Below are 56,694 nucleotides of genomic sequence, written 5' to 3'. Positions count from 1 at the left end.
GCGCAGCTCGCAACTTATGCCCGTCAGTTCGGCCTGCTTGGGTCACAAGGGTCTGATTTCCATCAGCCTTGCGCCTGGATCGAACTGGGGCGCAAGCTCTGGCTGCCCGCTGGCGTTGAGCCTGTCTGGACGCTCTGGGAAAAGCCACAGCAAATTGAAGAGAGGGAAGTATGAGTCAATTTTTCTATATCCATCCGGATAACCCGCAGCCACGCCTGATTAACCAGGCCGTAGAGATCGTTCGCAAAGGCGGTGTCATTGTCTATCCGACCGATTCTGGCTATGCGCTGGGCTGCAAAATTGAAGACAAAGGGGCGATGGAACGCATTTGCCGTATTCGCCAGCTGCCGGACGGCCATAACTTTACCCTGATGTGTCGCGATCTCTCTGAGTTGTCGACCTATGCTTATGTGGATAACGTGGCGTTTCGCCTGATTAAGAACAATACGCCGGGTAACTACACCTTTATCCTGAAGGGCACGAAGGAAGTACCGCGTCGTCTGCTGCAGGAGAAACGTAAAACCATCGGCATGCGCGTACCGTCGAACCCGATTGCGCAGGCGCTGCTGGAAACGCTCGGCGAACCGATGCTCTCGACCTCGCTGATGCTGCCGGGAAGTGAATTTACCGAATCCGATCCGGAAGAGATCAAAGATCGTCTGGAGAAGGTCGTTGAGTTGATTATTCACGGTGGCTATCTCGGACAGCAGCCGACCACCGTGGTCGACTTGACCGAAGATGCACCAGAAGTGATTCGTGAAGGCGTGGGTGATGTTAAGCCTTTCTTGTAATGGTCTAAGCAGATATACTACGCGGCCATCAAAGCAGGGGTAAGCCCTCTTTTGACCTGATTCGACGCCTGTGAAGGCGACACCTGAGGAAGCTCAATGAGCGAGAAGTTACAGAAAGTGCTGGCGCGCGCCGGCCACGGCTCACGCCGTGAAATCGAAGCCATTATTGAAGCGGGCCGCGTGAGTGTGGACGGTAAAATCGCCACGCTGGGCGACCGCGTAGAAATTGTACCGGGGCTGAAGATCCGTATTGACGGTCATCTTATCTCCGTAAAAGAGTCCGCTGAACAGATTTGCCGCGTGCTGGCTTACTACAAGCCGGAAGGCGAACTGTGTACCCGCAACGACCCGGAAGGTCGCCCGACGGTGTTTGACCGTCTGCCTAAACTGCGTGGCGCTCGCTGGATTGCAGTAGGTCGTCTGGACGTGAATACCTGCGGTCTGCTGCTGTTTACCACCGATGGTGAACTGGCAAACCGTCTGATGCACCCAAGCCGTGAAGTGGAACGTGAATACGCCGTGCGCGTCTTTGGTCAGGTTGATGAGAATAAACTGCGCGATCTGTCGCGCGGCGTTCAGCTGGAAGACGGTCCTGCAGCGTTCAAAACCATCAAATTTACCGGTGGTGAAGGTATTAACCAGTGGTACAACGTAACGCTGACCGAGGGCCGTAACCGCGAAGTACGTCGTCTGTGGGAAGCCGTTGGCGTTCAGGTGAGCCGCTTGATCCGCGTCCGTTACGGCGACATTCTGCTGCCAAAAGGTCTGCCGCGTGGCGGTTATACCGAACTGGATCTGACGCAAACTAACTATCTGCGCGAGCTGGTTGGTCTGACGCCAGAAACCACCTCTAAAGTGGCAGTAGAGAAAGATCGTCGTCGCATGAAGGCGAATCAGATCCGTCGTGCGGTGAAACGCCACAGCCAGGTGAGCAGCAACCGCCGTTCCGGCAGCCGTAACAACAACGGTTAAAACAGAAGCCCGGTCAGCGTGACCGGGCTTTTTTTAGTAATCAATACCGATTTGCGCTTTGATACCCGCATCAAACGCATGTTTCACCGGACGCAGCTCGCTAACGGTATCTGCCAGCTCCAGAATATCCCGATGACACCCACGCCCCGTGACGATCACCGTCTGATGTGCAGGTCGGTTCTTCAGCGCACCCAGCACTGCTTCCAGAGGCAGGTAGTCGTAGGCGACCATATAGGTGATCTCATCCAGTAGCACCATGTTTAGCGAAGGATCGGCCAGCATTCTTTTGGCATGTTCCCAGACGGCGAGACAGGCGGCGGTGTCCGTTTCCCGGTTCTGGGTATTCCACGTAAACCCGGTCGCCATTACCTGAAACTCGACGCCATGAGGCTCAAGCAAATTCCTCTCGCCGTTGGGCCATATGCCTTTGATAAACTGGATGACACCGACTTTCTGCCCGTGCCCGACGGCACGCGTAGCGGTACCAAATGCGGCAGTGGTTTTACCTTTACCGTTGCCGGTGAACACGATGATGATCCCGCGTTCGTCCTGGGCTGCCGCGACGCGAGCATCGACCTGTTCTTTCAGACGCTGCTGGCGCTGCTGATGGCGTTCTTCACTCATTGGGAAATTCCTGGTTTACGGCCTGGCTGGGCGTCAAAGGTCATCCCTGTCTTGCGGCGACTGTCATCGCCCATTAGCCAGAGATAGAGCGGCATTATATCAGCCGGAGTTTTCAGCTTCTGTGGATCTTCGGTCGGGAACGCGCTGGCACGCATTTTGGTGCGCGTTCCACCGGGGTTAATGCAATTTACGCGCAGATGGCGGCTCTGATATTCCTCCGCCAGCACCTGCATCATGCCTTCGGTGGCGAATTTTGATACGGCATAAGCTCCCCAGTTCGCCCGGCCTTCGCGACCCACGCTGGAAGAGGTGAAGACCAGCGAGCCTGACTCGGATTTGAGTAATAAAGGAAGCAATGCCTGGGTAAGGAAAAACGTCCCGTTGACGTTGACCTGCATCACCTGCTGCCAGGTATCAGGATCCTGTTCATCCATTGGGCAAACATCCCCAAGCAAGCCGGCGTTGTGTAGCACACCGTCCAGTACTGGGTAGCGGGTACTGATGCGTTGGGCGAGTTCCTGGCACACTTCGGGAGTGCAGGTGAGTAAATCGAGCGTGTACCACGCCGCCAGTGTTCCACCAGCAGCTTCAATTTCCTGCGCGACACCTTTCAATTTCTCTTCGTTGCGGCCAATCAGAATAACGCTTGCGCCATATTCAGCGTACGTCAGAGCCGCCTCGCGGCCAATTCCGTCGCTGGCACCAGTAACGAGAATGATCCGGTTCTGTAGCAGGTTTTTTTGTGGTTGATAATGCACGGTGACTCCTCAGGCGTACAGTGACGCGATGACGCCTTCATGATGACTTTTCGGCTTTATGCCCGAATTAGCCTAATAATTCAATCAGTCTACAGGACGCATTACTGTAAAATTAACAATTTGCAAATATTTAAACTCCAGGCCGGGGATTCCTGAAGGCGGCTCGCAGAGGTAATGTCACGAGCGAGACGCATGGGCAGGGCTGTTGTACACTGCCGTGAAAGATTCGTGGTTAAATCAAGGTGGAACGCGTGGAATTACTTTCTCAATATGGGTTGTTTTTGGCCAAAATCGCGACGGTTGTCATTGCCATCGCAGTGGTTGCCGTTCTGATTGTCAACCTGACGCAGCGCAAGCGTCAGCGTGGGGAGTTACGCATCACGCGTCTGAGCGAGCAATATAAAGAGATGCAGGAAGATATGTCTCTGGCGCTGCTTGATAGTCATCAACAAAAACTGTGGCAGAAAGCGCAGAAGAAAAAGCACAAACAGGAAGCCAAAGCGGCAAAGGCAAAAGCAAAGCTCAATGCGCCGCAGGATAAGGCTACGCCACGTGTCTATGTACTCGATTTTAAGGGGAGTATGGATGCGCATGAAGTTTCCTCGCTGCGGGAGGAAGTGACTGCCGTTCTGGCCGTGGCGACCCCGCAGGATCAGGTTGTCGTGCGTCTTGAAAGCCCTGGCGGTGTCGTTCACGGTTACGGGTTGGCAGCCTCACAGTTGCAGCGTCTGCGTGAAAAACAGATCCCATTAACCGTTGCGGTGGACAAAGTGGCGGCGAGCGGGGGTTATATGATGGCCTGCGTAGCGGACAAAATTGTTGCCGCGCCGTTCTCCATTATTGGCTCAATCGGTGTGGTCGCGCAGATCCCTAACTTTAACCGTTTCCTGAAGAATAAAGAGATTGATATCGAACTTCACACGGCGGGTCAGTACAAACGGACCCTGACGCTGCTCGGTGAAAACACGGAAGAAGGGAGACAGAAATTCCGTGAAGACCTGAATGAAACGCATCACCTCTTTAAAGACTTTGTGCACCGTATGCGCCCCACGCTCGATATTGAACAGGTCGCGACGGGCGAGCACTGGTACGGTATCCAGGCGCAGGAGAAAGGGCTGGTGGATGAGGTCGGTACCAGTGATGACCTGCTGCTCAATCTGATGGAGGGCAGGGAGCTGGTTGGCGTGCGTTATACCCAGCGTAAGCGACTGCTTGACCGCTTCACCAACAGTGCGGCAGAGAGTGCGGACCGCCTGCTGCTCCGCTGGCTGCAGCGCGGACAAAAACCGCTGCTGTAAACAATAACGCGAGGCACATGCCTCGCGTTTTGCATTAATCGACCAGGTGATATTTCTCTGAAAGCGTATGCGCCAGGTATTTAAACATGTTAAACACGGCGGTGCTTTTCGGGGTCGGTAACCCCTGTTCGTCAAGGAAGTATTCGCCGCTGAAAATCAGCACGCCATTGCGCTGCTCTACGCCTGTGGCTTCAATGCCTGCCAGCGTATCTTCATGGTCACGGATAAGCTTGTTTGCTTCGATAAGCAGAGAGGCTCGGTCAATAGGTTGGGTCGTATTCTGCATAATCCACTCCTTAAACAGTGACAATAGTCTACGCCGAGCGCGCTTTGGGGGCAAATTTTCCCTGTAATCTGAGGGGATAAGGAGCAGGGGCCTGGCTGGCGGGATTTGCTTTTGCATGCTAATAAAGTTGCGTAACGAATTTTATCAGGTAGAGTGTGCGCTTTCGTCATTCTGGCAACAGAATTGCTTGACATTCGACCGGGAATTCGTCACGAATTATACGAAATGTGAGAAAAATACCCGATAACTCAATCACCTGGGCGTGTTTTCTTTGACGTCCGGTAAGACAAAGGGGTTGATATCTCCTGACGCGGCCGCAATATCATTGGCTCGCCGTCAGCGGAAGGGAAATCAACGTGCGGCGTATTCCTGGAAGAATTAAATTAGGTAAAGGTGAATATGGGTAAAGCTCTCGTCATCGTTGAGTCCCCGGCAAAAGCCAAAACGATCAATAAGTATCTGGGTAATGACTACGTGGTTAAGTCCAGCGTGGGTCATATCCGCGATTTGCCGACCAGTGGCTCAGCCAGCAAAAAGAGCGCAGACTCTACCTCCACCAAAGGGGCCAAAAAGCCTAAAAAGGATGAACGTAGCGCGCTTGTCAACCGCATGGGGGTTAACCCATGGCATAACTGGGATGCACAATATGAAGTGTTGCCCGGGAAAGAAAAAGTCGTTAACGAGCTGAAGCAGCTTGCTGAAAAAGCAGACCACATCTATCTCGCAACCGACCTTGACCGCGAAGGGGAAGCCATTGCGTGGCACCTGCGGGAAGTGATCGGTGGTGATGACAAACGCTACAGCCGTGTAGTGTTTAACGAAATTACGAAGAATGCGATTCGCCAGGCGTTTGAGAAGCCGGGCGAGCTGAATATCGACCGTGTAAACGCCCAGCAGGCGCGTCGCTTTATGGACCGCGTTGTGGGCTACATGGTCTCTCCACTGCTGTGGAAGAAGATTGCCCGTGGCCTGTCTGCAGGTCGTGTGCAGTCTGTCGCTGTGCGTCTTGTCGTCGAGCGTGAGCGCGAAATTAAAGCCTTCGTGCCGGAAGAGTTCTGGGAAGTCGACGCCAATGTGACCACGCCGGGCGGTGACGCTCTGCCGTTGCAGGTGAGCCATCAGAACGACAAACCGTTCCGCCCTGAAAACCGAGACCAGACCATGGCCGCCGTGGCGCTGCTGGAAAAAGCACGCTATCAGGTGCTGGAGCGTGAAGATAAACCCACCAGCAGCAAGCCAGGTGCGCCGTTTATTACCTCTACGCTGCAACAGGCTGCAAGCACGCGTCTGGGGTATGGCGTAAAGAAAACCATGATGATGGCCCAGCGCCTGTATGAAGCGGGTTACATCACCTACATGCGTACCGACTCAACCAACCTGAGCCAGGACGCGGTTAACATGGTGCGCAGCTACATCAGTGACAATTTCGGTAAGAAATACCTGCCGGAAAGTGCCAATCAGTTCGCCAGCAAAGAGAACTCTCAGGAAGCGCACGAAGCGATCCGTCCTTCTGACGTCTCTGTGTTAGCCGAGTCGCTGAAAGACATGGAAGCCGACGCGCAGAAGCTTTATCAGCTGATCTGGCGCCAGTTCGTAGCGTGTCAGATGACGCCAGCGCAGTACGACTCCACCACGCTGACTGTCGGCGCAGGTGATTTCCGACTGAAGGCGCGTGGCCGCATCCTGCGCTTCGATGGCTGGACGAAAGTCATGCCAGCGTTGCGTAAAGGTGATGAAGATCGCACGTTGCCGGCGGTTAACAAAGGTGACGAGCTGTCTCTGGTCGAATTGATCCCGGCTCAGCACTTTACCAAGCCGCCTGCGCGCTTCAGCGAAGCCTCCCTGGTGAAAGAGCTGGAAAAACGCGGTATTGGTCGTCCGTCGACCTACGCGTCAATCATCTCGACCATTCAGGACCGTGGCTACGTACGCGTTGAAAACCGTCGTTTCTATGCGGAGAAAATGGGTGAAATCGTGACTGACCGTCTGGAAGCCAACTTCCGCGAGTTGATGAATTACGATTTCACCGCGCAGATGGAAGACAGCCTCGACCAGGTTGCCAGCCATCAGGCGGAATGGAAAAAGGTACTCGACAGCTTCTTCAGCGACTTTACCGGTCAGCTTGAAAAAGCGGAGAAAGATCCTGAAGAAGGCGGGATGCTGCCTAACCAGATGGTACTGACCAGTATCGACTGCCCAACCTGCGGCCGCAAGATGGGGATCCGTACTGCAACAACGGGCGTGTTCCTTGGCTGCTCCGGTTATGCGCTGTCGCCAAAAGAGCGCTGCAAAACCACCATTAACCTGGTTCCTGAGAACGAAGTTCTTAACGTGCTGGAAGGTGATGACGCAGAAACCAACGCCCTGCGCGCCAAACGCCGTTGTAAAAAATGCGGCACGGCAATGGACAGCTACCTGATCGATCCAAAACGTAAACTGCACGTGTGCGGTAATAACCCAACGTGTGACGGGTACGAGATCGAAGAGGGTGAATTCCGCATCAAAGGCTATGACGGTCCGATTGTGGAGTGCGAGAAGTGTGGTTCTGAAATGCACCTGAAAATGGGGCGTTTCGGTAAGTACATGGCGTGTACTAACGACGAGTGTAAAAACACGCGCAAAATTCTGCGTAACGGTGAGGTGGCGCCGCCGAAGGAAGATCCTGTTCCGCTGCCTGAGTTGCCGTGTGAGAAATCAGACGCGTACTTCGTGTTGCGTGACGGCGCCGCAGGTGTCTTCCTTGCCGCCAACACCTTCCCGAAATCGCGTGAAACGCGTGCACCGTTGGTGGAAGAGCTGCATCGCTTCCGCGATCGTCTGCCTGAGAAACTGCGGTATCTGGCCGATGCGCCACAGCAGGATCCGGAAGGCAACAAAACCGTGGTGCGCTTTAGCCGTAAAACTAAGCAGCAGTACGTTGCGGCAGAGAAAGAGGGTAAAGCGACCGGATGGTCAGCCTTCTTTGTCGATGGCAAATGGGTTGAAGGTAAGAAATAATCTTCCCTAACCGTAGCTTACCTGTAAAAGGGCCGAATTTCCGGCCCTTTTTTATTACCTTGTTATTATTTTTTGTTCCGTACTATACAGTCAGGCTATAAATGATATAGTGGTTATAGTTAATCTGTTTTTTATTATTAAATCGTCTTAAGCGATTGACCGCATGCGCTAAATCGGATGGTCTGGCATGAAATTACAGCAGCTTCGTTATATCGTTGAGGTGGTGAATCACAACCTTAACGTCTCGTCTACCGCTGAGGGGCTTTATACCTCGCAACCTGGCATCAGCAAACAAGTGCGTATGCTGGAGGACGAATTAGGTATCCAGATTTTCGCCCGCAGCGGCAAACATCTCACGCAGGTAACGCCGGCAGGACAGGAAATCATCCGCATTGCGCGGGAAGTCCTCTCTAAAGTCGACGCGATTAAGTCTGTGGCGGGGGAGCATACCTGGCCGGACAAAGGCTCACTGTATATTGCCACGACGCATACCCAGGCGCGTTATGCCTTGCCAGGTGTTATTAAGGGCTTTATTGAGCGTTATCCGCGCGTCTCTTTGCATATGCATCAGGGGTCACCGACGCAAATTGCTGAAGCGGTGTCGAAGGGAAACGCGGATTTTGCCATCGCGACGGAAGCACTTCACCTGTATGACGATCTGGTTATGCTCCCGTGCTACCACTGGAACCGTTCGATTGTGGTGACTCCCGATCACCCGTTGGCGGGTAAAGGGTCGGTGACTATTGAAGAGCTGGCGCAATATCCTTTAGTGACCTATACATTCGGCTTCACCGGACGGTCAGAACTTGATACAGCCTTTAACCGCGCAGGATTAACGCCGCGTATTGTCTTTACCGCCACCGATGCTGACGTTATTAAGACCTATGTACGGCTTGGCCTTGGGGTGGGTGTCATTGCCAGCATGGCGGTTGATCCGGTTTCAGACCCCGATCTGGTGCGTCTTGATGCGCACGATATTTTCAGCCACAGCACAACGAAAATTGGGTTCCGACGCAGTACCTTCCTGCGTAGCTATATGTATGATTTTATTCAGCGCTTTGCCCCGCATTTAACACGTGACGTGGTTGATACTGCCGTCGCATTACGCTCGAATGAAGATATTGAAGAGATGTTTAAAGACATCAAACTCCCGGCAAAATAATCACTCCCGGTATCTTTCCCTGAGGGAAAGATACCGAAATAACGTCTCAAAGCTAAATTAGAATTATCATCATCTACGCATTCCCTGCCATATAATGTCATTACCCATTTTATCTGCAGGGTTATAATGTCGTGAATTGGCGACAAAAGTAGAAACTAATTTGACGCTTCGCAAATATTTCTTTTCAGTTATTTATTTCTGGTCAAAAGATTGAATATTTCATACCTCCCAATGCATAAATTCACTGGCTTTTCGGCTAAAGTTTCTTTAGGATTTATCTCAACAGATGATTAATTGTACCAATTGTTTGGTCCTAAATGATAAGCGATGTCGATTGTATGAGGTTAGCAATGCCTTCTGGAAGTGAAGAACCGCAAAGGGATCCTGCGCTTAAGCGTAAAGCCTGGCTGGCGGTCTTTCTCGTCTCCGCCTCCTTTTGGGCGGTGGTTGCTCTCCTGGCCTGGAAATATTGGGGTTAACTATGGCACTGACGGTACGAACAGAGACGGTAAAACAGATGCGTCAGCATCGTGACAATGGTCACAAGGTGCGGAAAGCACCTGCGAATACTGTGCCTGCATCCTGGAAACTGACGCCGCAGCAGCAAGCCTTTATTGATGTGTTCGCGGAAGACGAACCCAAAAAACAATAATTTAGTTGATTGCGTAATGATGCAAATAGTCTGAATAGTGACTCCGCATTTTTGTACTCTTTAATAAATACACATCAGTAATATAGAACTGAGGGCGACCTCGGAAACGTTTATAAATAATGCCTGGTGTCCCTATGATGAATAACACGACGTCTCATAAATACTGGTCATGGATCGGCGTTTTTACCGTGTCGATTCTGTTCTGGAGCCAGCTCATCTGGCTGGCCTTCCGTTAAATTGTAAAACCTCGCTGCGGCGGGGTTTTTTGTTTTCACCTTCTGAACACATCTGAATTTATCAATTTGGGTTGTTATCAAAACGTTACAGCGTCTTTGTGTTATCTTTAATTACGGCCCTGATGATTGTCAGGACATCTCTGTAATTAAGGAGGAGCTTATGTCGTTAACCCTACGCGAAGCCAGTAAGGACACATTACAGGCAGAAAATAAAACCTGGCATTACTACAGCCTGCCGCTGGCTGCCAGGACGCTTGGGGACATTTCGCGTTTACCCAAGTCCTTGAAAGTTTTGCTGGAAAATCTCTTACGCTGGCAGGATGGTGATTCTGTCACCCTCGAAGATATCCAGGCGCTGGCAGGGTGGTTGAAGCATGCCCACGCCGACAGAGAAATCGCTTATCGCCCGGCCCGGGTCCTGATGCAGGACTTCACCGGTGTTCCCGCAGTGGTTGATTTAGCCGCTATGCGCGAGGCCGTTAAACGCCTTGGCGGGGATACCGCAAAAGTGAATCCGCTTTCGCCTGTGGATCTCGTCATTGACCACTCCGTAACCGTTGACCGCTTTGGTGATGACGACGCCTTTGGTGAAAACGTACGTCTGGAGATGGAACGCAACCACGAGCGCTATGTCTTCCTGAAGTGGGGGCAACAGGCATTCAGCCGGTTTAGCGTCGTGCCACCAGGCACCGGAATTTGCCATCAGGTTAACCTTGAATACCTGGGTAAAGCCGTCTGGAGTGAACTGCAGGATAAAGAGTGGGTGGCTTATCCGGACACGCTGGTGGGAACGGATTCACATACCACCATGATCAACGGCCTCGGCGTGCTGGGGTGGGGTGTCGGTGGCATTGAAGCCGAAGCCGCGATGCTCGGACAACCGGTATCCATGCTCATCCCGGATGTGGTGGGCTTCAAGCTCACCGGAAAACTGTCAGAGGGCATAACAGCTACCGATCTGGTACTCACCGTCACTCAGATGCTGCGTAAGCATGGTGTGGTAGGTAAATTTGTTGAATTCTATGGTGATGGGCTGGATTCGCTGCCGCTGGCCGACCGCGCCACCATTGCCAATATGTCTCCGGAATATGGCGCAACCTGCGGCTTTTTCCCCATCGATGATGTGACGCTGGAATACATGCGGCTTAGCGGTCGCAGCGAAGAGCAGGTCGCGCTGGTGGAAGCCTATACCAAAGCGCAGGGCATGTGGCGCAACCCGGGCGATGAACCGGTCTTCACCAGCACGCTTGAGCTCGATATGGGCAGCGTTGAAGCGAGCCTTGCCGGGCCGAAACGCCCTCAGGATCGGGTCGCGTTGACTGACGTGCCCAAAGCGTTTTCCGCCAGCAATGCACTGGAAGTGAACGTGGCGCAAAAAGATCATCGCCCGATCGACTATGTCCTGAACGGGCATCAGTATCAGCTCCCGGATGGCGCGGTGGTTATTGCAGCCATTACCTCCTGTACCAATACCTCAAACCCCAGCGTATTGATGGCGGCAGGTTTACTGGCCAAAAAAGCGGTTGAGCTTGGGCTAAAACCTCAGCCGTGGGTCAAGGCTTCGCTGGCACCGGGCTCCAAAGTCGTATCGGATTACCTGGCTCAGGCCAAACTGACACCGTATCTCGACGAACTGGGCTTTAACCTGGTGGGTTACGGTTGCACCACTTGCATCGGTAACTCTGGCCCACTTCCTGAGCCGATTGAAACGGCGATCAAACAGGGTGATCTGACGGTAGGCGCGGTCCTTTCCGGCAACCGAAATTTTGAAGGGCGCATACATCCGCTGGTGAAAACCAACTGGCTCGCCTCGCCTCCGCTGGTGGTGGCATATGCGCTGGCAGGAAACATGAATATCAACCTGGTGACCGACCCTATTGGTCACGATCGCAAGAATGACCCGGTCTACCTGAAAGATATCTGGCCGTCTTCGCGTGAGATCGCGCTGGCCGTTGAAAAAGTGTCAACCGAGATGTTCCGCAAAGAGTATGCGGAAGTCTTTGAAGGTACGCCGGAATGGAAAGCCATCAACGTCGCAGGGTCGGATACCTATGACTGGCAGGATGATTCGACCTATATTCGCCTGTCGCCGTTCTTCGATGAAATGCAGGCTGAACCTGCGCCGCTTAAAGATATCCACGGCGCGCGCATTCTGGCGATGCTGGGAGATTCTGTCACTACGGACCATATCTCTCCGGCAGGGAGCATCAAAGCCGACAGCCCGGCAGGCCGTTATTTGCAAAGCCGGGGTGTCGAACGCCGTGATTTTAACTCCTACGGGTCGCGTCGTGGTAACCATGAAGTCATGATGCGCGGCACGTTTGCCAATATTCGCATTCGTAACGAGATGGTTCCGGGCGTGGAAGGGGGCATGACGCGCCATCTCCCAGGTACGGAAGTCGTTTCGATTTATGATGCGGCTGTCAAATATCAACAGGAAGGTACGCCGCTGGCGGTGATCGCCGGGAAAGAGTACGGTTCTGGCTCAAGCCGTGACTGGGCAGCGAAAGGTCCGCGTCTGCTTGGTGTTCGTGTGGTCATTGCCGAATCGTTCGAACGAATTCACCGCTCGAATCTTATTGGGATGGGGATCCTACCGCTTGAGTTTCCGCAGGGCGTCACGCGTAAAACGCTGGGCCTGAGCGGAGAGGAGCAGATTGATATTAGTGGTCTGCAAAATTTACAGCCTGGTAAAACGGTGCCAGTGAAATTAACGCGGGCAGACGGAAAAACCGAGGTACTGGAGTGCCGGTGTCGTATTGATACGGCAACAGAGCTGACCTATTACCAGAACGACGGTATTTTACATTACGTGATTCGTAAGATGCTGGATTGACGAAACCAGCCCGGCACATGTGCCGGGCTTTTTGCTCTTACTCTTTCAGCAGGTGGCCCATTTTTGCGGCTTTGGTGTCAAGATAGTGGGCATTTTTAGGATTGCGGCCCACAATCAGCGGTACACGCTCAACAATATTGATCCCCGCCTCGGTCAGGATTTCCACTTTTTTCGGGTTATTGGTCAACAGACGAACTTCATCTACACCCAAAAGCTTGAACATATCGGCGCACAGGGTGAAGTCACGCTCATCGGCGGCAAAGCCGAGCTGATGGTTCGCTTCCACCGTATCGTAGCCCTGGTCCTGCAGCGCGTAGGCGCGGATTTTATTCAGCAGACCAATGTTACGGCCTTCCTGACGATGATAAAGCAGAACCCCACGGCCTTCCTCTGCGATGTGAGTCAGCGCTGCTTCCAGTTGGAAACCGCAATCACAGCGCAGGCTGAACAACGCATCACCCGTCAGACACTCCGAATGTACGCGGGACAGAACCGGTGTCTGCCCTGAAATGTCGCCGTACACCAGCGCGACATGATCCTGTCCGGTTGCCAGTTCTTCAAATCCCACCATCAGGAAATCGCCCCATGGGGTTGGCAGTTTGGCTTCTGCCACACGTTTAAGCTGCATGTGATTCTCCAGAGTAGGCTGACACGTGCCGTGCCTTTCGCCTGTTTTGCTTTCTGTATCAGTTCATTTTGCCACAAGCTCAGCATGTTCACCTAATGGGCACCATGCTATATGAACGTTAAACGCACGATCCGACATATCCACGTATCGAATAAATTTCAGTTATGATTGTGACGCTTAGCAAAAAAGGAGAAGACATGCTTTCAATCGCCAGACGTACGGCAGCAGGTGCGGCCATTTTACTGATTATGCCTCTGGCCGTATGGGTTTCGGGCTGGATGTGGCAGCCTGGGCAGAATGCGGCATGGCTGAAAACGTTATATTGGATAACGGAAACCGTCACACAGCCGTGGGGAATTATTACCCATGTCCTTCTCTGCGCGTGGTTTCTGTGGTGTCTGCGTTTTCGACTGCGGGCAGCGCTAATGCTTTTTGCGATCCTCGGTGCTGCCATTTTGATTGGTCAGGGCGTGAAATCCTGGGTTAAAGATCATGTTCAGGAGCCACGGCCTTTTGTCGTCTGGCTGGAAAAAACTCACCATATTCCTGTGGATGAATTCTACAATTTAAAACGTAAAGATCGTGGCGCACTGGTGAAAGAACAGCTTGCTGAACAGCAGGATATTCCGAAGTTTTTGCGTAAACACTGGCAAAAAGAGACGGGGTTCGCGTTTCCTTCTGGCCACACCATGTTTGCGGCCAGTTGGGCGTTACTGGGCGTTGGATTACTCTGGCCGAGACGTCGAACCGTGACTATCGTGATTTTACTGGCCTGGGCGACCGGAGTGATGGGCAGCCGCCTATTGCTGGGGATGCATTGGCCGCAGGACCTGGAGGTCGCTACGCTGATCTCATGGCTGCTGGTCACGCTGGCGACCTGGCTTGCCGAACGACTCTGCGGTCCGTTAACGCCACCGCTCGAAGAGAAAGAAGAAATTGCCGAAAGGGAGCAAAGTGACGGTTGACGGTTGATAATCCGTCTTTCGCCCATAAATCCATAGCTGGCGCGTTACTTTTTCCGTTTCGCGCCCGTCACTAAAATGGTAGTTTATAAGACTGATTGCGGTGAATTGAACACACTTTATTCGCTTGAACCACATAACGGGAAGTAATGTGAAATATTTACTCATTTTCTTACTGGTATTGGCGATTTTTGTCATTTCAGTCACATTGGGTGCACAAAACGACCAACAGGTGACGTTTAACTATCTACTGGCGCAGGGCGAGTACCGGGTATCGAGCCTGCTGGCGGTCTTATTTGCTGCGGGCTTTGCCATTGGCTGGCTGGTTTGTGGTCTTTTCTGGTTGAAAGTCCGTGTTTCTCTTGCGCGCGCTGAACGTAAAATTAAACGCCTCGAAAATAACATTGCGCCTGCGTCCGACATTCCGGAAAGCTCTGGTGTGCCGGTCGTGAAGGAATAATCGACTATGCTGGAGTTGTTGTTTCTGCTTTTGCCTGTAGCCGCAGCCTATGGCTGGTATATGGGCCGCAGAAGTGCGCAACAAACAAAGCAGGATGAGGCCAACCGACTCTCCCGTGACTACGTTGCGGGGGTTAACTTTCTGCTGAGTAATCAGCAGGACAAAGCGGTAGACCTGTTCCTCGATATGCTAAAAGAGGATACGGGAACCGTTGAAGCGCATCTCACCCTGGGGAACCTGTTCCGCTCACGCGGCGAGGTTGACCGCGCAATTCGTATCCACCAGACCCTGATGGAAAGTGCCTCCCTGACCTACGACCAGCGACTCCTTGCGGTACAACAGCTGGGGCGGGATTATATGGCCGCAGGGCTGTACGATCGTGCTGAAGATATGTTCTCGCAGCTGGTGGATGAAACTGATTTCCGTATCGGCGCACTACAGCAGCTGCTGCAGATTTATCAGGCCACCAGCGACTGGCAAAAAGCTATCGATACAGCGGAACGTCTGGTTAAGCTGGGTAAAGATAAACAGCGCGTAGAGATAGCGCATTTCTACTGCGAATTAGCCCTTCAGCAGATGGGCAGCGACGACATGGACAAAGCCATGGCGTTGTTGAAGAAAGGCGCCGCCGCCGATCGTAATAGCGCGCGTATTTCGATCATGATGGGGCGCGTCTTTATGGCGAATGGCGATTACGCCAAAGCCGTTGAAAGCTTGCTGCGTGTTATCGACCAGGACAAAGAGCTGGTCAGTGAAACGCTGGAGATGCTGCAAACCTGCTATCAACAGTTGGGTAAGCAGGAAGAGTGGGTGGCGTTCCTGCGTCGTTGTGTGGAAGAGAATACCGGTGCGCCCGCAGAGCTGATGCTTTCAGACGTGGTTGAGAAGTATGAGGGGAGCGACACCGCGCAGGTTTATATTACGCGTCAGCTGCAGCGTCATCCAACCATGCGGGTATTCCATAAGCTGATGGATTACCACCTGAATGATGCTGAAGAGGGGCGTGCTAAAGAGAGCCTGATGGTGCTGCGCGACATGGTAGGCGAGCAGGTGCGCAGCAAGCCGCGCTATCGTTGCCAGAAGTGCGGGTTTACGGCGTATACGCTCTACTGGCACTGTCCTTCATGCCGTGCATGGTCCACCATCAAGCCAATTCGTGGCCTCGACGGGCAGTAATTTTTTAAAACACTGCATTTTAGTTACAACATACTGATGATGTTTACCGCTTCCTGAACTCCGTGCGGTTTGCCAGCCTGGCAGGAAAACAAATGGATTCTGTCAATTTGCGGCGGCGGCAGGTAGAATGCTCGCCGTTTATCTGTTCCGCGCCGCTGCGCGCCCATAGACGAAAAGGGCTGGTCATGACGTCTGTTACTTCCTCCACTTCCCGCGTAATTACGGATTCTCCTGTTGTTGTTGCGCTTGATTACAATAAGCGCGACGCAGCTCTGGCCTTTGTCGACGGTATCGATCCTCGCGACTGCCGTCTGAAAGTTGGCAAAGAGATGTTCACGCTGTTTGGGCCGCAAATCGTACGCGATCTGCAACAGCGCGGCTTTGACGTTTTCCTCGACCTTAAATTCCATGATATTCCAAATACCACGGCCCACGCTGTTGCAGCCGCCGCGGAGCTGGGGGTATGGATGGTTAACGTTCATGCGTCGGGTGGAGCAAGAATGATGACGGCCGCCCGCGAAGCGCTTCTGCCGTTCGGTAAAGATGCACCGCTGCTGATTGCGGTCACCGTGCTGACCAGTATGGACGAAAGTGATTTACGCGACCTGGGTGTGACGTTGTCACCTGCGGAACATGCTGAGCGCCTCGCACGTCTGACACAAAATTGCGGTCTTGATGGTGTTGTCTGTTCGGCTCAGGAAGCGGTGCGTTTCAAATCAGTCCTGGGTCAGGATTTTAAACTTGTTACCCCGGGGATCCGCCCTGCAGGCAGCGACGTGGGCGATCAGCGCCGTATAATGACACCTGAACAGGCACTGGCTGCAGGTGTTGATTACATGGTCATCGGACGTCCGGTGACGCAGTCTGCGAACCCGGCAGAGACCCTTAAGGCTATCAACGCGTCGCTGAAAAAGGGGGCGTAATGACAGATTCCAACAGCCGTCTTGTTTACTCTACCGAAAGCGGACGGATAGACGAACCGAAAACGAAAGCGGAACGTCCGAAGGGGGACGGTATTGTTCGGATCCAGCGTCAGACCAGTGGGCGAAAAGGAAAGGGGGTATGCCTTATCTCCGGAATCGATCTGGATGATGCGGAACTGGCAAAGCTGGCGGCTGAACTGAAAAAGAAATGTGGCTGCGGTGGTGCCGTGAAAGACGGCATAATCGAAATTCAGGGTGATAAACGCGATTTAATTAAATCGCTGCTTGAAGCCAAAGGCATGAAAGTTAAGCTGGCAGGCGGCTAAAAGAAATAAGCCACGACAAATGCCGTGGCTTGTTTTATATACGTGCGTAAGTCAGACCTGAAATGCGTTCTAAATAGCGTAATATCGGGGATGGCTTATCGAATTATTATTTACCAACCTGGTGACCGATAATACCACCGACAGCCGCCCCACCTAATGTCCCCAGCGTACTACCATCTGTTAATACTGCACCACCGAGAGCACCGGCACCGGCACCAATAGCGGTGTTGCGGTCACGTTTAGACCAGTTAGAGCAAGCGCTCAGGGACATTGCTACAGTGATTGCCAGAACAGCGGCGGCTACTTTTTTGCTGGTTAAGGTCATAATACTTTCTCCTGAATTATCGATTCACGGAAAGATGTACACATTAAGTATAGACGAATCGAATACTTAATTCTGTTCTCCGCGAAAGCTGGTCGCGCAGGCGTTACGTAATCACGCAGGTGATAGTCACTTCCTGTTATATCGCTAACATTAATTTTACGACTTTAGGGCAGCTTAAACAGGTAAAAACTCTTAAAGGGAGGTTAGGAATCATCTCAGAGAATGGGCTGCGTATGCGCCCGAAAGTCGGGCGCATAATGTGCTCAGGCGGGGGTTTTAATAATATTCACGATGAGTCCGTCATCTTCCAGTTTATTACGGTGGACGTCGCTCAAACGTTCATCGGTAATGACGCGACTAAAGCGAGAAATTGGCCCCATTGTATAAGGGTGAACAGCGTCAAATTTAGAGCTATCCGTAAGCACAATGGCTTCACATTCTTTTTCGAGTACAGCATTTACTACGTCAGAACGCATCATATCCCGGCCGGTGAAACCTGTCTCCGGTTGCCAGCCGTCGATCCCGATAAACGCCTTGCTGAAATGAACCTGCTGGACATACTGGCGTGTCAGAGGACCTACCATACTTTCACTTTTTTTCTGGTAAATTCCCCCCAGCAAAATCACTTCACAGCGTGTTTCTTTGAGTAAATGCGCGATATAGCTGCTGACCGTGATGATGGTAACGTCTTTTTGATCGGCAAGCGTACGCGCCAGAAGGGCATTGCTGCTGCCGTTTTCAATAAAAACGGTCTCACCATTGTTCACTAAAGATGCGGCAAATTCTGCCAGTTCACGTTTAAGCGCGTAGTTATTCATCATTCGCGTTTCAACGTCTTCGCTGTCGAGTGGGACAGCATATCCATGCGCACGACGGAGGTAGCTCTGTTTTTCCAGCAGATTAAGATCCTGACGGATGGTGACTTCAGAAACACCCGTGGTTTTAGCAAGATCGACCACGCTTACGCGCCCCTGATCGATGACCATCTGCAAAATGATTTGTTGTCGGGAATTCATAGCATCCATTTAATAAAGCGAAACGAGGTCGGGAACGCTGGGGTTAAACTTCCCACGGCGCCTTTGGCTGACGGTTTTCTGGCGCATTGTCGGCACCATTCTGAGCAAGAAGTTCAGACTTCAGTATCTCAAGATTACGGATCGCAGAGTGATAATCGCCCGCCACCAGGATATCCAGCACGGTATCAATACGTTGTGCTACAGCTTGTGCATCAATAGTAGACATAATCTCACCCCAGGAGCGAAAAGTTAATATTTTCAATGATGCAGAAAATAGGATCAAAAGAGAAGGGAAAAAATGCAATAACTAAATTACATAAACAACAGTGATAAATTTATTCCCTCTCATGCAGTGGGCTTAATGAGTGGATTAGTCTAAAACTGCGCGCAAGGCGCTTTTTTATAAGAGGAATTAGACTATGACAGTTATCAATCAGCCTACATGCACACTGTTTACCGATTCTAAACGTTTCACGCAGTTATCAGGGTATTACGAGGCGGAGCGCCGTACAGTCTGGATGATGCTGCAGGCCCAGCCGCGTCCTTGCTTCAATCATGCGCTAATTGAGGAGATCATGAACCTCTCATGGTTGGTGCGTCAGTCCGGTTTTGAGGTCGATTTTTGGGTAACCGGATCGCTGGTTCCTGAAATGTACAATACAGGAGGTGATTTACAGTTCTTCGTCGAGTGCATTCAGAACGGACGTCGGGAAGCGTTACGGGCATATGCACGTGCCTGCGTTGACTGCGTTCATGCGGCATCACGCGGGTTTGATACGGGGGCTATCACGCTGGCAATGGTCGAAGGCAGTGCGTTAGGTGGCGGGTTTGAGGCTGCTCTGGCGCACCATTTCGTACTGGCTCAGCGCGATGCCCGTTTAGGTTTCCCCGAGATTGCCTTCAACCTGTTCCCGGGCATGGGGGGATACTCACTTGTTGCACGTCGCTCCGGTATGAAACTGGCAGAGGAACTCATCTATAAAGGGGAATCGCATACGGCAGAATGGTACGAACAGCACGGGCTGGTGGATGTGCTGTTTGAACCTGGACAAAGCTACGTCTCTGTCAGGACATTTATCGACACGCTGCGGCCAAAATTGAACGGTATAAGATCAATGTTACGTGCCCGTACACGCGTTCTGCAATTGCCCCGCAGCGAGCTGATGGACATTACAGAAGACTGGGTTGATGCCGCATTCTGCCTCGAGCCAAAAGATATCGCCTATATGGAGCGTCTGGTTATACTGCAAAACCGCCATCATGCGGCGGGTTTACGCAAAGCCAGTTAACGCTGATTTCGCGATTGATATCGTTTTAGCCATCGCTCGAATACGGCAGCGGGCATCGGCTTAGCAAAAAGAAAACCCTGCCGTTCGTTGACGCCATTCTTAGTCAGAAAGGCGTCTTCTTTTGCACTTTCCACGCCTTCCGCAATCACCTGCAGATTTAACGCCTGTGCCACCGCAACAATCGCGCGAACCAGGGACTGGGAGATGGATTGCTTATGAATATCCCTGACAAAAGATTGATCGAGTTTAATGGCATCGATCGGGAATCGGGCCAGTTGCGAGAGCGAAGAGTAGCCCGTGCCAAAATCATCCAGATGAATTTGCGCCCCTAACTTGCTGAACTGCTGGATTACTGAAAGCGCCAGCTCTTCGTTCTCGATAAGACAGCTTTCGGTTAACTCAACGTCCACAGGGCAGTATTCAAAGTTCAGATCTTTGAGCGCCTGTTTTAAATCACTGAAAATAGTCTGATCGGCCAGCTGGCGCGCAGAGACGTTCACGGCCACGCGCAGATTAATCCCCTTGTCGCGCCATTTAGCGATCTGGCGAACCACGTCCAGCATCACCCAGCGACCTAAGGGCACAATCAAACCCGACTCTTCGGCATAAGAGATAAATTCCAGCGGAGGGATCAAACCGCGTTCTGGTGACTGCCAGCGGACCAGCGCTTCAAGACTACGGACTTCCCCACGCCAGGTTATTTTGGGCTGGTAGTGGATCAGCAACTGATCGTTATCAAGCGCTTTACGCAGGTTGGTGTCCAGCCAGAGATATTCAAACACGCGCTGGTTCATCTCAGGTGAGAAGACACAAAACTTACCCCGTCCGTTCTCTTTGGCGGTGTACATCGCAGTATCGGCATTGCGAATGACGCTTTCCCGGTCAATGCCATGCTGTGGTGCGAGCGCGATACCCAGAGAACAACCGGTGTAAATTTCAATCAGACCAATTCTGAACGGCTGGCGCAGACGGGTTAAAATGCGCGACGCCATTGCCTCCAGAGAACCCTGCGAGGTATTTGTGGCCATGACAATAAACTCATCACCGCCGAGTCGAGCCAGTATCTGGCCCTCATCAAGACAACTCAAAATAGCGAGGGCGACAGCCTGAAGCAGCTGATCGCCAAACATATGCCCGTAGGCATCGTTGACCTTTTTGAAGTTATCAAGATCGAGATAGACCACACCAACCTGCGTTTCGCCACGGCTGTCGATGGCATCTGAAATCAGTTCGTGGATCGCATTGCGGTTTGGCAACCCGGTGATGGTGTCGGTATTGGCCAGCACGCGCAGCCGCTCCTGAGCACGGCGTTCCTCTGTAATATCGGTACCGGAACAGATAAGAAAAATTTCATTTTTACCGCTGCCGCTGTGAACGAATTTGTTTCTGAACAGAAACAATCTTTGTCCTTTTCGCGTTTTGATCCAGCGTTCGACTTCATACGAACTGCCGTTACGAAAGAAACCGGTAATATTGCGCTTTGAAGCCGCTGCTTCGCTGCGGCTCATAAAGAGCTTAAACACGTTCTGGCCAATGACTTCCTGTTCTTTCAGGCCGGTGTACTCTTCACTTAGTCGGTTAAAACGCTGGATATTGCCGTTATGATCGAGAATAACAATGACGGAGTTGGCCTCTGAGACTACCTGCTCCGCAAATGAGAGGCCCTGTGCCAGATCGCGGGCCACGGAGGGGGTATCATTCCAGGAGGAAGCGGTGCCAGCCCACTCATTGCGGGTTATTTTGCGTCCGACAAGATGGACAGGGACATTTTCCCCGTACAAAGAGAGCGTCATTGAAATGCTGGAGGTAATAACAGTTAACTGACGGATGAGGTCAGCCTGTTCGTCGTCCAGCGACACCACCTGAGTCACGTCAGCATTTTCACTTGCGGCAAGATGCAGAGCGTTGCTGTCAGCTGATAATCGCCACCACGGGCTGTGAGTGCCCATGTAACGAAACAGCAAATTCTGCTCCAGATCGTCCATCATGTATTCTCCCGCAGCTGCTCATTAGCGCACAAATTATTCATTTGCTGTCGACTTTTCCGTTGTGAAACAGCGGCAAAACCGAAGTGAACTTATTGTTTTTTCCCTGAATTCTTATAATAAAACGAGTCACGCTAAAAAGGATACGTAGCGTATAAAAATTCACGTAACCGAATATAACAACACTCTTTTACTGTAGATAATTATGGTGAGTTTGGGCGGAGGGAGATTGAAAATAGTAAGAAAAAGTGATGATTTTGTGGTGAAAGATAAAAGTAAAATGTCGGCCTCTCCTGCAAAGAAAGGACCGACATTTTAACAGGTTATCAGGCGACAGGGCGCGCGATAATGCTGCGGGTTTCCATGCGAACTTCAGCGATGTTTACGTCAATCACATCTGTGACTTTGTAAACCGTTTCACCTTTAATTTGCACAGTCCCATTTTCCTGGCTACAGACCATTTCGTCACGGACAGCGTGCAGGAACGGAGCAGGGATAAAGGCGACAGCACCGTTATCCACCAGACGGACGCGCATACCGCCACGGCTGATATCAATGATCTCCGCAGCAAAGCGGGTATCTGTACCGGTTTTGTCCTTCAGGAAACGCGCGTACAGCCAGTCCCCAACGTCACGTTCTGCCATCCGGTTCAGACGACGACGATCGGCCATCTGCTGGGTGGTATCGTCCTGAGGACGTGCAATCGTTTCGCCTTTGATAATCGCTTTCAGCAGGCGGTGGTTAACCATATCGCCATACTTACGGATCGGGGATGTCCAGGTCGCGTAGGCTTCCAGGCCAAGACCAAAGTGCGGGCCTGGCTCTGTGCTGATTTCCGCGAAGGACTGGAAGCGACGAATGCGGCTATCCAGGAAACCAGAAGGCTGTGCGTCAAGCTCGCGACGAAGCTTGCAGAAGCCCGGCAGCGTCAGTACTTCTTCTGGATCAACGTGCACATCGTGATTTTTCAGCAAGGCTGCCAGCGCTTCGGTATTGGCCGGATCAAATCCAGTGTGGACGTTGTAAATGCCAAAGCCCAGTTTGTCTCGCAGCACGCGAGCGGCGCAAATGTTGGCAGAAATCATCGCTTCTTCAACAATGCGGTTGGCAATGCGTCGTGGCTCGGCCACGATATCCAGCACTTCGCCTTTTTCACCCAGAACAAAGCGGTAATCCGGACGGTCTTTGAACACCAGCGCATGGGTTTTACGCCACTCGCCGCGGTTCAGACAGATACGGTGCAGCAGACGAATCTGAGCGGCAATGGCGTCTGATTCCGGTTTCCAGCTGCCGGTGTTCTCCAGCCAGTCGGAAACATTGTCATAAGCCAGCTTGGCTTTTGATTCAATAGTCGCGGCGAAGAACTCAATATCATCTTCAATCGTGCCATCTGCAGCGATGGTCATGCGGCAGGCAAGCACCGGACGCACTTCATTTGGACGCAGTGAACAGAGGTCGTCAGACAGCTCGCGTGGCAGCATCGGAATGTTAAAGCCCGGCAGGTAGTTGGTGAACGCGCGGGTTTTCGCCGTATCATCCAGCTTGCTGCCTTCAGCTATCCACGCGGTTGGGTCCGCAATGGCGACAGTCAAATGCAGTTTGCCATCGGCACTCTCTTCAGCGTAGAGGGCATCATCCATATCTTCTGTACTGGCGCTGTCAATGGTGACAAATTCCAGGGCAGTGAGATCGCGACGAACCAGGCCTTCATCCTGCATCTCGGTTGCAACGCCATTCGGCGCCTCTTTTTCAAGATTATGGCGTGCAAGCGTCACCCACCACGGCACGAAATGGTCGTCGCCAAAGGTGATGAACTGGGTCAATTCAGCATAAAAACCGCGATCGCCTTTCAGAGGATGACGGCGCATTTCTGCTACGGCCCAATCACCTTCTTTAAAATCATGCTCAACGCCACGGGCGGCGCGGCAGGGAATAGCATCTTTCAGCAGGGGGTGATCCGGCACGATAGAAAGACGATCGTCTTTTCTCTGCACCTTGCCCACAAAACGGGTCAGGAACGGTTCGATCAGTTCTTCCGGCTCGGCGGACTCACGATCCTTCTCGGTATGAATGACGGCCATGACGCGATCGCCATGCATCACTTTTTTCATCTGCGGTGGCGGAATGAAATAGCTTTTCTGCGCGTCAACTTCAAGGAAGCCAAAACCCTTTTCTGTGGCTTTTACGACCCCTTCTGCACGCGGCGTCTGGGAATGCAGTTGCTGTTTAAGCTGCGCTAGCAGCGGGTTGTCCTGAAACATAATGTTCTATTTTCGTAGCCATTGAGCGGCTGACAGTTTTACGCGATTCTCACTGTATCAGCAAGCGCTCTTTGGGTAATTAGTATGGTTATTCCTCTTTACCAAACGCGACGTTCAGACGATTGAGCCAGCCATCAAATGCGCTTTGGCTTAGCAGTTCGATTGCATGTACGGCAGGGAGTCCTGCATCCATGAGCGGGGTAAACTGTGCGGCGCTGAAGCGGTCAGGAGAGCGTGTCAGCAGTTCTGTCGCTGCCGAAAGTGCGGGAGAGGTCAGAGAAATCTCTTCGCGAATATTGATCAGGATTTCTCCCGTCAGGTCGAGTAGCGTCGGTTCATGGCAAAGAACCGGCGTCAGCGCTTCAAGCGCGGGTTCCGACTGCCAGCGGGAGAGAGATTCAAGCTGATGTGCACTTGCATAGCGCAGTTCGACGACGGGTAAAAGCGGTACCCACGCGTCATGGGGCGTGGGCAGGGTGTGCGGCTGAATATGATGGCCCGGCAACCAGCGAACAGGATGTCCCAGCAGAGCCTGAAACACCGCGACTACGCGAGCCTGAAAACCAATAAAGCCGATAATCTGGTTAATCACCACAATGTCGTAGGTTGACAGGCCCACCTCATCAAGCTGGTTCCGGGCTTTATCATCAATGACATCAGGAGAGCTGGCGAGCTGGCGGGCATACTGGGTGATTTGCGCCAGACGTCGGTTGCTTTCACGCGAGGAGTCCGGGCCGGGAAGCGGGGCGAGGAGGGCGGCGTAGTGGTTACACAGCCGCTGAACGCCGCAGGCCTGCGCAACGGTTAACGCGGTACTGAGCCGATCGTAAGCGCTGAGCGTTTGCAGGCGATTCACGGGAACTGAGAGCGGAAACAGCAGTTGGCATAAGGCTCTGGCAGGAGTAAGCCAGCCTGTACAGGCGGCGACAATCTCATCAGGCAGGGCTAAATCGAGCAAAAAACGATCGTCGACGTTAGCGGCTTCGGGCACCAGGGGCAGAACATCCGTTTGCGCGTGGTTGGACTGGGTTTCGTGGTACCAGTGGCCTTTGCCGGAAAAACGGCGTTGTTCCATGTGCGTTCCTTGATCTCAAAATGGCGATCAATATCCTGGCGTAAGGCTGATAAAGGGAAAAATATTGTTAGGTGATAACAAATAGCAGAACGGAATAACGAAGGGTTGGTGCGGAGGGAAAAACTCTCTTCCCATGCGGGAAGAGAGCCAAACTTATTTAATTTCCAGCTCGTTCATTGCCGCGATGTTGAAGCCACCGTCAACGTGAACCACTTCACCGGAGATACCCGCGGAAAGGTCAGAGCACAGGAATGCAGCAGAGTTACCCACGTCTTCAATGGTAACAGTACGACGAATCGGGGTAACCGCTTCGCAGTGTGCCAGCATTTTACGGAAATCTTTAATACCGGAAGCCGCCAGGGTACGGATTGGGCCTGCAGAGATGGCGTTAACGCGCACACCTTCAGGACCCATTGCGTTCGCCATATAGCGTACGTTGGCTTCCAGAGACGCTTTAGCCAGACCCATAACGTTGTAGTTAGGGATGGCACGTTCTGCGCCCAGGTAGGACAGGGTCAGCAGCGCTGCGCCCGGGTTCAGCATCGCGCGGCAAGATTTAGCCATCGCCACGAAGCTGTAGGAGCTGATGTCGTGAGCGATTTTGAAGCCATCACGGGTAACCGCGTTCACGTAGTCGCCGTCCAACTGGTCGCCAGGAGCGAAGCCGATGGAGTGAACGAAACCGTCGAATTTCGGCCATGCTTTTGCCAGTTCAGCAAACATGCCATCGATGCTTTCGTCTTGTGCAACGTCACATTCCAGAACAATGCTGGAACCCAGCTGCGCGGCAAACTCTTCAACACGGCCTTTCAGCTTGTCGTTCTGGTAGGTGAACGCCAGCTCAGCGCCTTCGCGGTGCATAGCCTGTGCGATGCCGTATGCGATGGACAGTTTGCTGGCAACGCCGGTCACCAGAATGCGCTTACCGGAAAGAAAACCCATAGCTTTAATCCTTATATTCATTGTTGTGGCGATCGTCATCTTCTTGGGACAATCGTCGTTAAAACGCGGCGATAATATCACGTGTCGCGTGCTTAGTTAATCCGACCACTCTTTCAACGCGCGGTTAACGGTCTTTTCGCCATGCATCGGCGGTCAATGCTTCACCAAAATGCCCGGCAATCAGTCTTTTCGTCAGTTCATGAAGCGGGGACGCCATCACATCCGCCGTGCTGCCGCGCTCGACGACTTCCCCCTGGTGCATGACCATGACCTGGTCGCTGATATGTTTCATCATCCCCAGATGTTGGGTGACGTAGATATAAGAGATACCCTGTTTTTCCTGCAATTCCAGCATCAGGTTAATTAACTGCGAACGCATCGACATATCCAGCGAGGCAAGCGCTTCGTCGGCAATGATCACTTTCGGGCGCAAAATCAACGCGCGCGCCAGGCCCAGACGCTGTTTCTGACCCGGGGCTAACATATGCGGGTAATAGCTTTCGTGATCGGGCAACAACCCAACCATACGCAGGGTTTCGAAGATACGCTTACGGCGCGCCTCTGGCTCCAGGTCGGTGTTCAGACGCAGCGGAAAATCCAGAATTTGCGAAATGCGCTGACGTGGATTGAGCGAGGTTGACGGATCCTGGAAAATCATACGGATGCGCTGGCTACGGAAAGAGTAATCACCGAATTCCAGGGGATGATCGTCAATCAACACTTCGCCTGCCGTCGGTTCAACCATGCCGGCGAGCATTTTCGCCAGGGTGGATTTCCCGGAACCGTTCTCGCCGATGATCGCCAGGGTCTGTTTTTCACGCAGCGTAAAGCTCAGCGGTTTCACCGCGTCGACGGTTTGACGATGAAACAGCCCCGTACGGTAGCGAAAGGTCTTACTCAGGTTGCGAACTTCCAGCAAAGTTTCGACCATTTCACTCTCTCTCCATGTTCAGTGGGAAATGACAGGCGTAAAGATGATTTTTGGCCCCGGTCAGGCGTGGCGTCTCAATACATTTACGCTGAGCATACGGGCAACGCGGGCCGAGACGACAGCCTATCGGCAAGGACTCCAGCAGTGGAATGGCTCCTGGCAACGTATTAAGGCGGCTCTTATGCGGCATGGCGCTGCCAAAATCCGGAATGGCACGGATCAGCGCCTGCGTGTATGGATGATGCGGCGCGTTGATTAAATCTTCACTGGGCGCTGTTTCGACCGTTTGCCCGCAGTACATGACATCAATTTTGTCGGCCCATTTGCTAAGCATCTGCAGGTCATGGCTGATCAGCAAAATGGTGGTGTTGTTATTCTGGTTGAGACGCGACAGCAGGCGGAAAATTTGCGCCTGCGTGGTCGGTTCCATCGCGTTTGTCGGCTCGTCGGCAATCAGCAAACGCGGCTGATTAGCCAGCGCGATGGCAATCATCACTTTCTGACACTCGCCGTCGGTCAGCTCATACGGGAAGCTGCGCATGGCATCTTTATGATCTTTGATCCCGACGCGGTGCAGCAGCTCAATGGCGCGACGCTTGCGCCAGCCAATGCGCTGCCACCAGCGGCCTTTATAGGTCCAGCCTGGTATGTTCTGCATCAGCTGTTTGCCCACGCGCTCGGACGGGTCGAGACAGGATTGTGGCTCCTGGAAAATCATTGAGACGTTATGGCCCACCAGCTTACGACGCTCGCGGTGGGAGAGGCGCAGCAGGTCAATATCATCGAACCGCATACGGTCAGCGGTCACGCGCCAGTTATCTTTTGCCACACCGCAGATGGCTTTAGCGATCAGGCTCTTGCCCGAACCGGATTCTCCCACCAGCCCGCGAATTTCACCCTCAGCGAGGGTGATACTGATGCGATCGACGGCTTTAACCCAGCCTTCACCGGTTTTGAACTCGATAGTGAGGTTGCGAATATCAAGAAGCGGCATTATTGCACCCCCGCGTTAATTGCACGGCGAATACCGTCGCCCAGCAGGTTGATAAGCAGCACGCTCACCATAATGGCCGCACCTGGCAACATAACCACCCACGGCGCCACGTAGATGAGCTCCAGGGCATCGCCGAGCATTGCACCCCATTCAGGTGACGGCAGCTGTGCGCCGAGGTCGAGGAAACCGAGCGCCGCGATGTCCAGAATCGCCATCGACAGGGCGCGGGTGATCTCGGTGACCAGCCCGGAAGCGATGTTCGGCAGAACGGCGAACCACAGAATATTGAACGTTGTTGCCCCGTCCAGACGGGCGGCGACGACATACTCTTTTTCCAGCTCATCATGCACCATGCTGTAAACCGAGCGAACGATGCGGGGTAAAATCGCTAGCCAGACGGCGAACATGGCATGCGACAGATGCGGACCCGCAAACGCGACGACAATGATTGCCAGCAGCAGAGACGGGATCGAGAGCAGGGTGTCCAGAATGTGGTTCAACACCGCCGAACGCAGGCCATGGGTGGAACCTGCAAAAATGCCGAGCGCCAGACCACAGATCGTTGCCGCAAAGGTCACCACAAATGCGCCACCCACCGTTGGCGCTGCACCGCTCAACAGGCGGCTCAAGACGTCACGACCCAGGTCGTCAGTGCCCAGGAAGAAAGAGACCTCACCGTAGCGTGACCAGGAAGGCGGCAGCAGCTGATAGCCAAGGAACTGTTGGTCAATGCCATACGGCGCAAACCACGAGCCAAAGACGCAAAGCAAGACCAGACCGGCACAGCCATACAGGCCGATCATTGCCGTGGTGTCACCATAGAATTTACGCCACACGGTACGCAGCACACCGGGCGTGCGCTTTTCACTGTATACGTTATCGTAAGGCATACCATTCCTTATGCTTCAATGGGTTAGCCATCGCACCCAAAATATCGGAGATCACGTTAACAATAATCACCAGCGAGCCAATCACCATGACACCTGCGGAAATAGCCGCATAGTCCTGCTGGCGGATGGCGTTTATCAGCCAGCGTCCGAGCCCCGGCCAGCTAAAGACCATCTCGGTGATCATTGCCAGCGTTAACATGGTGGAGAACTGTAGCCCGAGTCGTGGGATCACCGGTGGCAGCGCATTGTGTAGCACATGACGGCGCAAAATGGTCAGACGTGATAATCCACGCGTGGCGGCGGCTTTGACATAGTTTTGATCAAACACCTCGATGGTGCTCAGACGCATCAGACGGATCACTTCGGTCGTTGGGGCAACCGCCAGCGTTAGCACCGGCAATACCATATGGCGCAGCGCGCTGACGATCATCTCATGACGCCACACCGAATCAGAGAGCCATGCGTCTATGATTGCAAAACCGGTCACCGATTTAACGGTATAGAGCAGGTCAAAACGACCGGAGACCGGAAGCCAGCCCATGGTCAGTGAGAAGAAAAGCGTCAGCAGCAGCGCCAGCCAGAAGACAGGGATCGAGAAGCCGAGCAGGGCGAGAGCGCTGATAAACTTATCCTGCCATTTGTTGCGATAAATTCCGGCCAGCATGCCCACGGGAATGCCGACCATCAAAGCAAAGCCGAAGGCCAGAATGCACAGCTCCATCGTGGCCGGGAACACCTCTTTCAGCTGCTGGGAAATCAGCTGCCCGTTAATGCTGGAGACGCCAAAATCCCAGTGCAGTAGACCGTTAAACCAGAAGAACCAGGCATCCCACAGCGATGACCCCTGAAGTGGGGCATGCGGCGTGAAATAGCTCAGGCTGAAGCCGACAAAATTCAGGAAAAAGAGCGTCACCAGCAACAGAAGAAGCCGACGTAAGGTAAAAATAATCATGGTTTTTTCACCTTTTGTTCTTTTTCGCGCGACACGCCGGCGAACGAGGCGTTGCCAAACGGGCTCAACACCAGACCTTTAATATCATAACGATAGGCCTGAAGGCGCAGGGAAGAGGCCAGCGGCAGTACGGGCAACTCCTGGGCAAGGATCTTCTGTGCTTCATCATAGGCGTCGATACGTGAGGCCAGCTGCTGGGAAGCCAGTGCTTTTTGCAGCACAGCGTCAAACTCCCGGTTACACCAGTGGGCATAGTTGGTCTGCGAGTTGATCGCCGCACAGCTCAGAAGCGGCCGGAAGAAGCTGTCCGGATCGTTACTGTCGGTCGCCCAGCCGGTCAGGGTTAAATCATGGTTCATGTCCATCAGGCGTGCCTCCTGGAAACGACCCTCAACCGGTACGATGATCACTTTCACGCCCACCTGCGCCATATCGGCCTGCAGCAGTTCGGCGGTTTTCAGTGGACTTGGGTTCCATGCCTGGGAGCTGGTGGGCACCCAAAGTTGCAGGGTCAGGTTTTCCGCGCCCAGCGCTTTCAGTTGTTCACGCGCTTTTGCCGGATTGTACTCCGTAATTTTAGCTTCACCGTCATAGGCCCATGAGGCGCGCGGTAAAATTGAGGCGGCGGTTTCCGCCGTGCCGTAGTAGATCGACTGCATCAGGCGCTGATTGTTGATCGCCAGCGCAAGGGCATGGCGGACGGCAGGATTATTTAACGGCGGTTTGTCGGTATTAAACGCCAGATAGGCAATATTCATACCCGGGCGTAACGTCAGGCGCAGGCGCGGATCGTCGCGCAAAATGGTGAGCTGGCTGGCAGCAGGCCAGGCGAGCACGTCGCACTCCCCGGTCAGCAGTTTTGACAGTCGTCCCGTCCCGCCAGAACCGAGATCGACCACGACCTGCGGCATCAGCGGCGTGCCGCGCCAGAAATGCTCGTGACGTTGCAGGCGAATATATTGACCCGCGCGGTATTCGGCGAGCTGGAACGGACCGGTGCCGACAGGTTGACGATCGAGCAGCTCCTGATGGTCCGATTTAGTCAGATTCGCCGCATATTCAGCAGACATGACTGACGCATAATGGGTTGCCAGGTGCCAGAGGAAAGAGGCATCCGGGCGCGTCAGTGTAAATTCAACGGTCCGGTTATCCAGCTTGCGCACGCTTTTAACCGTGTCGGCAAACTGCAGGCTGTCGAAATAGGGGAAGTTGCTGCCGTTAACATTATGCCACGGGTGGTTGCGGTTAAAGATTCGCTGGAAGGTAAAGACCACATCATCCGCATTCAGCTTGCGCGTTGGGGTAAACCACGGCGTTTTTTGAAACGCGACATCATCACGCAGATGAAAACGGTAGGTGGCGCCGTTATCAAGCACTTCCCAGCTTTCCGCAAGCTCAGGCACCAGACGATAGGTGTAAGGATCGACATCCAGCAGACGATCGTAAAGTTGTGCGGCAAGCGTATCGACAATCAGGCCGCTGCCCGCCTTTTGCGGGTTGAAAGTATCCACCTGACCGCTTACGCAATAGACGAAGCCGCTTTCACGAATATCAGGCTGCGCAACGTGCTCGGGCGCAGCAAAGGCCAGGCTGCTGAAGAGACCGAGTGCAAAAAAGGACGATAAAACCAGACGCATAATTTTTAAGGTTTTTAGGTTCGATCTGCAAAGTGTATCGCACTTACGCCTGCTTCGTAAAAATGTCTGCGGGTAAGTGCTGATATTGTCAGCGCATTTGATGCTTTTTGAGCAATGCCCTTAATTGATGGTAGGTCAGACCCAGGAGTTCAGCCGCACGTTTCTGGTTATATTTCGCCGTCTTCAGACTTTGCTCAAGCAACTGCTGCTCCTGATGATGCTGAAACTGACGCAAATCAAGAGGAAGAGTGGGGGACTCGCTCGCTAACGACGGTGCGGAAGCCGGCTGCATGGTGCGCTGGAAAGGATCGATAATGATGTTATCCAGCTCCGTCTCACTGCTGCCGTGGCGGTAAACAGAACGCTCAACGACGTTTTTCAGTTCACGGATATTGCCCGGCCAGCGGTAAGCAAGGAGTGTTTCCTGAGCAGATTCGCTGAAACCTGGAAACAGCGGCAGGCCGAGCTCCCGGCACATCTGAATAGCAAACTGCTCTGCCAGCAGCATGATGTCGCTTTTGCGCTCGCGCAGCGGTGGAAGCTGAACGACGTCAAAAGCCAGGCGATCAAGCAGATCGGCACGGAATTTTTCCTCCACCACCATTTCCGGCAGGTTGGCGTTAGTGGCGCACACCAGGCGCACATTGACCTGCAGCGGCTGGCTGCCGCCTACGCGTTCCAGCTCGCCGTACTCAATCACGCGCAGCAGTTTTTCCTGCACCAGCATGGGGGCGGTGGCCAGTTCATCAAGAAAGAGTGTGCCGCCATCGGCGCGTTCAAAACGCCCCGGATGGCGTTTTTGAGCGCCGGTAAACGCGCCCGCTTCATGGCCGAAAAGCTCGGTGTCGAGCAGATTTTCATTCAGCGCCGCACAGTTGAGGGAAATGAAGGGGCCATCCCAGCGCCCGGATAGATAATGCAGGCGGTTGGCGATCAGTTCCTTACCCGTACCGCGCTCACCAATGATGAGCACCGGTTTATTCAGCGGCGCGAGGCGAGAGACCTGTTCCAGCACTTCCAGAAAACTGTTTGCTTCACCGAGTAGATTGTCTTTGTATCCAGGCATGATGAAATTAACCACTCCTTAGCGATATTCACCAGGTAAGCATAGTTATCCGTTGCGTTAAAATCAATCAGATCAAGTAAAATCAATAAGATAAAAAACTGGCATGGTATTTGTATTATCTGTTCAGCAGGGCATTGCCCGATAACAGAACTATGAGGACTAGATTATGGGTATTTTTTCTCGTTTTGCCGACATCGTGAACGCCAACATCAACTCACTGCTTGAGAAAGCGGAAGATCCGCAGAAGCTGGTACGTCTGATGATTCAGGAGATGGAAGACACGCTGGTTGAAGTGCGTTCTACCTCCGCCCGTGCGCTGGCTGAGAAGAAACAGTTAACGCGTCGTATTGAACAGGCTACCGCTCAGCTGAATGAATGGCAGGAAAAAGCCGAGCTTGCGCTGCGTAAAGATAAAGAAGATCTGGCCCGTGCAGCGTTGATTGAAAAACAGAAGCTGGCGGACATGATTGCAGCGCTTGAGCATGAAGTGACGCTGGTGGATGACACTCTCAACCGCATGAAGAAAGAGATTGGTGAGCTTGAAAACAAACTGAGCGAAACCCGTGCGCGTCAACAGGCACTGGCTCTGCGCCACCAGGCGGCAAGCTCTTCACGAGACGTTCGCCGTCAGCTGGACAGCGGTAAACTGGATGAAGCGATGGCGCGTTTTGAATCGTTTGAACGTCGTATCGATCAAATGGAAGCGGAAGCCGAAAGCCATAGCATCGGTAAGCAGAAGTCGTTGGATCAACAGTTCGCTGACCTGAAAGCCGACGATGAAATCAGCGAGCAGCTGGCGGCACTGAAAGCCAAAATGAAGCAAGATAACCAATAATAATTTATGCGGCACCTGAGCGTGCCGCCATGCATCGTAAGACAAGGAGTACACATGAGCGCGCTTTTTCTGGCCATACCTCTGACTATTTTCGTGCTGTTCGTTTTGCCGATTTGGTTATGGCTGCACTACAGCAATCGTTCTTCACGGGGCGAGCTTTCCCAGAATGAACAACAGCGTCTGGTACAGCTATCGGAACAGGCGAATAAAATGCGCGAACGCATTCAGGCACTGGAAGATATCCTGGATGCCGAGCATCCAAACTGGAGGGATCGTTAATGTCTGGACTGAATCTGAACAAAAAACTGTGGCGAATTCCGCAGCAGGGTATGGTGCGCGGCGTCTGCGCCGGGCTGGCCCATTATCTTGATGTTCCAGTGAAACTGGTCCGTGTCGTCACGGTATTGTCTATTTTCTTCGGCCTGGCGTTTATCACCTTGGTGGCGTACATCATTCTGTCATTTGTACTCGACCCGATGCCGGAAGGTGAACTGGCTGCGGAAGGTGCGCCAACCAGCAGCGATCTCCTGAATGCAGTGGACGATCAACTGGCCGCAGGTGAAAAGCGGTTGCGGGAAATGGAGCGCTATGTCACCTCGGATACCTTTACGCTGCGCAGTCGTTTTCGTCAGCTTTAAGAGAGAGCCTACATGAAGCAAAACTGGCAACAGGCCGGTCAGAAGGTCAAACCCGGCCTGAAAATCGCAGGTAAACTGGTCCTGCTGACGGCGTTACGTTACGGCCCGGCGGGTGTGGCGGGGTGGGCAATCAAATCTGTTGCCCGTAAGCCCGTCAGATTGTTGCTGGCCGTGGCGCTGGAGCCACTGCTGCAGAAACTGGCCGGACGTCTCGCAGGAAAATTTAAATAATAGTGGTATGGCATGCGCATCAGCGTGCCGTTTCACTGTACGGTTTTATTCCTTTCATGTAGCCCCCATGTCATATTTTTAAAAAGAGATAATCCTTCAGGCAAAAAGGACGGCGATGAAGCGACTTAAGAACGAATTCAATTCACTGGTGAACCGCGGTGTTGACCGTCATTTGCGTCTGGCGGTGACAGGTTTGAGCCGCAGTGGTAAGACGGCATTTATCACCGCGATGGTGAATCAGCTTCTTAACCTGCACGCCGGGGCACGCTTGCCTTTGCTTAGCGCCGTGCGGGAAGAGCGTCTGCTGGGCGTTAAGCGCGTACCTCAGCGCGATTTTGGCATTCCACGATTTACGTATGATGAAGGGCTGGCACAGCTTTATGGCGACCCACCCACGTGGCCGACGCCAACCCGAGGGGTAAGTGAAATTCGTCTTGCGTTACGCTTTCGTTCCAATGAATCCCTGATGCGCCACTTCAAAGATACCTCAACACTGTATCTTGAAATCGTCGATTATCCTGGCGAATGGCTGCTCGATTTACCCATGCTGGCGCAGGATTATCTTAGCTGGTCCCGTCAGATGACGAGTTTGTTACAGGGTCACCGCGCGGAGTGGTCAGCAAAATGGCGGCAATTGTGCGAAGGCTTAGATCCGCTCGCGCCTGCTGATGAAAACCGTCTGGCGGCTATCGCGGAAGCCTGGACGGCGTATCTGCATCAGTGCAAACAGGAAGGCCTGCATTTTATCCAGCCGGGGCGTTTTGTCCTGCCGGGCGATTTAGCCGGAGCGCCCGCGCTGCAGTTCTTCCCGTGGCCGGACGTGGATGGCACCGGAGAGTCAAAACTGGCTCAGGCCGACAAGCACACGAATGCCGGGATGCTGCGCGAGCGTTACAATTACTACTGTGAAAAGGTGGTCAAAGGTTTCTACAAAAACCACTTTTTACGTTTTGATCGTCAGATAGTGCTGGTGGATTGTCTTCAGCCGCTTAACAGCGGGCCACAGGCTTTCAACGATATGCGCCTCGCGCTGACACAGCTGATGCAGAGTTTTCACTATGGTCAGCGGACGTTATTTCGCCGCCTGTTCTCGCCGGTGATCGACAAGCTGCTGTTTGCGGCCACCAAAGCCGATCATGTTACGGTCGATCAACACACCAATATGGTGTCGCTGCTGCAACAACTGGTTCAGGATGCCTGGCAAAATGCCGCTTTCGAAGGGATCAGCATGGATTGCCTTGGGCTGGCGTCCGTGCAGGCGACGCAAAGTGGGCTGATAGACCTTAACGGCGAAAAAATACCGGCATTGCGCGGGAACCGTCTCAGCGACGGCGAGCCACTTACCGTTTATCCGGGTGAAGTGCCCGCGCGGCTTCCAGGCCAGGCGTTCTGGCAGAGCCAGGGCTTCCAGTTTGAAGCCTTCCGACCCCAGGCCATGAGCGTCGATCAACCGTTACCGCACATTCGTCTGGATGCGGCACTGGAGTTTTTGATTGGAGATAAATTGCGATGACGGAACCGTTAAAACCACGCATAGACTTTACCGGAACGCTTGAGCAAAAGAATCAGGAAGCGTTTAAAACGGCACAAACGTTCAGTGGTGCGCAGGCTGAAAACTTTGCCCCGGCGCTGACGGAGGAGCCTGATGTAGAGGAAGGCCAGGCGGAAGCTGTCGTTGAGGCTGCTTTACGCCCGAAACGCAGCCTGTGGCGTAAGATGGTCACCGCCGGTCTGGCGCTGTTTGGCGTAAGTGTGGTTGGGCAGGGCGTACAATGGACGATGAATGCCTGGCAAACCCAGGACTGGGTCGCGCTCGGCGGGTGTGCTGCGGGTGCCCTGATTGTGGGGGCGGGTATTGGGTCGGTTGTAACGGAGTGGCGTCGCCTCTGGCGTCTGCGGCAGCGCGCGCATGAGCGCGATGAAGCGCGGGATCTGCTTCACAGTCACGCTACCGGAAAAGGTCGCGCATTTTGTGAAAAGCTCGCCAGTCAGGCTGGAATTGATCAATCGCATCCGGCACTTCAGCGCTGGTATGCCGCCATCCATGAAACCCAGAATGACCGCGAAGTGGTCACGCTCTATTCTCATATGGTCCAGCCGGTGCTGGACGCCCAGGCGCGGCGCGAGATTAGCCGCTCTGCGGCGGAATCCACGTTGATGATTGCCGTTAGCCCGCTAGCGCTGGTCGATATGGCATTTATCGCCTGGCGTAACTTACGCCTGATTAACCGTATCGCGAATCTTTACGGCATCGAGTTGGGTTATTACAGCCGGCTCAGACTGTTTAAACTGGTTTTGCTCAATATCGCCTTTGCCGGTGCGAGTGAGCTGGTGCGCGAAGTGGGAATGGACTGGATGTCGCAGGATCTGGCGGCACGGCTCTCAGCCCGTGCTGCTCAGGGTATTGGGGCAGGTTTATTGACGGCGCGTTTAGGCATTAAAGCGATGGAAGTCTGTCGTCCGCTTCCCTGGATTGATGACGACAAGCCGCGGCTGGGGGATTTCAGGCGCGAGTTGATCGGTCAGCTCAAAGAAACGCTCAATAAAAAACCTGCCCCTTGAGGTTTTGTTCACTAATCGTGCTGGCTGTCAATATTTGTTGACAGCCATCTTCCGGATCACCGTGTTCTGACATATCATTTTACTGTTATTGGCTTAAAACGGTGAATTTCCCATGCGTCTTGAAGTCTTCTGTGAAGACCGTCTCGGTCTGACCCGCGAATTACTCGATCTTCTTGTTTTACGTAGCATTGATTTACGTGGCATTGAGATCGACCCTGTCGGGAAGATTTACCTCAATTTTGCCGAAATTGAATTTAATACCTTCAGTAGCCTGATGGCCGAAATCCGCCGTATCGCTGGCGTTACGGATGTACGTACTATCCCGTGGATGCCCTCTGAGCGTGAGCATCTGGCGCTGAGCGCGCTGCTGGAAGCGATGCCAGAGCCTTTTCTCTCTCTGGATTTGAAAAGCAAAGTAGAACGCGTTAACCACGCCAGCTGTCAGCTTTTTGCGCAGAGCCAGGACAAGCTCAGCAACCACAACGCCGCGCAGTTGATTCCCGGTTTTAACTTCCAGCGCTGGCTGGACAGCAACCCCCAGAACACACATAGCGAGCACGTTGTTATCAACGGACAGAATTTCCTGATGGAGATCACGCCGGTCTATCTGAAAGGGGAAAGCAATACCCGCGTGTTAACTGGTGCGGTGATCATGCTGCGATCAACGTTACGTATGGGACGTCAGTTGCAAAACCTCTCCAGTCAGGATGTAGGGGCATTCAGCCAGATTATTGCCGTCAGCCCGAAAATGCGTCATGTGATTGACCAGGCCCGTAAGCTCGCGAGTTTGACTGCGCCGCTGCTGATTACCGGCGATACCGGCACCGGGAAAGACCTGCTCGCTCACGCCGTACACCTGGCGAGCCCGCGCGCTGCAAAACCGTATCTGGCGCTTAACTGCGCCTCCATCCCTGAAGATGCCGTCGAAAGCGAGTTATTCGGTCACGCCCCGGAAGGCAAGAAAGGGTTCTTCGAACAGGCGAACGGTGGTTCGGTGCTGCTGGATGAGATCGGCGAAATGTCGCCACGTATGCAGGCTAAGCTGCTGCGTTTCCTGAACGATGGTACGTTCCGCCGCGTGGGTGAGGATCATGAAGTGCATGTGGACGTGCGCGTCATTTGCGCCACCCAGAAAAACCTGGTGGAACTGGTGCAAAAGGGGATCTTCCGCGAGGATCTCTATTATCGCCTCAACGTCCTGACACTCAACATTCCACCGCTGCGCGATTGTCCGCAGGATATCATGCCATTAACGGAACTGTTCGTGGCTCGCTTTGCCGACGAGCAGGGGGTTCCCCGTCCTAAGCTGTCTGCCGATCTCGGCACGGTATTAATGCGCTATGGCTGGCCGGGCAATATTCGTCAGCTCAAAAACGCCGTTTACCGGGCTCTGACGCAGCTGGAAGGATATGAATTACGTCCGCAGGATATCCTGTTGCCTGATTACGACGCCGGGTCAGTATCTGTCGGTGAAGAGGCGATGGAAGGTTCACTGGATGAGATCACCAGCCGTTTCGAGCGTTCAGTGCTGACACAGCTTTATCGCAGCTATCCAAGCACCCGCAAGCTGGCGAAACGCCTTGGTGTCTCGCATACCGCGATAGCGAATAAGCTGCGTGAGTATGGTTTAAATCATAAGAAGGGCGACGAATAACAAAAAGCCTCTGTAAAGAGGCTTTTTTCTTTTCGCTTATTCCTTCGCAAGAGGCGTGGTTACGATTTCTGTTTTGGTGTCTCCCTGAATCGACGCAATTCTGTTTTCCACATCTTTCACCTGTTGCGGGTTGTGAAGCAGGGTATAGGTCAAATCAAACTGCGTGCTGGCTCCTGGCTGCAGCTGCTTAACGCGTTTCTGCTCGCGTTCGATGGTGACGGGGTACGCGTAGCTGGTACCTGGCTCAATGCCTGTCACATAACCCTGTTTCAGCGTGTCGGTGTTTTTCCAGAGAGTCAGCACGGGCAACTGGCGAGTATCAAACTGAATTGACGCACCTTTATCACCGGCTTTATTGATCACCGCTGCAAGCGTTTCGTGGTTATTATCCGCGAGCGGTTTGATATTAAAGACCATCTCATCAAAGCCTTTTGTTGGCCCTGCATAAGTCTGCCAGTCGTTAACACCGGCTTTGGCGTAATCATTGAATGGGCTCACGCTTACCGCCGGGGCAAGGAATCGCGCGCCTTCTTCGAGGATCGGTGTTCCAAAGTTACTGTGATAGATGATTTGATAATCATGAGGGTAATCAGCATGGTTAGTCAGAACATCATGCAGGCTGAACTGGTTGCTTCCAGGAACGTAACGCAGTTCGGTCATGGTCTGCAGATCGGCTTTCTTGAACGTACTCTCTTTGATTAAACCGCGAATGCGAATCTCATGTGGGGCAGCATCAGCAACTTCCACTTCCACCTGCGAGGCAGGCGTATTACCCGCCTTACCGTGAAGGGTATAGATTTGTCCATCAGCGGTGACCGGATGGCCTGTCCACTCATAGCCACATCGCACCATCATCTCATTGAAACCTTCCAGCCAGCCGAGCCCGTTTCGACTTTCCAGATTAATATAGGCCGGGTTCACGACCTCTTTAACTGGGGAATTCCACCCGAGTTTGGTACCAAACCCTTCGACGTGCAGGAGATCCATGCCACGAGTCGGGCTTAACGCAATTGTCAGTCCATTTTTACTGCTGATGATGATGACTTTACTGCCTTCCTGTTTACCCCCGTGTAAGACTTTTTGCTCAATGCTGAACGTTTGATCTTTAACGTTCAGCTCATCGCTGGAAATCTTCCAGTTCCCTTTCTCCACGCTGCTTTCAGCACTTGTCAGCACCCAGGTTTTAGCCGCAACTTGGCCAGAGATCAGTACTGCGAGTATCGTAAACGCCAGTTTGATTTTCATTTTCATTCCTTTTTGCTGAAACGATTATTTGATTTCGTAAGAAAATCTAAAGGTTTAACAAAAATGGAAATGTGATGTGCTTCACCAGGCATGAAAATATGAATTTTGGGGAATGGTTATGAGATATAGATCGCTATATTGTTAAATATTGCGAATGGTTTTGCACAATTAATGTGAATTATGGCAATAATAGCTTTAACGATTCAGCTTTGAGGAAATAAAAAACCCCGCCATCGCGAGGTTTAGAAAGTACTGTATAGATTGCTAAGCAATTATTATGCTTTCAGCACGTCCAGCGCAGCAGTGTAATCCGGTTCGGTGGTGATTTCGTTAACCAGTTCGCTGAATACGACATTGTCATTTTCATCAATAACCAGTACAGCGCGTGCTGCCAGGCCTTTCAGCGGGCCTTCCGCGATGCTGACGCCGTATTTTTCCAGGAAATCCTGGCTGCGCAGAGTGGAGAGGGTGATAACGTTGCTCAGGCCTTCGGCACCGCAGAAACGAGACTGGGCAAACGGCAGGTCAGCGGAAATGCACAGCACAACCGTGTTGTCCATTTCAGTCGCCAGCTGGTTGAACTTACGTACGGATGCAGCACAAACACCGGTATCAATGCTTGGGAAAATGTTCAGCACTTTGCGTTTACCCGCAAACTGAGCCAGTGTGACGTCAGACAGATCTTTAGCCACCAGAGTAAAAGCCTGAGCTTTGCTGCCAGCCTGCGGAATGGAACCTGCAACAGCAACCGGGTTGCCCTGGAAATGAACGAGTTGTGACATAGATATCTTCCTGTTTACATATAGTTAACGTCGGGGCTAGTGTATGCCATCAGCGGATAACACGGCAAACCAAATTTTTCGCCTTTCCGGGCCGCAAGGAGTCAGTGATGAGAAGCGTTAAAGTCTATGAAGAAGCCTGGCCATTGCATAGCCCATTTGTCATCTCCCGCGGCAGCCGAAGTGAGGCCGGTGTGGTGGTGGTTGAAATTGAAGAAGAGGGGTTTAAAGGTACGGGAGAATGCACGCCATACCCACGCTATGGAGAAAGTGCTGCGTCAGTGATGGCGGCTATCATGACCCTGGTACCCGATCTGCAAAAAGGGCTCTCGCGCGAAGCATTACAGCAGCGTTTACCTGCAGGAGCGGCACGTAACGCTATTGATTGCGCGTTCTGGAATCTTGAAGCCGCTAAACAGCAAAAATCCCTGACATCGTTGCTGGGGGTGGCCTTGCCGCAATCGGTCGTTACGGCGCAAACCGTTGTTATTGGTGAGCCGGAACAGATGGCTGCCAGCGCAAAATTGCTTTTTGATGCAGGGGCCACCCTGTTAAAGGTGAAGCTCGACGATCGTCTGATTAGCGAAAGAATGGTTGCCATTCGCGCGGCAGTGCCGTCGGCCACACTGATTGTTGACGCCAACGAATCATGGCATCCCGAAGGGCTTGCCGCGCGATGTCAGCTGCTGGCTGACCTGGGCGTGGCGATGCTGGAACAACCTCTACCCGCAAAGGATGATGCGGCGCTGAAGAATTTTATCCATCCGTTGCCTGTGTGCGCGGATGAAAGCTGTCATACCCGCGAGAGTCTGAGCGGGCTACAGGGCAGCTATGAGATGATCAACATTAAGCTCGACAAAACCGGTGGGCTAACGGAAGCGCTGGCCCTGGCGGCTCAGGCCCGGTCGGAGGGTTTTTCCGTGATGCTGGGATGCATGCTTTGTACATCCCGGGCGATCAATGCGGCACTCCCGCTGGTCAATCAGGCCAGTTTTGCTGACCTGGATGGCCCGACATGGCTGGCGGTTGACGTTTCACCGGCGCTTAATTTTACCAGCGGCGTGCTTCATCTTTGAGGCTGCCAGCGCAGAAGTTCCACCATCGCTTTTAAGTATTTTTCGCTGGCTTCATCGGATGAGATTGCCGGGAATTCAGCGGTGATACACGGTAAGCTCAAATCGGCGCACCAGCTTCCGAATGAGCCGGGCGTTTCATAGCCAACGCTGGTAACCAGCGGCAGGGCGAAAGCCTCTGCCAGCCATGCGCCCAGTTCGGTGTGACGTGGATCTTCAATACAGGCCAGCGGATCGTGGAAGGAGACAATCCAGGCGGGGTGGATCTTATGGATAAGCTGGCACAACGCTTGTGTTTCAGGCTCCGAACCCGGGGTGTCTCCCGTCAGCAGGACCACATCCCGCTCTTCGGCGGCGCTGTTCCAGCGATAAACCGTTTCCCCGGCATGCCAGTTTGCTGCCGGGAAATTACGGTTTAAGTCGACTCCTCTCGCATTCGCGCGTAATCCAAGCTGACATCCATCCGGATTCACCGCCAGAATGACGTGATGACGCCGCAGTTTGGGCGTCAGTGTTCTCAGTGCACATGAGAGCGTGACGATAGAGGAATTTTCATCGCCATGCGTGCCGGCAATGACCAGACCGCTATTGCGATCGGCATCGGGGGCAGGGAACCAGATCAGCGATGCGCCTAAAAATGAGCGGCCATATTGCTCAGCGCCCGGCGGAAAGGCGCCTCGTTCCGCTCTTGGTCGGGTGATTGCCATACGAAATCCTGATAAAGAAGTCTCTACAGGCAGTGTTGTGCAAAATTCGCTGTTAATCAAATAGTTTCCTTATCGGTTGAGAATTGCCGCAAATCACTTTTCCGGGCGAAGGTATTTGCATTTCTCTTTTTCGAAACAAATAATTACGCATCTGCTTGTTATCTGAATTCATTAAAGGGGATCGTATGAAGCATCCTGTCTCGCGTCTTTGTGCTGCACTATGTCTGTGCGGACTCTCAACACTCTCGTACGCTGCTGATGTGCCACAGGGCACGGTACTGGCGCAACAACAGGAGCTGGTCAGACATATTAAAGATGAGCCTGCCTCGCTCGATCCGGCAAAAGCGGTGGGGTTGCCAGAGATTCAGGTGATTCGCGATCTCTTCGAAGGACTGGTTAATCAGAATGAGAAAGGGGAATTAACTCCCGGGGTAGCGACGCGCTGGCAGAGTAACGATAACCGTATCTGGACGTTCACCCTGCGTGATAACGCCAGGTGGTCTGACGGTTCCCCGGTCACCGCGAAGGATTTTGTCTACAGCTGGCAGCGTCTGGTCGACCCGAAAACCACGTCTCCGTTTGCCTGGTTTGCCGCACTGGCAGGTATCAACAACGCGCAAGCGATTATTGATGGTAAAGCGGCACCTGATACGCTGGGCGTGACGGCGGTCGATGACAGAACGTTACGCGTTCAACTGGACAAACCGCTGCCGTGGTTTAGCAACCTGACGGCAAGCTTTGCGTTCTATCCGGTGCAAAAAGCCAACGTTGAAAGTGGTAAGGAATGGACGCGTCCAGGAGCTCTGGTTGGAAATGGCGCATACGTTCTTAACGACCGCGTGGTAAATGAAAAACTGGTTGTCGTTCCAAATACGCATTACTGGGACAATGCAAAAACTGTCCTGCAAAAAGTGACGTTCATTCCAATCAATCAGGAGTCGTCTGCCACCAAACGCTATCTGGCGGGAGATATTGATATTACCGAATCGTTCCCGAAAAACATGTATCAGAAACTCCTGAAGGATATTCCGGGGCAAGTTTATACCCCGCCTCAACTGGGTACCTATTATTACGCGTTTAACACGCAAAAAGGTCCGACAGCGGATGCCCGCGTTCGTCTGGCGCTGAGTATGACCATCGATCGCCGCATTATGGCGGAAAAGGTATTAGGGACCGGTGAGAAGCCAGCATGGCATTTTACCCCAGACGTGACGGCGGGCTTTACCCCAGAGTCTTCACCGTTTGAGCAGATGTCACAGCAGGAGCTGAATGCTCAGGCAAAAACCTTGCTGCAGGCTGCGGGTTACGGTCCTCAGCGCCCGCTGAAATTGAACCTGCTGTATAACACATCCGAAAACCACCAGAAAATCGCCATTGCGGTGGCGTCCATGTGGAAGAAAAATCTTGGTGTGGATGTCAAACTGCAAAACCAGGAGTGGAAAACCTACATTGATAGCCGCAACACCGGCAATTTTGACGTAATCCGCGCCTCATGGGTCGGTGATTACAACGAACCCTCGACGTTCCTGTCGCTGCTGACGTCAACTCATACCGGTAATATTTCGCGTTTTAACGATCCGGCTTACGATAAAATTGTTCACCAGGCGACGCTGGAAACGACGGCGAAAGCGCGTAACGCAGACTACAACATGGCGGAGAAAATCCTCATGGAGAAAGCCCCCATTGCGCCAATTTACCAGTACACCAATGGTCGCCTGATTAAGCCCTGGGTGAAAGGGTATCCTATCAATAACCCGGAAGACGTGGCGTATAGCCGTACGATGTATATTGAGAAGCACTGACGTATAGCCATCACCTAAGCGAAACTGGCGCTAAGCTGCGCCAGTTTTTACTTACCGCACTATTCTAACAATGCATTAAATTTTGCCAGCCACTGGGGATGTGCAGGCCAGGCGGGAGCAGTAACCAGATTGCCGTCCACATGTGCCTGATCGATGCCAATATTCGCGTAGTGTCCGCCGCTGAGACGGACTTCAGGGGCACAGGCCGGGTAGGCGCTACAGGTACGTCCTTTCAGAATGCCTGCGGCAGCAAGCAATTGCGGGCCGTGACACACGGCGGCAATCGGTTTACGCGCGGCGTCGAATGCCTGTACCAGCTTCAGCACGTCATCATTTAACCGCAGATATTCGGGGGCTCTCCCGCCGGGGATAAGCAGTGCGTCGTAGTCCTGCTCTTTTACTGCGGAAAAGTCGGCATTGAGCGTAAAACGGTGACCGGGTTTCTCGCTATAGGTCTGGGCACCGTCAAAATCATGGATCGCCGTCATGACATAATCGCCCTTTGATTTATCGGGGCAGACAGCATCAACCTGGTGACCAATCATCTGTAAAGCCTGAAAGGGCACCATCGTTTCGTAATCTTCGGCGTAATCGCCAACCAGCATCAGGATCTTCTTGCTCATCATTCCTCACCTCTGCGAATAAAGATGATTAAGATATAGCCTGGTATGGCTGAAATGCCGGAAATAAAAAAAGCCCGTCAGAGAACGGGCAACATAAGCAAATGATTTAGTGATTCGTTATCAACGTTACTGGATGATAACGCCGCGTATTTTACGTGGCGTTAAGGGATTCAGGTAGCTAACAAATTCGGTAGGTGAAACAATAAATTAAACGTGTGTTATGGCGTATCGAAAGTGGGGTAGAGGCTGTTTTCCAGAAATTCTACCAGGTACCAGATTTCACCGCTAAAAATAAACCAGAAACCAAATATAATAAGGCTCAGAATAATTAAGGTGAGTATTATTTCTGTTTTACTCATTGAAGACGTTACCCACCGCTATTCGGTTTATACGAGGTGGGCATTGTAACGGGGCTTTCCTGGATACTCCAGTTTCACGCTGCAAGGACCTTGTTGCGTCCATCATTTTTGGCGCGATAAAGCGCATCGTCCACACGCTTAAACAGGTCATCAATACTCTCACCCGGGGTATGTCGCGCCACGCCAATGCTGACGGTAAACCGAGGTAAGCCCGGGATAGTGATGCGGGAAACAGCAGAGCGGATCGATTCGGCAATCAGCAAAGCGGTTTCGAGGGATGTACGCGGCAGCAGGATGACGAACTCTTCACCACCCCAGCGGAACACCAGATCATCTTTCCGGCCACAGGCTTCCAGCGTTCGGGAGAGGGCGATAAGTACTTCATCACCTTTCAGATGACCAAAGAGATCGTTAATGTTTTTAAAATGATCGGTATCCACTAGCAGCAGGCTAAATTGCTGTTGCGCGGGAAGATGATTCTGGCTGGTTTGATCGATAAGGGTGTAAAACTGCCGACGATTGAGCAGACCCGTCATGGCGTCACGCGAGGCAGCGTGTTCCAGCTCTTGCTCCAGCCTTTTTTGCTCGGTGATATCGTGGATGATGCACAGCATGAGCTTGTCACCGTAAATCTCAAGAGGCCCGGCATACGTCTGAACATGACGAGTGGAACCATCGGCAAGACGGTGAACAAAGTTGAGAGGTTTATGACCACCGGGCAGTGCGGCAATTTCGGTCATAATGGGTATAACATCTCTTCCAAGAGTATTTATTTCCCAGGTATGTTTACTGCACATTTCATCATGTGAATAACCATAAAAATTGAGTGCAGCCAGGTTTGCATCGACGATTTGGCCATCGCGGGCAGGATCGATTAACAGCATCGGTGCGCTGTTGGTCAGGAAAAAGCGTGCGTAAAACCCCTGTTTTTTGCGCCGGTAGGTTGCAGAACGGCTGGCTTTCAGCCCGGAGACGATTTGCGAAGAGATCCCTTCGAAAACAATCACATCACCATAGGGTGCGTAGTGGGCCAGCGAGAGTCGACAGCTCAGTGGAGCATCTTGTCCATCCCGCTTAATGGTCCAGATTTCGACGATCTCCTGCTCCGTTTTGAGTTCAGAAACGTACATCGACAGCACAGTTTGCGCACTCGCGGAATAAATTCCTTTGCGTAAATCATTCAGTGTTTTGTCACCCATTACCTGAGCTGCGGCCACATTTGCAAAAATGATCTGTTCCGAAACAGCTGAAATAAGCCACACGGGTGTTTTAATTACATTCAGCGCATCAAAACCATTTTGCGACATAGGTATTTCCTGTTCATCGGCACATTGTGCCTGACAATCATGATCGGATTGACTCGTGTGTACTCTTTTGAAACATACTCTACTTAAACTCGTCAGGCATGATTTTTTTGTGAAATAAATACGTGTTCTGAATGAATTTTACCAATTGGTATAATTTGTTTGTCTGAGTTCTTCTGCAACAGCAGCCACGGCACCTGTTCGGCAGGTAAAGGACGGGAAAAAAGGAACCCCTGCAGATAATCGCAGCCGAGGCTGGTCAGTACCGCTTGCTGCTCTTCTGTTTCGATCCCTTCTGCAACCACATTCATCTCCATGGTCCGCGCAATGTTGATAATGGTTTCCACCAGCTTGCGGCTTTTTTCATTTTCCAGCATCGACATCACAAAACTTTTATCAATTTTGAGCTCTTTTGCCGGAAGAACGCTCAACATCAGCAGGTTTGAATAGCCAGTCCCGAAATCATCAATCGAGACGGTGATCCCCGCTTGAGTAAACGCATTGAGTAACTCGATACTGCGGTCGAGATTTTTAAGCGCGGTACTCTCAGTCACCTCGAGGATCAGCCGGGAAGGAGACAGGTTATATTTTTCCAGCATCGACGATACGATATAGAAGATGTCTGGCTGTTCGAACTGAACAGGGGATAAGTTGAATGACAACGTCCACTGGCTAAAACCTTGTTCAGTCCAGAAATGAAGCTGTCGGCATGCTGCTTCAATTGCCCAGTTGCCAACCGGAATAATTAAACCTGTTTGTTCCAGCGAGGGTAAGAACAGATTAGGCAGCAACACCCCTTGCTCAGGATGGCGCCAGCGGAGAAGCGCTTCAAAACCGTGAATCGTTTTCTCTTCGGCATGCCAGGTTGGTTGGTACCAAAGTTCAAACTGATCGCGTTCAAGTGCCTGGGTGAGTTCCTGTAAAAAGCCAGGTTTAGCCGGAACCGCCGTCGACATTTCAGTCCGGTAAATAGCCCAGCCATTACGGCCATCCTCTTTAACGTGATGTAAAGCCGCATCCGCCTTCAGTTTAAGTTCATGCAACGTTTCTCCATCCTGTGGGTAGAGGCTAACCCCCGCGCTGACGGTTGTACTTAATGTGTGTCCACAGATTGAAAGAGGACGACGCATATCCCCGAGTAACGTAGCGAGCAGCGCATTGAGTTTGTCGTCGTCGCATTCTGGAACCAGTAAGATAAAGGCATCCCCTCCTAGTCTGGCCAGGGTCATCTCACGCGTGAGTCGGGCCGTGATGCGTTGTGCAAGCGTGATTAACAACTCATCACCGACATTGTGACCCCAGGTATCGTTGACGCGTTTGAAGTGATCGACATTCAGGAAAATCACGGCAAATTGCTTGTTGCTGAGCAACGCGCTGCGCAGACAGTCCTGCATGCGAATATCCATCTGGTGGCGGTTGGCGAGCCCAGTGAGTGCATCAAAGCGAGCCTGTAGCTCTAACTGGCGGTTGAGTTGTCGAAGATTTTCCGTCAGGCGATTGGTGCGCCAGTGAGAATCTACAAGCGAGATAATAAGCATTACGCCGAGCAGGGTGAGCGTAGTGACCGAAACCCAGATAGACAATCCCAGCTCGCTGATCCCACCGGGGAGGGTATGTGACATTTCATGAAAATGCGCGGCACTCATACCGGTATAGTGCATCGCACAGATGGCGGCGCCCATAATAAAGGCTGCAAGAATGCGACTGACAAAAACCCCTTTGTGAATATCGCGCAGTCGGAAAGCCAGCCACAGGGCAACGCCGGAAGCAACAACGGCAATCAGCACAGATAAACCCACAATACGCCGATCCCAGACGATGCTGCCGTCCAGCATCAATGCGGCCATACCGATGTAGTGCATAGACACCACGCCCGCACTCAGGATCACCGTGGCGAAGAACAGTCGAAAGGGAGAAAGTTTTTTGCCGGTGACGGCAATATTAATGGCCACGGACGACGCAACAACTGCCGCACCAAGAGACGCAAGTGTTAACCAAAGGTCGTAGCTCATCATCATTGGCATTTGCATCGACAGCATGCCGATGAAGTGCATTGACCAAATCCCGATGCCCAGCGTGACGCCTCCGGCAATGCGCCAGAACATTGCCGCCTTGCGGCTGGAAAGGGGGATTTTCCCGGCACTGTCCAGAGCGACAAAGGAGGCGATAAAAGCCACCAGATAAGAGATGGCGATGAGTACAGGGTCCCACGATATATTGAGCATTATGCAATCCCACTCCTGAGAGGGCTACCGATTTCGCCTGCCGGGCACATCTCTATCTGGCAACGAACATGCGCATTAAACAATATTAGTTATTTATCGTGAAAAATGGCCAGTCATATTAAAACTCTAAAAATAGTAAGGGATATAAAATATATTCCATTTATTAATCTATTTAGCATTGCTAAACAAACAGGAATAACTATAGCAAAGCTCCTTAAATATGAGGGTAAAAACAACCTCTCACCGCAGGGGATGGTATCGCTTAACGTGGCAGGAGACCAGTATCGCAGCATGCCACGCAGAACATTTTTACTAATACACTCTTTTTAACTGACTTAAGCTAAATCTCAGGCAGCTAACGGTAAAACAAAAAACCGACGGTGTTTGTGAGGACAAAGTTCAGAGCCGATGCTATAAGTCTAAATGCCGACCAAAATATAAAACGTGGGTATAATCATGCTAAGAAATATTAGTGTCAGAACCTTCATTGTCTGGTTCCTTTTTTGTCTTTTTTTGGTTAATGCAGGTGTTGTTGTTCTATTTTCCAGCAATGTCTCGCTTTTCGTTTCACTTAATTTATTAAATTTCGTTGCGCTATTTTTACTTTGGGGCTACATGACAAAGTATCTTGTGACACCGATCAATACTGTGAAAAAAAGTATTGAAGAAGTGACCGCAGGCAATCTTGGCGTATCTATTCCTGAGTTTGGTAATAACTGTGCAGGCAGATTAATCCCCGGGATTAATAGCCTCTCCAGCAACATTGCCACGCTTGTCCGGGAGATCAGGGCATCGTCGCAAACCGCCATGACGTTATCGGATCAACTCTCTTCCCGAAGTGCGCAGCTCTCGGTGAAAACGGAGCAACAGTCTGCATCTCTGGTGCAAACTGCGGCCAGCATGGAACAGATGGCCGCGAGCACTAAAAATAATGCCGATAACACCCGGCTGGCGAGCGAACAGGCGAATGTGGCGACGTTACAGGCTCGCAAGGGAGGAGAGCTGATGGGGCAGGTCGCGACTAATATGCAATCCATTACCGAATGCGCACAGCAGATGACAGAAATCATCTCGCTCATCGATGGTATTGCGTTCCAGACGAATATTCTGGCGCTTAATGCGGCCGTCGAGGCGGCGAGGGCGGGAGATCATGGAAAAGGCTTCTCGGTGGTTGCGGAAGAGGTAAGAAACCTCGCACACCGCAGCGCGGAGGCCGCGAAAAATATCAAAGCGCTGATTGAAGTCACCAGCACTAACGTCACTCAGGGTGTCACCGTTGTGTCTCAGGCAGAAAAGAATATGCATGAGATCGTGGCGGGGTCGGGAAAAGTTAGCCGGTTGATGGACGAGATTTCCACGTCCACATCAGAGCAGGAGAAAGGCATTTCTCAGATCACTCTGGCGTTGTCCGAGCTTGAACGGGTCACGCAAAGCAATGTGGCGATGGCTGAGGAACTCAATGGTTCATCTGATGTGTTGCGTAATCAGGTGATTGAACTGCAGACGCGCACACGTAACTTCCGGCTTAATAATAGCGATGAGGCAGACATCACGTTCTCATCACATGCGGGCAATTTGTCGTTCCACCCGCGACCCGGTCACTCCCTGTGACGGAACAAAAAAGCCTGGTACGCCGGGCTTTTTTTATGCTTCTACCCAGCGATTACGTCCCTGCAGCTTCGCCATATACAGGGCTTTATCCGCACAGCCAATGACCGATTGGGGCGATTGCCCCTGTGTCCAGAGCGTTAATCCCTGACTCACCGTTACGTGAGGATTGACTGGGGAGAGGGCGTGCGCGAATGCCTGGCTTTCCAGCATGCGGGAAATGCGTTCAGCAGTTGATCGCACCGTGCTGACATCGGCCTCGGGGAGTAATACCATAAACTCTTCGCCACCCACCCGGCCTACAATGCCTTCGTTTTCACGGCTCGCAGATTCAAGTACACCCGCAATCATGATCAGACAGCGATCCCCTTGTTGATGCCCGTAATGGTCGTTGTAGAGTTTAAAATGATCGACATCCAGCATAATCAATCCAAATCCTTTCCCATCCTGCTGATGGCTGGCAATTTCCTGATCCATACGCGCTTCAAAACTTCGACGGTTGGCTAACCCGGTCAGCGGATCTTTGCTGGCGAGCAGACCTAGCTGATGAATAAGATCGGCGTTTTCTTGTTCACGTTGCAGCGCAAGAATAAACCAGCGGTTAAGGATCCGTCTCCCGGATTCAATTAAGCCTGCCAGTAAGACCCATTGCAGCGCGCTCAGGACGGTGAGCTGAGTGGGGTGAAACAGTGTGGTAACCAGAATGGTCACCCACACAGGGATGATAAAACTTAATAGCACTCTGGGGTCGAAATAGAGGGAAATGAGCGACGCAAACAGTAGGAGTGCAGCGAACGGGAAGATGATCCGAATATCTTCACTGGTGATTAATACGTAAAAGCACGTCGCCCAGCAGAGGCTTAATCCGACAACAACGCCTCTGGCCAGGCTTCTGAGCCAGGGAGCGTTTTGCAGCGGTGCCATTCGCAGTATAAAGAGTACGCCTGCCGAGAGGGTAAGAATGATAACCACCATGCCTTCCATCAATCCTGCTGGATGAAGGGAAGGTGTTAACACCCCAATTGGAGCAAAATAACGTCTCCCCAGGATGAACAGCGAAAACAATATGTTCACCCACAGGAACCAGGTCATGCTGGTTTTTATCGCGATTGCGCGCATTTCTGCAAGGCGCAAATCGAATGCGACGCAGTTCTTTTTTATGGTCACGCACTTACCCCAGCATATTTTTAGATCAATCTAGCAGCATTTCTTTAACTCTAATGATTTGCCTGCGACTGTCTACAGGAACCTGTTGCAATACGCTCAATTCCTGAGCGATTTCAGCGCGATGCCGCATATAGTTGTTGCTTAACCCCTGATGAAAGCTAGACTGACATCGAAAGAGCTTAAAAGGCGGAGGCGCAGTGGAGAGCATTAAAGGATCTGAACTTAACGTTCCTGACGCAGTTTTTGCGTGGGTGCTGGATGGGCGCGGCGGTGCCCGACCGCTGGAGGATAGCGATGTCATTGATAACGAGCATCCTTGCTGGCTACACCTGAACTACACCCATCCGGACAGCGCTGACTGGCTGGCTTCGACGCCGCTCTTGCCTAACAATGTGCGCGATGCGCTGGCGGGAGAAAGCCTGCGACCTCGCGTGAGCAGAATGGGAGACGGAACGTTGATTACCCTGCGCTGCATTAATGGCAGCACGGATGAACGTCCCGATCAGCTGGTTGCGATGCGCGTCTATATGGATGATGGTCTGATTGTTTCCACCCGTCAGCGTAAAGTCCTGGCGCTGGATGACATTGTTAACGATCTGAAAGAAGGTACCGGGCCGATCGACTGTGGCAGTTGGCTGGTGGACGTCTGCGACGCCCTTACCGATCATGCGAGCGAGTTTATCGAAGAACTGCACGATAAAATCATCGACCTGGAAGATAACTTGCTCGATCAGCAGATTCCACCGCGTGGATTTCTGGCGTTATTGCGTAAGCAGTTGATCGTTATGCGTCGTTATATGACGCCCCAGCGTGACGTATATGCCCGTCTGGCAAGCGAAAGACTGACCTGGATGAATGACGATCAGCGACGCAGAATGCAGGATATCGCCGACCGGCTGGGCCGCGGGCTGGACGAAATTGATTCCTGTATCGCCAGAACGGCAGTGATGGCAGACGAAATCGCCCAGGTGATGCAGGAATCCCTGGCGAGAAGAACCTATACAATGTCCCTGATGGCGATGGTATTTTTGCCCAGCACGTTTCTGACCGGCTTGTTTGGTGTGAACCTGGGGGGAATTCCGGGGAATGCCTATCGCTACGGCTTTACCGCTTTTTGCGTCATGTTAGTTGTTGTGATTGGTGGTGTTGCATGGTGGTTACATCGCAGTAAATGGCTGTAAATTTACGTTTTTTTCACGTTTTACGCGGTTCAAAACGCTCTTTTAATTGAGCGAAGTCAATAAACATCTACCCCGTAAGGTGCAATATTACTCCCGCAGGTGAATGCAACGTCAAGCGATGGGCGTTGCGCTCCATATTGTCTTACTTCCTTTTTTGAATTACTGCATAGCACAATTGATTCGTACGACGCCGACTTCATAGTCGGCTTTTTTTTGCCTCCTGTTTCCCAGCGTCTACCCTAAGAAGAGTACGCCTAAACCTGGAGGGAAATATGAGCATGCCATTGTTACAGTCCATTCCGACCGGCCCAACCCCCAACGATCCCGTACCGATGCCCGATCCCATCCCGCGTCCTCAGCCGATGCCCGACCCGCCGCCAGATGAAGAACCGATTAAAATGTCGCATCAAACCGCGAGATCTGCGAGGATACGCGCCATCTGACTGCGAAGATGACCACGAGAGATTATTGTGACTGCTTTTTCTACCCTGAATGTTCTGCCCGCCGCCCAACTCGACAACCTCAACGAGTTGGGTTACCTCACGATGACGCCGGTTCAGGCGGCGGCACTGCCCGCTATTCTTGAGGGCCGTGATGTACGCGTACAGGCGAAAACGGGCAGTGGGAAAACGGCGGCATTCGGTCTTGGCCTGTTGCAACATATTGATGCCGCGATGTTTCAGACCCAGTCTCTGGTGTTATGTCCCACCCGTGAACTGGCAGACCAGGTCGCGGGTGAACTGCGTCGCCTTGCGCGTTTCCTGCCAAATACCAAAATTTTAACCCTCTGCGGCGGACAGCCTTTCGGTGCACAGCGTGATTCGCTCCAGCATGCGCCGCACATTATTGTCGCGACGCCAGGTCGCCTGCTGGACCACCTGCAAAAAGGCACCGTTTCGCTGGATGCGTTACAAACGCTGGTGATGGATGAGGCAGACAGGATGCTGGATATGGGCTTCAGCGATGCGATTGACGAGGTGATCCGTTTTGCACCATCCGATCGCCAGACGCTGTTGTTCTCTGCCACATGGCCGGAAGCCATCGCCGCCATCAGCGGCCGCGTGCAGAAAAATCCGCTTACTATTGAAATCGACAGTATTGACGCCCTGCCAGCCATTGAACAGCAGTTCTTTGAAACTTCGCAGCAGGGAAAAATCCCTCTCCTGCAGAAATTGCTGAGCCAGCATCAGCCTGCATCCTGCGTGGTGTTCTGTAATACCAAAAAAGACTGCCAGTCGGTCTGCGATGCGCTAAATGCGGCGGGGCAGAGTGCATTGTCGCTGCATGGCGATCTGGAGCAGCGCGATCGCGATCAGACGCTGGTCCGTTTTGCCAACGGCAGCGCCCGTGTACTGGTTGCGACCGACGTGGCGGCGCGGGGTCTGGATATCAAATCGCTTGAGCTGGTGGTGAACTATGAGCTGGCGTGGGATCCTGAAGTCCACGTCCATCGTATCGGCCGTACGGCGCGAGCAGGAAACAGCGGCCTTGCGATCAGCTTCTGTGCGCCGGAAGAGGCGCAACGCGCCAATATTCTCTCAGAAATGCTGCAGATTAAGCTGAACTGGATGACCCCACCAGCCGGTGTCAGCCACGTACCGCTGGAGGCTGAAATGGCGACGCTGTGCATTGATGGCGGTAAAAAAGCCAAGATGCGTCCAGGTGATGTATTAGGTGCGCTGACCGGAGATGTGGGTCTGGATGGGGCGGATATCGGTAAGATTGCAGTGCATCCGTCACATGTTTATGTGGCGGTTCGCCAGGCGGTTGCTCATAAGGCCTGGAAACAGCTGCAAAACGGGAAAATTAAAGGGAAAACCTGCCGCGTTCGTCTGCTGAAGTAAAGGATATAGCGTCTCAGAATCTCTTTCTGAGACGCTATCATTTTATTTCACTTCGAGTACGTTCAGACGCAGTTCTTCGAACTGATTGTCATCTTCTTCTGGCTGCCAGCCAGCAGGCTGCATAGGGATCTCTTCCCGATCAAACGCCAGATCGCCGCCATTCACCACGTCTGATTCGTGGTTGATACCTTTGAAGTCGAACAGCTCAACATCCGCAAGGTGGGACGGCACAACGTTTTGCATCGCGCTGAACATGGTTTCGATGCGACCCGGATAACGTTTGTCCCAGTCACGCAGCATGTCGCCAATCACCTGGCGCTGCAGGTTAGGCTGAGAGCCACAGAGGTTACATGGAATAATCGGGAATTCTTTGGCCTGAGAGAAACGCTCAATATCCTTCTCGCGGCAGTAGGCAAGAGGGCGGATGACAATGTGCTTGCCGTCATCGCTCATCAGTTTTGGTGGCATGCCTTTCATCTTGCCGCCGTAGAACATGTTCAGGAACAGTGTCTGCAGGATATCGTCGCGGTGATGGCCCAGCGCAATTTTGGTTGCGCCCAGTTCCGTTGCGGTGCGATACAGAATGCCGCGGCGCAGACGGGAGCAGAGAGAGCAGGTGGTTTTCCCTTCCGGGATCTTCTCTTTCACAATACCGTAGGTGTTTTCTTCAACGATTTTGTACTCAACGCCCAGCTTCTCCAGATATTCCGGCAGAATGTGCTCCGGGAAGCCCGGCTGTTTCTGGTCAAGGTTGACCGCCACCAGGGAAAACTTCACCGGCGCGCTTTGCTGAAGATTACGCAGGATCTCCAGCATGGTGTAGCTGTCTTTACCCCCTGACAGGCAAACCATAATACGGTCACCGTCTTCAATCATGTTGAAGTCTGCAATGGCCTCGCCCACGTTACGGCGTAGTCGCTTTTGCAGTTTGTTCAGGTTGTATTGCTCTTTCTTTGTATTTGCTTGATTTTCTTGCATGTATTACTACCTTCGGAGCCAATAGGGGCAAAAATTTTTCAGCGTGCGAGCTTATCGTTAAGCATCAGCACCTGTTCGCCATTCATTTCTTCAATCCACGCACCGTAGACTTCATAAACCATTTGCGCGTTTTCATGCCCCATCTGGCTGGCTATGAAAGACGGTTAGCGCTGACAGATAAAAGCCAGCAGGCAAAAGTATGCCGCGTATGGTACGGATTCCGACGGCGAATGCCAGCACGTTTTACAGCAGCGTTAAATCTGGCGCCGATACTTGATAAAGAGTAGTAGGCTTTCTGTTCTCCCTTGCGCATCCGGGGTATGAAAACGAATCGCAGGCTCTAGCAGATCGCTTCGCCAGTGGCGAGACTTTTAGTATCCATGGAAGAAGTAGCGAATCTTCAAGCCGATAAACTTCAACACTGGCCAGACATAATGCTGGATGAAATATAGGGCAGGTGGAACAACCAATGCCGCACCAGTTGCGCAGATTGCGTATACTGCCGAGTCCTTTGCAATTAATGAATAATTTAGGTTAAGTGTTTCAAGGTTAATTGCATTGGTTGTACTGGAACCTACAAATCCAGAGCCAAAAACAACCAGGAACACATAAAGTGATGCTGTTATGAGCTTTAAAATTAGCCGAATGTATTTCACGATGAACACCTGCTGAATGAATCCCCCTTTTTACACATAAGCAACGTGTTTAGCTAGCTCATGGTTTACGTTGCTCTAAATGGTATTCTGAACTTTACACCCGAACCCACAAAGGCTGGCTGTGTTGACCTGTTCTCGCGCAAAGTTATTGGCTGGTCAATGCAACTCCGAATGACAAAAGATAAATAGCCTGAGCCTGATACATGCGTGATATCGCGTATAATGCTTCTTCAAAATCGCTTAACATCCACTGGCTTGTACTATGACTCTCAATCGTTTTTGTTATTTACTTCTGATCCTCGCTGCGGTCGGCAGCATTCTTACCTCGTATCCAGTGGTGATGTGGTTGCTGCTGATCAATTTGCTGACGATGGTCATGTATGGCGCAGATAAAATGGCGGCGCGTAAAGGTATGCGCAGGGTTCCGGAAGCGACGTTGCTGGTATTTGGTGTGACAGGGGGCTGGCCTGGGGCCATTTTGGGGCAACAACTCTTTCGCCATAAAACCCAAAAGCAGCCATTCAAAACGTACTTTTTTATCAGCGTTATCGTCAGCATCACCGTGATGGCGGCGGCCTACCATTTCTCTCCTTTTATCTCTTCATGAGCGTCGGCAGGGGCGGGTGAAATGCCTGTTGACATCAAGTTAACTTGAGCTTTTAAGATGCCTGCCACAGGTTGATAAAGGAGTAACATCTTAAAATGAAAGATATTGATGTCGGTTTTACACATGTCGCGTTCATGGTCAGGGATCTTGAAAAGAGCATTGCTTT

At 52.3% G+C, this 56,694-nt stretch carries 58 protein-coding genes and 1 pseudogene (2 of these 59 only partly in view); 31 read left to right on the top strand and 28 right to left on the bottom strand.

Going from position 1 to position 56,694, the window contains the following annotated elements:
• From rnm to rluB, 3 genes are all read left to right on the top strand, one after another.
• Positions 1–174: the 3' end of an RNase AM gene (rnm, locus tag JGF26_RS12855; RefSeq protein ID WP_167587195.1), read on the top strand. The gene continues 720 nt to the left of window position 1, outside the view; the window shows 174 of its 894 coding nt (coding positions 721–894); the start codon falls outside the window, past its left edge; it ends in the stop codon at positions 172–174.
• Positions 171–791 carry an L-threonylcarbamoyladenylate synthase gene (locus tag JGF26_RS12850; protein ID WP_003856793.1) on the top strand — a complete coding sequence of 207 codons (621 nt, stop codon included), beginning with the start codon at positions 171–173 and terminating at the stop codon, positions 789–791. The genes rnm and JGF26_RS12850 overlap by 4 nt, the downstream gene beginning before the upstream one ends.
• 96 nt (positions 792–887) lie before the next feature.
• On the top strand, positions 888–1,763 hold the full coding sequence (gene rluB / locus JGF26_RS12845; protein ID WP_008502809.1) for a 23S rRNA pseudouridine(2605) synthase RluB: 876 nt from the start codon (positions 888–890) through the stop codon (positions 1,761–1,763).
• Between the two features lie 33 nt (positions 1,764–1,796).
• Here rluB and cobO read toward each other — a convergent pair whose 3' ends face one another.
• Together cobO and JGF26_RS12835 are read right to left on the bottom strand one after the other, a co-directional pair.
• A complete protein-coding gene (gene cobO / locus JGF26_RS12840) occupies positions 1,797–2,387 on the bottom strand; it encodes a cob(I)yrinic acid a,c-diamide adenosyltransferase (RefSeq protein WP_028018797.1) in 591 nt (196 codons plus the stop codon).
• Positions 2,384–3,145, bottom strand: coding sequence for a YciK family oxidoreductase (locus JGF26_RS12835; RefSeq protein WP_028018798.1), 762 nt, complete (start codon positions 3,143–3,145; stop codon positions 2,384–2,386). The genes cobO and JGF26_RS12835 overlap by 4 nt, the downstream gene beginning before the upstream one ends.
• Positions 3,146–3,396: 251 nt before the next feature.
• Between JGF26_RS12835 and sohB the strand changes: the two genes are divergently transcribed.
• The gene (sohB, locus tag JGF26_RS12830) at positions 3,397–4,443 is read left to right on the top strand and encodes a protease SohB (RefSeq protein ID WP_134708124.1); all 1,047 of its coding nucleotides are present in this window, start codon (positions 3,397–3,399) and stop codon (positions 4,441–4,443) included.
• 34 nt (positions 4,444–4,477) lie between these two features.
• On the opposite strand, the gene JGF26_RS12825 is transcribed toward sohB, so the two are convergent.
• Positions 4,478–4,729: a YciN family protein gene (locus JGF26_RS12825; RefSeq protein WP_023312072.1), complete on the bottom strand. Its 252-nt coding sequence runs from the start codon at positions 4,727–4,729 to the stop codon at positions 4,478–4,480.
• A 399-nt stretch (positions 4,730–5,128) separates the two neighbouring features.
• On the opposite strand from JGF26_RS12825, the gene topA reads away from it, so the two are divergent.
• The 6 genes from topA (at position 5,129) to acnA (ending at position 12,612) form a co-directional block, all read left to right on the top strand.
• Complete coding sequence (gene topA, locus JGF26_RS12820; protein WP_028018800.1) at positions 5,129–7,726, top strand: type I DNA topoisomerase; 2,598 nt, start codon at positions 5,129–5,131, stop codon at positions 7,724–7,726.
• Positions 7,727–7,913: 187 nt separating this feature from the next.
• On the top strand, positions 7,914–8,888 hold the full coding sequence (gene cysB, locus JGF26_RS12815; RefSeq protein ID WP_006175683.1) for an HTH-type transcriptional regulator CysB: 975 nt from the start codon (positions 7,914–7,916) through the stop codon (positions 8,886–8,888).
• Between the two features lie 338 nt (positions 8,889–9,226).
• The gene (locus tag JGF26_RS12810) at positions 9,227–9,367 is read left to right on the top strand and encodes a YmiA family putative membrane protein (RefSeq protein ID WP_218064857.1); all 141 of its coding nucleotides are present in this window, start codon (positions 9,227–9,229) and stop codon (positions 9,365–9,367) included.
• 2 nt (positions 9,368–9,369) lie between these two features.
• Entirely contained in the window at positions 9,370–9,540 is a 171-nt protein-coding gene (locus JGF26_RS12805; protein ID WP_032666965.1) for a hypothetical protein, read from the top strand.
• A 137-nt stretch (positions 9,541–9,677) separates the two neighbouring features.
• Positions 9,678–9,776: a small membrane protein YmiC gene (gene ymiC / locus JGF26_RS22415; RefSeq protein ID WP_049006961.1), complete on the top strand. Its 99-nt coding sequence runs from the start codon at positions 9,678–9,680 to the stop codon at positions 9,774–9,776.
• A 160-nt stretch (positions 9,777–9,936) separates the two neighbouring features.
• Positions 9,937–12,612 carry an aconitate hydratase AcnA gene (gene acnA, locus JGF26_RS12800; protein WP_128347588.1) on the top strand — a complete coding sequence of 892 codons (2,676 nt, stop codon included), beginning with the start codon at positions 9,937–9,939 and terminating at the stop codon, positions 12,610–12,612.
• Between the two features lie 37 nt (positions 12,613–12,649).
• Here the strand turns inward: acnA and ribA are convergent, their stop codons facing one another.
• Positions 12,650–13,240, bottom strand: a complete 591-nt coding sequence (gene ribA, locus JGF26_RS12795; protein ID WP_028013401.1) for a GTP cyclohydrolase II — start codon at positions 13,238–13,240, stop codon at positions 12,650–12,652.
• 197 nt (positions 13,241–13,437) lie between these two features.
• On the opposite strand from ribA, the gene pgpB reads away from it, so the two are divergent.
• The 5 genes from pgpB to yciH all read left to right on the top strand — a co-directional run bounded on the left by pgpB (position 13,438) and on the right by yciH (position 17,087).
• Positions 13,438–14,205 (top strand): phosphatidylglycerophosphatase B, encoded by a 768-nt coding sequence (pgpB, locus tag JGF26_RS12790; RefSeq protein ID WP_134708125.1) that lies wholly within the window; start codon positions 13,438–13,440, stop codon positions 14,203–14,205.
• A 148-nt stretch (positions 14,206–14,353) separates the two neighbouring features.
• Positions 14,354–14,662, top strand: a complete 309-nt coding sequence (locus JGF26_RS12785) for a LapA family protein (protein WP_023312067.1) — start codon at positions 14,354–14,356, stop codon at positions 14,660–14,662.
• A gap of 6 nt (positions 14,663–14,668) precedes the next feature.
• Positions 14,669–15,838, top strand: coding sequence for a lipopolysaccharide assembly protein LapB (gene lapB, locus JGF26_RS12780; RefSeq protein ID WP_134708126.1), 1,170 nt, complete (start codon positions 14,669–14,671; stop codon positions 15,836–15,838).
• A gap of 185 nt (positions 15,839–16,023) precedes the next feature.
• A complete protein-coding gene (pyrF, locus tag JGF26_RS12775) occupies positions 16,024–16,761 on the top strand; it encodes an orotidine-5'-phosphate decarboxylase (RefSeq protein ID WP_028018804.1) in 738 nt (245 codons plus the stop codon).
• Positions 16,761–17,087 carry a stress response translation initiation inhibitor YciH gene (gene yciH, locus JGF26_RS12770; protein ID WP_028018805.1) on the top strand — a complete coding sequence of 109 codons (327 nt, stop codon included), beginning with the start codon at positions 16,761–16,763 and terminating at the stop codon, positions 17,085–17,087. The genes pyrF and yciH overlap by 1 nt, the downstream gene beginning before the upstream one ends.
• 106 nt (positions 17,088–17,193) lie before the next feature.
• Here the strand turns inward: yciH and osmB are convergent, their stop codons facing one another.
• The 3 genes from osmB to JGF26_RS12755 form a co-directional block, all read right to left on the bottom strand.
• A complete protein-coding gene (osmB, locus tag JGF26_RS12765) occupies positions 17,194–17,412 on the bottom strand; it encodes an osmotically-inducible lipoprotein OsmB (protein ID WP_028018806.1) in 219 nt (72 codons plus the stop codon).
• Between the two features lie 263 nt (positions 17,413–17,675).
• Positions 17,676–18,428: a DNA-binding transcriptional regulator YciT gene (locus JGF26_RS12760; protein WP_134708127.1), complete on the bottom strand. Its 753-nt coding sequence runs from the start codon at positions 18,426–18,428 to the stop codon at positions 17,676–17,678.
• 43 nt (positions 18,429–18,471) lie between these two features.
• Entirely contained in the window at positions 18,472–18,654 is a 183-nt protein-coding gene (locus JGF26_RS12755) for a hypothetical protein (RefSeq protein ID WP_024907126.1), read from the bottom strand.
• Positions 18,655–18,847: 193 nt separating this feature from the next.
• Between JGF26_RS12755 and JGF26_RS12750 the strand changes: the two genes are divergently transcribed.
• On the top strand, positions 18,848–19,717 hold the full coding sequence (locus tag JGF26_RS12750; RefSeq protein ID WP_028018808.1) for a crotonase/enoyl-CoA hydratase family protein: 870 nt from the start codon (positions 18,848–18,850) through the stop codon (positions 19,715–19,717).
• On the opposite strand, the gene pdeR is transcribed toward JGF26_RS12750, so the two are convergent.
• From pdeR to pspF, 10 genes are all read right to left on the bottom strand, one after another.
• Positions 19,714–21,705 carry a cyclic di-GMP phosphodiesterase gene (gene pdeR / locus JGF26_RS12745; protein WP_028018809.1) on the bottom strand — a complete coding sequence of 664 codons (1,992 nt, stop codon included), beginning with the start codon at positions 21,703–21,705 and terminating at the stop codon, positions 19,714–19,716. The genes JGF26_RS12750 and pdeR overlap by 4 nt on opposite strands.
• A gap of 323 nt (positions 21,706–22,028) precedes the next feature.
• On the bottom strand, positions 22,029–23,963 hold the full coding sequence (locus tag JGF26_RS12740; protein WP_134708128.1) for an exoribonuclease II: 1,935 nt from the start codon (positions 23,961–23,963) through the stop codon (positions 22,029–22,031).
• A gap of 88 nt (positions 23,964–24,051) precedes the next feature.
• Positions 24,052–25,038, bottom strand: coding sequence for a CMD domain-containing protein (locus JGF26_RS12735; protein ID WP_028018811.1), 987 nt, complete (start codon positions 25,036–25,038; stop codon positions 24,052–24,054).
• Positions 25,039–25,191: 153 nt separating this feature from the next.
• The gene (gene fabI, locus JGF26_RS12730) at positions 25,192–25,980 is read right to left on the bottom strand and encodes an enoyl-ACP reductase FabI (protein WP_003856831.1); all 789 of its coding nucleotides are present in this window, start codon (positions 25,978–25,980) and stop codon (positions 25,192–25,194) included.
• 124 nt (positions 25,981–26,104) lie between these two features.
• Positions 26,105–26,911, bottom strand: a complete 807-nt coding sequence (gene sapF / locus JGF26_RS12725) for a putrescine export ABC transporter ATP-binding protein SapF (protein WP_028018817.1) — start codon at positions 26,909–26,911, stop codon at positions 26,105–26,107.
• A gap of 1 nt (position 26,912) precedes the next feature.
• Entirely contained in the window at positions 26,913–27,905 is a 993-nt protein-coding gene (gene sapD / locus JGF26_RS12720) for a putrescine export ABC transporter ATP-binding protein SapD (protein WP_028018818.1), read from the bottom strand.
• Positions 27,905–28,795 (bottom strand): putrescine export ABC transporter permease SapC, encoded by an 891-nt coding sequence (gene sapC, locus JGF26_RS12715; RefSeq protein WP_028018819.1) that lies wholly within the window; start codon positions 28,793–28,795, stop codon positions 27,905–27,907. The genes sapD and sapC overlap by 1 nt, the downstream gene beginning before the upstream one ends.
• Positions 28,782–29,747: a putrescine export ABC transporter permease SapB gene (gene sapB / locus JGF26_RS12710; RefSeq protein WP_134708129.1), complete on the bottom strand. Its 966-nt coding sequence runs from the start codon at positions 29,745–29,747 to the stop codon at positions 28,782–28,784. Before sapB ends, sapC begins: the two co-directional genes overlap by 14 nt.
• Positions 29,744–31,384 carry an ABC transporter substrate-binding protein SapA gene (gene sapA, locus JGF26_RS12705; RefSeq protein ID WP_134708130.1) on the bottom strand — a complete coding sequence of 547 codons (1,641 nt, stop codon included), beginning with the start codon at positions 31,382–31,384 and terminating at the stop codon, positions 29,744–29,746. Before sapA ends, sapB begins: the two co-directional genes overlap by 4 nt.
• A gap of 88 nt (positions 31,385–31,472) precedes the next feature.
• Complete coding sequence (pspF, locus tag JGF26_RS12700) at positions 31,473–32,450, bottom strand: phage shock protein operon transcriptional activator (RefSeq protein WP_134708131.1); 978 nt, start codon at positions 32,448–32,450, stop codon at positions 31,473–31,475.
• Positions 32,451–32,616: 166 nt separating this feature from the next.
• On the opposite strand from pspF, the gene pspA reads away from it, so the two are divergent.
• From pspA to tyrR, 7 genes are all read left to right on the top strand, one after another.
• The gene (gene pspA / locus JGF26_RS12695; protein WP_028018823.1) at positions 32,617–33,285 is read left to right on the top strand and encodes a phage shock protein PspA; all 669 of its coding nucleotides are present in this window, start codon (positions 32,617–32,619) and stop codon (positions 33,283–33,285) included.
• Between the two features lie 54 nt (positions 33,286–33,339).
• Complete coding sequence (pspB, locus tag JGF26_RS12690; protein ID WP_028018824.1) at positions 33,340–33,564, top strand: envelope stress response membrane protein PspB; 225 nt, start codon at positions 33,340–33,342, stop codon at positions 33,562–33,564.
• Positions 33,564–33,923, top strand: a complete 360-nt coding sequence (gene pspC, locus JGF26_RS12685) for an envelope stress response membrane protein PspC (protein WP_028018825.1) — start codon at positions 33,564–33,566, stop codon at positions 33,921–33,923. Before pspB ends, pspC begins: the two co-directional genes overlap by 1 nt.
• A gap of 12 nt (positions 33,924–33,935) precedes the next feature.
• Positions 33,936–34,154, top strand: coding sequence for a phage shock protein PspD (gene pspD / locus JGF26_RS12680; protein WP_028018826.1), 219 nt, complete (start codon positions 33,936–33,938; stop codon positions 34,152–34,154).
• 115 nt (positions 34,155–34,269) lie between these two features.
• Positions 34,270–35,667, top strand: coding sequence for a YcjX family protein (locus JGF26_RS12675; RefSeq protein ID WP_134708132.1), 1,398 nt, complete (start codon positions 34,270–34,272; stop codon positions 35,665–35,667).
• The gene (locus JGF26_RS12670; RefSeq protein WP_028018828.1) at positions 35,664–36,716 is read left to right on the top strand and encodes a YcjF family protein; all 1,053 of its coding nucleotides are present in this window, start codon (positions 35,664–35,666) and stop codon (positions 36,714–36,716) included. The genes JGF26_RS12675 and JGF26_RS12670 overlap by 4 nt, the downstream gene beginning before the upstream one ends.
• Positions 36,717–36,828: 112 nt before the next feature.
• Positions 36,829–38,370, top strand: a complete 1,542-nt coding sequence (gene tyrR, locus JGF26_RS12665; protein WP_049006928.1) for a transcriptional regulator TyrR — start codon at positions 36,829–36,831, stop codon at positions 38,368–38,370.
• Positions 38,371–38,406: 36 nt separating this feature from the next.
• Here tyrR and JGF26_RS12660 read toward each other — a convergent pair whose 3' ends face one another.
• Both JGF26_RS12660 and tpx read right to left on the bottom strand, forming a co-directional pair.
• The gene (locus JGF26_RS12660) at positions 38,407–39,615 is read right to left on the bottom strand and encodes an aldose 1-epimerase family protein (protein ID WP_134708133.1); all 1,209 of its coding nucleotides are present in this window, start codon (positions 39,613–39,615) and stop codon (positions 38,407–38,409) included.
• A 275-nt stretch (positions 39,616–39,890) separates the two neighbouring features.
• Complete coding sequence (gene tpx, locus JGF26_RS12655; RefSeq protein WP_049006931.1) at positions 39,891–40,397, bottom strand: thiol peroxidase; 507 nt, start codon at positions 40,395–40,397, stop codon at positions 39,891–39,893.
• 107 nt (positions 40,398–40,504) lie between these two features.
• Here tpx and ycjG point away from each other — a divergent pair, with 107 nt between their 5' ends.
• Positions 40,505–41,470 (top strand): L-Ala-D/L-Glu epimerase, encoded by a 966-nt coding sequence (ycjG, locus tag JGF26_RS12650; protein ID WP_134708134.1) that lies wholly within the window; start codon positions 40,505–40,507, stop codon positions 41,468–41,470.
• On the opposite strand, the gene mpaA is transcribed toward ycjG, so the two are convergent.
• Complete coding sequence (mpaA, locus tag JGF26_RS12645) at positions 41,461–42,174, bottom strand: murein tripeptide amidase MpaA (RefSeq protein WP_028018833.1); 714 nt, start codon at positions 42,172–42,174, stop codon at positions 41,461–41,463. The genes ycjG and mpaA overlap by 10 nt on opposite strands.
• Positions 42,175–42,359: 185 nt before the next feature.
• Here mpaA and JGF26_RS12640 point away from each other — a divergent pair, with 185 nt between their 5' ends.
• Positions 42,360–43,976, top strand: coding sequence for a peptide ABC transporter substrate-binding protein (locus JGF26_RS12640; protein ID WP_129323459.1), 1,617 nt, complete (start codon positions 42,360–42,362; stop codon positions 43,974–43,976).
• A gap of 59 nt (positions 43,977–44,035) precedes the next feature.
• Here JGF26_RS12640 and JGF26_RS12635 read toward each other — a convergent pair whose 3' ends face one another.
• From JGF26_RS12635 to JGF26_RS12620, 4 genes are all read right to left on the bottom strand, one after another.
• Positions 44,036–44,599: a DJ-1/PfpI family protein gene (locus JGF26_RS12635; protein ID WP_028018835.1), complete on the bottom strand. Its 564-nt coding sequence runs from the start codon at positions 44,597–44,599 to the stop codon at positions 44,036–44,038.
• A gap of 218 nt (positions 44,600–44,817) precedes the next feature.
• Positions 44,818–44,958, bottom strand: a complete 141-nt coding sequence (locus JGF26_RS12630; RefSeq protein ID WP_049006936.1) for an Ecr family regulatory small membrane protein — start codon at positions 44,956–44,958, stop codon at positions 44,818–44,820.
• 74 nt (positions 44,959–45,032) lie between these two features.
• Positions 45,033–46,265, bottom strand: a complete 1,233-nt coding sequence (locus JGF26_RS12625; protein ID WP_128347597.1) for a sensor domain-containing diguanylate cyclase — start codon at positions 46,263–46,265, stop codon at positions 45,033–45,035.
• A 92-nt stretch (positions 46,266–46,357) separates the two neighbouring features.
• Positions 46,358–48,487 (bottom strand): EAL domain-containing protein, encoded by a 2,130-nt coding sequence (locus JGF26_RS12620; RefSeq protein WP_028018837.1) that lies wholly within the window; start codon positions 48,485–48,487, stop codon positions 46,358–46,360.
• 456 nt (positions 48,488–48,943) lie between these two features.
• Between JGF26_RS12620 and JGF26_RS12615 the strand changes: the two genes are divergently transcribed.
• On the top strand, positions 48,944–50,098 hold the full coding sequence (locus JGF26_RS12615) for a methyl-accepting chemotaxis protein (RefSeq protein WP_134708135.1): 1,155 nt from the start codon (positions 48,944–48,946) through the stop codon (positions 50,096–50,098).
• Positions 50,099–50,131: 33 nt separating this feature from the next.
• On the opposite strand, the gene JGF26_RS12610 is transcribed toward JGF26_RS12615, so the two are convergent.
• On the bottom strand, positions 50,132–51,262 hold the full coding sequence (locus JGF26_RS12610) for a membrane-associated sensor domain-containing protein (protein ID WP_134708136.1): 1,131 nt from the start codon (positions 51,260–51,262) through the stop codon (positions 50,132–50,134).
• A 197-nt stretch (positions 51,263–51,459) separates the two neighbouring features.
• On the opposite strand from JGF26_RS12610, the gene zntB reads away from it, so the two are divergent.
• The 3 genes from zntB (at position 51,460) to dbpA (ending at position 54,287) form a co-directional block, all read left to right on the top strand.
• Positions 51,460–52,443: a zinc transporter ZntB gene (zntB, locus tag JGF26_RS12605; protein WP_049006940.1), complete on the top strand. Its 984-nt coding sequence runs from the start codon at positions 51,460–51,462 to the stop codon at positions 52,441–52,443.
• 272 nt (positions 52,444–52,715) lie between these two features.
• On the top strand, positions 52,716–52,886 hold the full coding sequence (locus JGF26_RS12600; protein WP_154231563.1) for a hypothetical protein: 171 nt from the start codon (positions 52,716–52,718) through the stop codon (positions 52,884–52,886).
• Positions 52,887–52,913: 27 nt separating this feature from the next.
• The gene (gene dbpA, locus JGF26_RS12595) at positions 52,914–54,287 is read left to right on the top strand and encodes an ATP-dependent RNA helicase DbpA (RefSeq protein WP_134708137.1); all 1,374 of its coding nucleotides are present in this window, start codon (positions 52,914–52,916) and stop codon (positions 54,285–54,287) included.
• A 42-nt stretch (positions 54,288–54,329) separates the two neighbouring features.
• On the opposite strand, the gene ttcA is transcribed toward dbpA, so the two are convergent.
• The 3 genes and pseudogenes from ttcA to JGF26_RS12580 all read right to left on the bottom strand — a co-directional run bounded on the left by ttcA (position 54,330) and on the right by JGF26_RS12580 (position 55,921).
• Positions 54,330–55,265: a tRNA 2-thiocytidine(32) synthetase TtcA gene (ttcA, locus tag JGF26_RS12590; protein WP_028018842.1), complete on the bottom strand. Its 936-nt coding sequence runs from the start codon at positions 55,263–55,265 to the stop codon at positions 54,330–54,332.
• Between the two features lie 38 nt (positions 55,266–55,303).
• A pseudogene (locus tag JGF26_RS12585) lies at positions 55,304–55,596 on the bottom strand (tyrosine-type recombinase/integrase); the annotation flags it as partial.
• Positions 55,597–55,636: 40 nt separating this feature from the next.
• Positions 55,637–55,921 (bottom strand): hypothetical protein, encoded by a 285-nt coding sequence (locus JGF26_RS12580; protein ID WP_108089798.1) that lies wholly within the window; start codon positions 55,919–55,921, stop codon positions 55,637–55,639.
• A 262-nt stretch (positions 55,922–56,183) separates the two neighbouring features.
• Between JGF26_RS12580 and JGF26_RS12575 the strand changes: the two genes are divergently transcribed.
• Together JGF26_RS12575 and JGF26_RS12570 are read left to right on the top strand one after the other, a co-directional pair.
• Positions 56,184–56,528 carry a DUF1294 domain-containing protein gene (locus JGF26_RS12575; RefSeq protein WP_134708138.1) on the top strand — a complete coding sequence of 115 codons (345 nt, stop codon included), beginning with the start codon at positions 56,184–56,186 and terminating at the stop codon, positions 56,526–56,528.
• Positions 56,529–56,623: 95 nt separating this feature from the next.
• A protein-coding gene (locus tag JGF26_RS12570; protein ID WP_108089799.1) for a VOC family protein crosses the window boundary here: on the top strand, positions 56,624–56,694 show its beginning. 385 nt of this gene lie beyond the right edge of the window; only the first 71 of its 456 coding nucleotides appear in the window; it begins with the start codon at positions 56,624–56,626; the stop codon falls past the right edge of the window.

Source organism: Enterobacter sp. E1 (assembly GCF_016809815.1).
In the GTDB taxonomy this organism is placed as follows: Bacteria; Pseudomonadota; Gammaproteobacteria; order Enterobacterales; family Enterobacteriaceae; genus Enterobacter; species Enterobacter adelaidei.
The sequence above is the reverse complement of the archived record's forward strand: the minus strand, read 5'-3'. Positions and strand labels throughout refer to the sequence as shown.

Bases quoted from the DNA above. Each gene is read 5' to 3' on its own strand.
- JGF26_RS12850 (WP_003856793.1), top strand. From the start codon at position 171: ATGAGTCAATTTTTCTATATCCATCCGGATAACCCGCAGCCACGCCTG.
- rluB (WP_008502809.1), top strand. From the start codon at position 888: ATGAGCGAGAAGTTACAGAAAGTGCTGGCGCGCGCCGGCCACGGCTCA.
- cobO (WP_028018797.1), bottom strand. From the start codon at position 2,387: ATGAGTGAAGAACGCCATCAGCAGCGCCAGCAGCGTCTGAAAGAACAG.
- JGF26_RS12825 (WP_023312072.1), bottom strand. From the start codon at position 4,729: ATGCAGAATACGACCCAACCTATTGACCGAGCCTCTCTGCTTATCGAA.
- topA (WP_028018800.1), top strand. From the start codon at position 5,129: ATGGGTAAAGCTCTCGTCATCGTTGAGTCCCCGGCAAAAGCCAAAACG.
- cysB (WP_006175683.1), top strand. From the start codon at position 7,914: ATGAAATTACAGCAGCTTCGTTATATCGTTGAGGTGGTGAATCACAAC.
- JGF26_RS12810 (WP_218064857.1), top strand. From the start codon at position 9,227: ATGAGGTTAGCAATGCCTTCTGGAAGTGAAGAACCGCAAAGGGATCCT.
- JGF26_RS12805 (WP_032666965.1), top strand. From the start codon at position 9,370: ATGGCACTGACGGTACGAACAGAGACGGTAAAACAGATGCGTCAGCAT.
- ymiC (WP_049006961.1), top strand. From the start codon at position 9,678: ATGAATAACACGACGTCTCATAAATACTGGTCATGGATCGGCGTTTTT.
- acnA (WP_128347588.1), top strand. From the start codon at position 9,937: ATGTCGTTAACCCTACGCGAAGCCAGTAAGGACACATTACAGGCAGAA.
- ribA (WP_028013401.1), bottom strand. From the start codon at position 13,240: ATGCAGCTTAAACGTGTGGCAGAAGCCAAACTGCCAACCCCATGGGGC.
- pgpB (WP_134708125.1), top strand. From the start codon at position 13,438: ATGCTTTCAATCGCCAGACGTACGGCAGCAGGTGCGGCCATTTTACTG.
- lapB (WP_134708126.1), top strand. From the start codon at position 14,669: ATGCTGGAGTTGTTGTTTCTGCTTTTGCCTGTAGCCGCAGCCTATGGC.
- pyrF (WP_028018804.1), top strand. From the start codon at position 16,024: ATGACGTCTGTTACTTCCTCCACTTCCCGCGTAATTACGGATTCTCCT.
- yciH (WP_028018805.1), top strand. From the start codon at position 16,761: ATGACAGATTCCAACAGCCGTCTTGTTTACTCTACCGAAAGCGGACGG.
- osmB (WP_028018806.1), bottom strand. From the start codon at position 17,412: ATGACCTTAACCAGCAAAAAAGTAGCCGCCGCTGTTCTGGCAATCACT.
- JGF26_RS12760 (WP_134708127.1), bottom strand. From the start codon at position 18,428: ATGAATTCCCGACAACAAATCATTTTGCAGATGGTCATCGATCAGGGG.
- JGF26_RS12755 (WP_024907126.1), bottom strand. From the start codon at position 18,654: ATGTCTACTATTGATGCACAAGCTGTAGCACAACGTATTGATACCGTG.
- JGF26_RS12750 (WP_028018808.1), top strand. From the start codon at position 18,848: ATGACAGTTATCAATCAGCCTACATGCACACTGTTTACCGATTCTAAA.
- pdeR (WP_028018809.1), bottom strand. From the start codon at position 21,705: ATGATGGACGATCTGGAGCAGAATTTGCTGTTTCGTTACATGGGCACT.
- JGF26_RS12740 (WP_134708128.1), bottom strand. From the start codon at position 23,963: ATGTTTCAGGACAACCCGCTGCTAGCGCAGCTTAAACAGCAACTGCAT.
- JGF26_RS12735 (WP_028018811.1), bottom strand. From the start codon at position 25,038: ATGGAACAACGCCGTTTTTCCGGCAAAGGCCACTGGTACCACGAAACC.
- fabI (WP_003856831.1), bottom strand. From the start codon at position 25,980: ATGGGTTTTCTTTCCGGTAAGCGCATTCTGGTGACCGGCGTTGCCAGC.
- sapF (WP_028018817.1), bottom strand. From the start codon at position 26,911: ATGGTCGAAACTTTGCTGGAAGTTCGCAACCTGAGTAAGACCTTTCGC.
- sapD (WP_028018818.1), bottom strand. From the start codon at position 27,905: ATGCCGCTTCTTGATATTCGCAACCTCACTATCGAGTTCAAAACCGGT.
- sapC (WP_028018819.1), bottom strand. From the start codon at position 28,795: ATGCCTTACGATAACGTATACAGTGAAAAGCGCACGCCCGGTGTGCTG.
- sapB (WP_134708129.1), bottom strand. From the start codon at position 29,747: ATGATTATTTTTACCTTACGTCGGCTTCTTCTGTTGCTGGTGACGCTC.
- sapA (WP_134708130.1), bottom strand. From the start codon at position 31,384: ATGCGTCTGGTTTTATCGTCCTTTTTTGCACTCGGTCTCTTCAGCAGC.
- pspF (WP_134708131.1), bottom strand. From the start codon at position 32,450: ATGCCTGGATACAAAGACAATCTACTCGGTGAAGCAAACAGTTTTCTG.
- pspA (WP_028018823.1), top strand. From the start codon at position 32,617: ATGGGTATTTTTTCTCGTTTTGCCGACATCGTGAACGCCAACATCAAC.
- pspB (WP_028018824.1), top strand. From the start codon at position 33,340: ATGAGCGCGCTTTTTCTGGCCATACCTCTGACTATTTTCGTGCTGTTC.
- pspC (WP_028018825.1), top strand. From the start codon at position 33,564: ATGTCTGGACTGAATCTGAACAAAAAACTGTGGCGAATTCCGCAGCAG.
- pspD (WP_028018826.1), top strand. From the start codon at position 33,936: ATGAAGCAAAACTGGCAACAGGCCGGTCAGAAGGTCAAACCCGGCCTG.
- JGF26_RS12675 (WP_134708132.1), top strand. From the start codon at position 34,270: ATGAAGCGACTTAAGAACGAATTCAATTCACTGGTGAACCGCGGTGTT.
- JGF26_RS12670 (WP_028018828.1), top strand. From the start codon at position 35,664: ATGACGGAACCGTTAAAACCACGCATAGACTTTACCGGAACGCTTGAG.
- tyrR (WP_049006928.1), top strand. From the start codon at position 36,829: ATGCGTCTTGAAGTCTTCTGTGAAGACCGTCTCGGTCTGACCCGCGAA.
- JGF26_RS12660 (WP_134708133.1), bottom strand. From the start codon at position 39,615: ATGAAAATCAAACTGGCGTTTACGATACTCGCAGTACTGATCTCTGGC.
- tpx (WP_049006931.1), bottom strand. From the start codon at position 40,397: ATGTCACAACTCGTTCATTTCCAGGGCAACCCGGTTGCTGTTGCAGGT.
- ycjG (WP_134708134.1), top strand. From the start codon at position 40,505: ATGAGAAGCGTTAAAGTCTATGAAGAAGCCTGGCCATTGCATAGCCCA.
- mpaA (WP_028018833.1), bottom strand. From the start codon at position 42,174: ATGGCAATCACCCGACCAAGAGCGGAACGAGGCGCCTTTCCGCCGGGC.
- JGF26_RS12640 (WP_129323459.1), top strand. From the start codon at position 42,360: ATGAAGCATCCTGTCTCGCGTCTTTGTGCTGCACTATGTCTGTGCGGA.
- JGF26_RS12635 (WP_028018835.1), bottom strand. From the start codon at position 44,599: ATGAGCAAGAAGATCCTGATGCTGGTTGGCGATTACGCCGAAGATTAC.
- JGF26_RS12630 (WP_049006936.1), bottom strand. From the start codon at position 44,958: ATGAGTAAAACAGAAATAATACTCACCTTAATTATTCTGAGCCTTATT.
- JGF26_RS12625 (WP_128347597.1), bottom strand. From the start codon at position 46,265: ATGTCGCAAAATGGTTTTGATGCGCTGAATGTAATTAAAACACCCGTG.
- JGF26_RS12620 (WP_028018837.1), bottom strand. From the start codon at position 48,487: ATGCTCAATATATCGTGGGACCCTGTACTCATCGCCATCTCTTATCTG.
- JGF26_RS12615 (WP_134708135.1), top strand. From the start codon at position 48,944: ATGCTAAGAAATATTAGTGTCAGAACCTTCATTGTCTGGTTCCTTTTT.
- JGF26_RS12600 (WP_154231563.1), top strand. From the start codon at position 52,716: ATGAGCATGCCATTGTTACAGTCCATTCCGACCGGCCCAACCCCCAAC.
- ttcA (WP_028018842.1), bottom strand. From the start codon at position 55,265: ATGCAAGAAAATCAAGCAAATACAAAGAAAGAGCAATACAACCTGAAC.
- JGF26_RS12575 (WP_134708138.1), top strand. From the start codon at position 56,184: ATGACTCTCAATCGTTTTTGTTATTTACTTCTGATCCTCGCTGCGGTC.